51 protein-coding genes (2 of these 51 cut by a window edge) are annotated in these 55,652 nt (G+C 69.6%); 24 read left to right on the forward strand and 27 right to left on the reverse strand.

The features are described from left to right. The 5 genes from QTI45_RS20340 to sucC form a co-directional block, all read right to left on the reverse strand. On the reverse strand, positions 1–451 hold the 5' portion of the coding sequence (locus QTI45_RS20340; RefSeq protein WP_286371818.1) for an FHA domain-containing protein. Its footprint begins 206 nt before the window's first position; only the first 451 of its 657 coding nucleotides appear in the window; the start codon lies at positions 449–451; its stop codon lies off the left edge, out of view. Positions 452–518: 67 nt separating this feature from the next. Beyond that, positions 519–1,328 (reverse strand): Stp1/IreP family PP2C-type Ser/Thr phosphatase, encoded by an 810-nt coding sequence (locus QTI45_RS20345; RefSeq protein WP_286371819.1) that lies wholly within the window; start codon positions 1,326–1,328, stop codon positions 519–521. A 26-nt stretch (positions 1,329–1,354) separates the two neighbouring features. Further along, entirely contained in the window at positions 1,355–2,035 is a 681-nt protein-coding gene (locus QTI45_RS20350; RefSeq protein ID WP_286655665.1) for a TerC family protein, read from the reverse strand. Positions 2,036–2,128: 93 nt separating this feature from the next. Further along, positions 2,129–3,022, reverse strand: a complete 894-nt coding sequence (sucD, locus tag QTI45_RS20355) for a succinate--CoA ligase subunit alpha (RefSeq protein WP_286655666.1) — start codon at positions 3,020–3,022, stop codon at positions 2,129–2,131. 10 nt (positions 3,023–3,032) lie between these two features. Then, positions 3,033–4,196: an ADP-forming succinate--CoA ligase subunit beta gene (gene sucC, locus QTI45_RS20360; RefSeq protein WP_286655667.1), complete on the reverse strand. Its 1,164-nt coding sequence runs from the start codon at positions 4,194–4,196 to the stop codon at positions 3,033–3,035. A 180-nt stretch (positions 4,197–4,376) separates the two neighbouring features. On the opposite strand from sucC, the gene argC reads away from it, so the two are divergent. Beyond that, entirely contained in the window at positions 4,377–5,300 is a 924-nt protein-coding gene (gene argC, locus QTI45_RS20365) for an N-acetyl-gamma-glutamyl-phosphate reductase (RefSeq protein WP_286655668.1), read from the forward strand. A 116-nt stretch (positions 5,301–5,416) separates the two neighbouring features. On the opposite strand, the gene recX is transcribed toward argC, so the two are convergent. After that, complete coding sequence (gene recX / locus QTI45_RS20370) at positions 5,417–5,866, reverse strand: recombination regulator RecX (protein WP_286655669.1); 450 nt, start codon at positions 5,864–5,866, stop codon at positions 5,417–5,419. 8 nt (positions 5,867–5,874) lie between these two features. Then, the gene (recA, locus tag QTI45_RS20375) at positions 5,875–6,987 is read right to left on the reverse strand and encodes a recombinase RecA (RefSeq protein WP_286655670.1); all 1,113 of its coding nucleotides are present in this window, start codon (positions 6,985–6,987) and stop codon (positions 5,875–5,877) included. A gap of 145 nt (positions 6,988–7,132) precedes the next feature. On the opposite strand from recA, the gene QTI45_RS20380 reads away from it, so the two are divergent. From QTI45_RS20380 to QTI45_RS20390, 3 genes are all read left to right on the forward strand, one after another. Further along, positions 7,133–7,603, forward strand: a complete 471-nt coding sequence (locus tag QTI45_RS20380) for a MarR family winged helix-turn-helix transcriptional regulator (protein ID WP_286655671.1) — start codon at positions 7,133–7,135, stop codon at positions 7,601–7,603. Positions 7,604–7,633: 30 nt separating this feature from the next. After that, positions 7,634–8,308 carry a response regulator gene (locus QTI45_RS20385; protein ID WP_286371827.1) on the forward strand — a complete coding sequence of 225 codons (675 nt, stop codon included), beginning with the start codon at positions 7,634–7,636 and terminating at the stop codon, positions 8,306–8,308. A gap of 84 nt (positions 8,309–8,392) precedes the next feature. Further along, the gene (locus tag QTI45_RS20390) at positions 8,393–9,802 is read left to right on the forward strand and encodes a sensor histidine kinase (protein WP_286655719.1); all 1,410 of its coding nucleotides are present in this window, start codon (positions 8,393–8,395) and stop codon (positions 9,800–9,802) included. Here the strand turns inward: QTI45_RS20390 and QTI45_RS20395 are convergent. Genes QTI45_RS20395 through QTI45_RS20405 form a run of 3 tightly spaced genes read right to left on the reverse strand, consistent with a single transcriptional unit; the run spans position 9,799 to position 11,365 of the window. After that, positions 9,799–9,984, reverse strand: coding sequence for a sporulation protein (locus QTI45_RS20395; protein WP_286655672.1), 186 nt, complete (start codon positions 9,982–9,984; stop codon positions 9,799–9,801). The two genes, QTI45_RS20390 and QTI45_RS20395, sit on opposite strands and share 4 nt — an antisense overlap. Beyond that, complete coding sequence (locus QTI45_RS20400; protein ID WP_286371829.1) at positions 9,984–10,781, reverse strand: biotin--[acetyl-CoA-carboxylase] ligase; 798 nt, start codon at positions 10,779–10,781, stop codon at positions 9,984–9,986. The genes QTI45_RS20395 and QTI45_RS20400 overlap by 1 nt, the downstream gene beginning before the upstream one ends. A gap of 2 nt (positions 10,782–10,783) precedes the next feature. Then, positions 10,784–11,365: an SET domain-containing protein gene (locus QTI45_RS20405; protein WP_286371830.1), complete on the reverse strand. Its 582-nt coding sequence runs from the start codon at positions 11,363–11,365 to the stop codon at positions 10,784–10,786. Positions 11,366–11,610: 245 nt separating this feature from the next. Here QTI45_RS20405 and QTI45_RS20410 point away from each other — a divergent pair, with 245 nt between their 5' ends. From QTI45_RS20410 to QTI45_RS20420, 3 genes are read left to right on the forward strand one after another with little or no spacing between them, the layout of a single operon-like run. Next, entirely contained in the window at positions 11,611–14,544 is a 2,934-nt protein-coding gene (locus QTI45_RS20410; protein WP_286655673.1) for a DNA topoisomerase III, read from the forward strand. 11 nt (positions 14,545–14,555) lie between these two features. Next, positions 14,556–14,729, forward strand: a complete 174-nt coding sequence (locus tag QTI45_RS20415) for a hypothetical protein (protein WP_286655674.1) — start codon at positions 14,556–14,558, stop codon at positions 14,727–14,729. Beyond that, positions 14,729–16,219 (forward strand): amidohydrolase family protein, encoded by a 1,491-nt coding sequence (locus tag QTI45_RS20420; RefSeq protein ID WP_286655675.1) that lies wholly within the window; start codon positions 14,729–14,731, stop codon positions 16,217–16,219. Before QTI45_RS20415 ends, QTI45_RS20420 begins: the two co-directional genes overlap by 1 nt. Positions 16,220–16,244: 25 nt before the next feature. Here QTI45_RS20420 and QTI45_RS20425 read toward each other — a convergent pair whose 3' ends face one another. Continuing rightward, the gene (locus QTI45_RS20425; RefSeq protein WP_286371834.1) at positions 16,245–17,126 is read right to left on the reverse strand and encodes a gamma-glutamyl-gamma-aminobutyrate hydrolase family protein; all 882 of its coding nucleotides are present in this window, start codon (positions 17,124–17,126) and stop codon (positions 16,245–16,247) included. A gap of 161 nt (positions 17,127–17,287) precedes the next feature. Between QTI45_RS20425 and QTI45_RS20430 the strand changes: the two genes are divergently transcribed. Further along, positions 17,288–18,364, forward strand: a complete 1,077-nt coding sequence (locus QTI45_RS20430) for a sugar phosphate isomerase/epimerase family protein (RefSeq protein WP_286655676.1) — start codon at positions 17,288–17,290, stop codon at positions 18,362–18,364. A 58-nt stretch (positions 18,365–18,422) separates the two neighbouring features. On the opposite strand, the gene QTI45_RS20435 is transcribed toward QTI45_RS20430, so the two are convergent. Next, positions 18,423–19,511, reverse strand: a complete 1,089-nt coding sequence (locus QTI45_RS20435) for a S1C family serine protease (protein WP_286655677.1) — start codon at positions 19,509–19,511, stop codon at positions 18,423–18,425. A 372-nt stretch (positions 19,512–19,883) separates the two neighbouring features. On the opposite strand from QTI45_RS20435, the gene QTI45_RS20440 reads away from it, so the two are divergent. The 5 genes from QTI45_RS20440 (at position 19,884) to QTI45_RS20460 (ending at position 22,480) form a co-directional block, all read left to right on the forward strand. Beyond that, a complete protein-coding gene (locus QTI45_RS20440; RefSeq protein WP_286371837.1) occupies positions 19,884–20,132 on the forward strand; it encodes a hypothetical protein in 249 nt (82 codons plus the stop codon). 54 nt (positions 20,133–20,186) lie between these two features. After that, the gene (gene infA / locus QTI45_RS20445) at positions 20,187–20,453 is read left to right on the forward strand and encodes a translation initiation factor IF-1 (RefSeq protein ID WP_286371838.1); all 267 of its coding nucleotides are present in this window, start codon (positions 20,187–20,189) and stop codon (positions 20,451–20,453) included. 8 nt (positions 20,454–20,461) lie between these two features. Next, positions 20,462–21,859 (forward strand): ATP-dependent RNA helicase DbpA, encoded by a 1,398-nt coding sequence (gene dbpA, locus QTI45_RS20450; protein ID WP_286371839.1) that lies wholly within the window; start codon positions 20,462–20,464, stop codon positions 21,857–21,859. A 36-nt stretch (positions 21,860–21,895) separates the two neighbouring features. Beyond that, positions 21,896–22,066, forward strand: coding sequence for a hypothetical protein (locus QTI45_RS20455; RefSeq protein ID WP_286371840.1), 171 nt, complete (start codon positions 21,896–21,898; stop codon positions 22,064–22,066). Between the two features lie 90 nt (positions 22,067–22,156). Continuing rightward, positions 22,157–22,480: a hypothetical protein gene (locus QTI45_RS20460; RefSeq protein WP_286655678.1), complete on the forward strand. Its 324-nt coding sequence runs from the start codon at positions 22,157–22,159 to the stop codon at positions 22,478–22,480. Between the two features lie 6 nt (positions 22,481–22,486). On the opposite strand, the gene QTI45_RS20465 is transcribed toward QTI45_RS20460, so the two are convergent. Beyond that, on the reverse strand, positions 22,487–23,170 hold the full coding sequence (locus QTI45_RS20465; protein ID WP_286655679.1) for a TetR/AcrR family transcriptional regulator: 684 nt from the start codon (positions 23,168–23,170) through the stop codon (positions 22,487–22,489). A 121-nt stretch (positions 23,171–23,291) separates the two neighbouring features. Between QTI45_RS20465 and QTI45_RS20470 the strand changes: the two genes are divergently transcribed. Next, positions 23,292–24,248 carry a VOC family protein gene (locus QTI45_RS20470; protein ID WP_286655680.1) on the forward strand — a complete coding sequence of 319 codons (957 nt, stop codon included), beginning with the start codon at positions 23,292–23,294 and terminating at the stop codon, positions 24,246–24,248. Continuing rightward, positions 24,245–25,153, forward strand: coding sequence for a c-type cytochrome (locus tag QTI45_RS20475; RefSeq protein WP_286655681.1), 909 nt, complete (start codon positions 24,245–24,247; stop codon positions 25,151–25,153). The genes QTI45_RS20470 and QTI45_RS20475 overlap by 4 nt, the downstream gene beginning before the upstream one ends. 13 nt (positions 25,154–25,166) lie before the next feature. Here QTI45_RS20475 and QTI45_RS20480 read toward each other — a convergent pair whose 3' ends face one another. Both QTI45_RS20480 and QTI45_RS20485 read right to left on the reverse strand, forming a co-directional pair. Further along, positions 25,167–26,138, reverse strand: a complete 972-nt coding sequence (locus QTI45_RS20480; RefSeq protein ID WP_286655682.1) for a tripartite tricarboxylate transporter substrate-binding protein — start codon at positions 26,136–26,138, stop codon at positions 25,167–25,169. A gap of 39 nt (positions 26,139–26,177) precedes the next feature. Continuing rightward, the gene (locus QTI45_RS20485; RefSeq protein WP_286371846.1) at positions 26,178–27,380 is read right to left on the reverse strand and encodes a M20 aminoacylase family protein; all 1,203 of its coding nucleotides are present in this window, start codon (positions 27,378–27,380) and stop codon (positions 26,178–26,180) included. Positions 27,381–27,474: 94 nt separating this feature from the next. Between QTI45_RS20485 and QTI45_RS20490 the strand changes: the two genes are divergently transcribed. Together QTI45_RS20490 and QTI45_RS20495 are read left to right on the forward strand one after the other, a co-directional pair. Next, positions 27,475–27,654 (forward strand): hypothetical protein, encoded by a 180-nt coding sequence (locus QTI45_RS20490; RefSeq protein WP_286371847.1) that lies wholly within the window; start codon positions 27,475–27,477, stop codon positions 27,652–27,654. Positions 27,655–27,755: 101 nt separating this feature from the next. Continuing rightward, positions 27,756–28,526 carry an SGNH/GDSL hydrolase family protein gene (locus tag QTI45_RS20495; protein ID WP_286655683.1) on the forward strand — a complete coding sequence of 257 codons (771 nt, stop codon included), beginning with the start codon at positions 27,756–27,758 and terminating at the stop codon, positions 28,524–28,526. Between the two features lie 21 nt (positions 28,527–28,547). Here QTI45_RS20495 and QTI45_RS20500 read toward each other — a convergent pair whose 3' ends face one another. Next, positions 28,548–30,836 (reverse strand): ATP-dependent DNA helicase, encoded by a 2,289-nt coding sequence (locus QTI45_RS20500; protein ID WP_286655684.1) that lies wholly within the window; start codon positions 30,834–30,836, stop codon positions 28,548–28,550. A gap of 34 nt (positions 30,837–30,870) precedes the next feature. Beyond that, positions 30,871–32,166 (reverse strand): Nramp family divalent metal transporter, encoded by a 1,296-nt coding sequence (locus QTI45_RS20505; protein WP_286655685.1) that lies wholly within the window; start codon positions 32,164–32,166, stop codon positions 30,871–30,873. Between the two features lie 189 nt (positions 32,167–32,355). Between QTI45_RS20505 and QTI45_RS20510 the strand changes: the two genes are divergently transcribed. After that, entirely contained in the window at positions 32,356–33,345 is a 990-nt protein-coding gene (locus QTI45_RS20510) for an SDR family oxidoreductase (RefSeq protein ID WP_286655686.1), read from the forward strand. Between the two features lies 1 nt (position 33,346). Here QTI45_RS20510 and QTI45_RS20515 read toward each other — a convergent pair whose 3' ends face one another. Both QTI45_RS20515 and QTI45_RS20520 read right to left on the reverse strand, forming a co-directional pair. Continuing rightward, a complete protein-coding gene (locus tag QTI45_RS20515; protein WP_286655687.1) occupies positions 33,347–42,298 on the reverse strand; it encodes an autotransporter-associated beta strand repeat-containing protein in 8,952 nt (2,983 codons plus the stop codon). 172 nt (positions 42,299–42,470) lie between these two features. Next, positions 42,471–43,358 (reverse strand): LysR family transcriptional regulator, encoded by an 888-nt coding sequence (locus tag QTI45_RS20520; protein ID WP_286655688.1) that lies wholly within the window; start codon positions 43,356–43,358, stop codon positions 42,471–42,473. Positions 43,359–43,493: 135 nt separating this feature from the next. Between QTI45_RS20520 and QTI45_RS20525 the strand changes: the two genes are divergently transcribed. Both QTI45_RS20525 and QTI45_RS20530 read left to right on the forward strand, forming a co-directional pair. Beyond that, positions 43,494–44,252, forward strand: a complete 759-nt coding sequence (locus QTI45_RS20525) for an SDR family oxidoreductase (RefSeq protein WP_286655689.1) — start codon at positions 43,494–43,496, stop codon at positions 44,250–44,252. Positions 44,253–44,345: 93 nt separating this feature from the next. Then, positions 44,346–44,825: an FKBP-type peptidyl-prolyl cis-trans isomerase gene (locus QTI45_RS20530; protein ID WP_286655690.1), complete on the forward strand. Its 480-nt coding sequence runs from the start codon at positions 44,346–44,348 to the stop codon at positions 44,823–44,825. On the opposite strand, the gene QTI45_RS20535 is transcribed toward QTI45_RS20530, so the two are convergent. Continuing rightward, a complete protein-coding gene (locus QTI45_RS20535) occupies positions 44,767–45,054 on the reverse strand; it encodes a hypothetical protein (protein ID WP_286655691.1) in 288 nt (95 codons plus the stop codon). The two genes, QTI45_RS20530 and QTI45_RS20535, sit on opposite strands and share 59 nt — an antisense overlap. 219 nt (positions 45,055–45,273) lie before the next feature. Between QTI45_RS20535 and QTI45_RS20540 the strand changes: the two genes are divergently transcribed. Then, entirely contained in the window at positions 45,274–46,344 is a 1,071-nt protein-coding gene (locus QTI45_RS20540; RefSeq protein ID WP_286655692.1) for a pirin family protein, read from the forward strand. Between the two features lie 21 nt (positions 46,345–46,365). On the opposite strand, the gene QTI45_RS20545 is transcribed toward QTI45_RS20540, so the two are convergent. Both QTI45_RS20545 and QTI45_RS20550 read right to left on the reverse strand, forming a co-directional pair. Beyond that, entirely contained in the window at positions 46,366–47,355 is a 990-nt protein-coding gene (locus QTI45_RS20545) for a Bug family tripartite tricarboxylate transporter substrate binding protein (protein WP_286655693.1), read from the reverse strand. 19 nt (positions 47,356–47,374) lie between these two features. Then, positions 47,375–48,805, reverse strand: a complete 1,431-nt coding sequence (locus QTI45_RS20550; RefSeq protein WP_286655694.1) for a M20 family metallopeptidase — start codon at positions 48,803–48,805, stop codon at positions 47,375–47,377. Positions 48,806–48,918: 113 nt separating this feature from the next. Here QTI45_RS20550 and QTI45_RS20555 point away from each other — a divergent pair, with 113 nt between their 5' ends. Continuing rightward, on the forward strand, positions 48,919–49,854 hold the full coding sequence (locus tag QTI45_RS20555; protein WP_286655695.1) for a LysR family transcriptional regulator: 936 nt from the start codon (positions 48,919–48,921) through the stop codon (positions 49,852–49,854). Between the two features lie 11 nt (positions 49,855–49,865). On the opposite strand, the gene QTI45_RS20560 is transcribed toward QTI45_RS20555, so the two are convergent. Further along, complete coding sequence (locus QTI45_RS20560) at positions 49,866–50,759, reverse strand: LysR family transcriptional regulator (protein WP_286655696.1); 894 nt, start codon at positions 50,757–50,759, stop codon at positions 49,866–49,868. Positions 50,760–50,829: 70 nt separating this feature from the next. On the opposite strand from QTI45_RS20560, the gene QTI45_RS20565 reads away from it, so the two are divergent. Beyond that, entirely contained in the window at positions 50,830–51,828 is a 999-nt protein-coding gene (locus QTI45_RS20565) for a bile acid:sodium symporter family protein (protein WP_286655697.1), read from the forward strand. A gap of 75 nt (positions 51,829–51,903) precedes the next feature. Here QTI45_RS20565 and QTI45_RS20570 read toward each other — a convergent pair whose 3' ends face one another. The 3 genes from QTI45_RS20570 to QTI45_RS20580 all read right to left on the reverse strand — a co-directional run bounded on the left by QTI45_RS20570 (position 51,904) and on the right by QTI45_RS20580 (position 53,920). Then, complete coding sequence (locus QTI45_RS20570; protein ID WP_444813297.1) at positions 51,904–52,341, reverse strand: GFA family protein; 438 nt, start codon at positions 52,339–52,341, stop codon at positions 51,904–51,906. A gap of 78 nt (positions 52,342–52,419) precedes the next feature. Then, positions 52,420–53,430, reverse strand: a complete 1,011-nt coding sequence (locus tag QTI45_RS20575; RefSeq protein WP_286655698.1) for an aldo/keto reductase — start codon at positions 53,428–53,430, stop codon at positions 52,420–52,422. A gap of 70 nt (positions 53,431–53,500) precedes the next feature. Further along, positions 53,501–53,920, reverse strand: a complete 420-nt coding sequence (locus tag QTI45_RS20580) for an Lrp/AsnC family transcriptional regulator (RefSeq protein WP_286655721.1) — start codon at positions 53,918–53,920, stop codon at positions 53,501–53,503. 134 nt (positions 53,921–54,054) lie between these two features. Here QTI45_RS20580 and ocd point away from each other — a divergent pair, with 134 nt between their 5' ends. Beyond that, positions 54,055–55,113, forward strand: coding sequence for an ornithine cyclodeaminase (gene ocd, locus QTI45_RS20585; RefSeq protein WP_286655699.1), 1,059 nt, complete (start codon positions 54,055–54,057; stop codon positions 55,111–55,113). A gap of 57 nt (positions 55,114–55,170) precedes the next feature. Here the strand turns inward: ocd and QTI45_RS20590 are convergent, their stop codons facing one another. Beyond that, on the reverse strand, positions 55,171–55,652 hold the end of the coding sequence (locus QTI45_RS20590; RefSeq protein WP_286655700.1) for a DEAD/DEAH box helicase. Its footprint extends 3,880 nt past the window's final position; only the last 482 of its 4,362 coding nucleotides appear in the window; its start codon lies off the right edge, out of view; its stop codon occupies positions 55,171–55,173.

A 55,652-nucleotide genomic window follows, 5' to 3' on the forward strand; every position in this document is an offset into this window, starting at 1 on the left:
GCTCGCGCCCTGCCGCCGAACCGCTGAGCACCCGCATGACTGCAGCGCCGGCCGTGCCGCCACCAAGCGGGGACTGCACGGTGGGCGCGGACGAAAGGGGAATCGGGCCCGAGGGCGGCGCCGCTGCGGCACGGACCGGCAGCAGGCTCTCGGTCGCCGCGGCGGGGCCGGCGAGAAAGCGGATCTTGTACTTGCCGACCTCGATGACGTCGTTCTGCTCGAGCGCCTGCTTCTTGATGGCGCGGCCGTTGACGTAGGTGCCGTTGGTGCTGTTGAGATCTTCCAGGTAGACATCGCCGCCGATCATGTGCAGCACGGCATGCTCGCCGCTGATCGCCAGATTGTCGACCACGATGTCGTTGTAGGGCCGGCGTCCCAATGTGGTCCGGTCCTTGGCGAGCGTCACGTCCTTGATCACGACGCCGTCGATCGACACGATCAATTTCGGCATGGCCGACTCCTGGATCTCGTTTTTTTGTTCACAGCGGGGCCCTTGCAGCACAGGTTTCCAGACCTTTCTAGCCGGTTGCCCCGGGGGCCTTGGTCCCACCCGCCCGGGCCAGGACAACCGAAATGTTATCCCGTCCACCATTGTCGTTCGCAGTTGCAACCAAAAGTGTTGCTTTCTCAGGCAAACCGATATCTTGTAACAGAATCGTGAAAAGCTGCGCGTTCGAAACCATCTCGGACAGCCCGTCCGAACACAGCAGGAACAGGTCGCCGGGCCTGACGTCGTGCTCGTGCATTTCGAGGTCGACGTGGCGCTCGATGCCGAGCGCACGGGTCACCAGGTTGCGATGCGGCGACTGGATCGCCTGCTCGGGCGTGATCGCGCCGGCGTCGAGCTGCTCCTGCAGCAGCGAATGGTCGCGCGTGAGCAGTTCCAGTTTTTCGTCGCGCAGACGGTAGCAGCGCGAGTCGCCGATATGGCCGACGATGGCGCGCTGCGACCCGAAGGCCGCCAGCACCAGCGTGGTTCCCATGCCTTGGAGCTGCACATTCGCGATGCCCGCCTCGAGGATGGCCGCGTTGGCCTCGTCGGTGCCGGCCTGCAGGGCGCGCTTGACCGCCTTCGGATGCGCCTGCGGCCCGGCGTGCGCGAGCCAGCGTCCGAAACTGGCTTGCAGCAGCGCGATCGCCATGCCGCTGGCCACCTCGCCGCCGTTGTAGCCGCCCATGCCGTCGGCCAGCAGGACCAGACCCAGCGACGGCTCGAAGGCGATCGTGTCCTCGTTGTTGGCGCGCACCCGGCCAGGGTCGGTGAGTGCGGCGAACTCCCACCTCAGCACGCTGGGATCAATGGAAACTGAAGTGCCGGGATTCGCCATGGGTCAGGTTGTTGGTTGGCCGCCGCTCAGCCGGTGGCGTGGGATCGCTTCTGCAGCCATCTTCCCACGGCCACCACGAACGCCGCACCGGCCGCCGCGGCCGCGTAGTGCAGCCACGGATTGGCCGTGAGCATATCGCGCAGCACGGCATCGCTGACGATCGTCTCGCCCGCCACCCAGCCGATCAGCGCCGCGCCGAGCATGATGATGATCGGGAAACGCTCCATCAGCTTGATCATCAGGGTACTGCCGAAGACCACCAGCGGAATGCTGATCGCCAGCCCGAGGACCAGCAGCACCATGCTGCCCTGCGCAGCCGCGGCCACCGCGATCACGTTGTCCAGGCTCATGACCAGGTCGGCCAGCAGGATGGTGCGGATCGCGCCCAGCATGCTGCCGTATTCCTTGCCCTCCCCCTCGCCGTCCTCCTCGCCGCTGAGCAGCTGGGTGCCGATCCACAGCAGCAGCAGGCCGCCGACGATCTGCAGGTAGGGCAGCGCCAGCAGCTTGGCCGCGACCACCGTCAGGATGACACGCAACACCACCGCTGCACCCGAGCCGAACAGCACGGCCGTGCGCTGCTGATGGGGCGGCAGCGACCGGGCAGCCATCGCGATCACGACCGCGTTGTCGCCCGAGAGGATGATGTTGATCCATACGATCTTGAGCAGACCGATCCAGAAGTCCGAGGTTTGAAGGATTTCCATGTCTCTTTATTCCACTGTTATTGATTGAAAAAGCGCCCGCAACCATGTTGCGGGCGCCCTTCTCTTGTGTGGTCGAACGAGAAACGAAGCTTCTTACAGCAGTGCTTTGAGGCGCTTGGCCAGTTCCGAGAAGTTGCGCGTCACCGTGAAGCCGCTCTCTTCCATGATGGCCAGCTTGGCATCGGCTGTGTCGGCACCGCCCGAGATCAGCGCGCCGGCGTGGCCCATGCGCTTGCCCGGAGGCGCCGTGACACCGGCGATGAAACCGACGATCGGCTTCTTCATGTTGTCCTTGCACCAGCGCGCGGCTTCGGCCTCGTCGGGGCCACCGATCTCGCCGATCATGATCACGGCATCGGTGTCGGGATCTTCGTTGAAGGCCTTCATGACGTCGATGTGCTTCAGGCCGTTGATCGGGTCGCCGCCGATGCCGACTGCGCTCGACTGGCCGAGGCCGATCTCGGTGAGCTGGGCCACGGCTTCATAGGTCAGCGTGCCGGAGCGGCTGACCACGCCGATGCGGCCCTTGCGGTGGATGTGGCCGGGCATGATGCCGATCTTGATCTCGTCGGGCGTGATCAGGCCAGGGCAGTTGGGGCCCAGCAGCAGCGTCTTCTTGCCGCCCGCGGCTTCCTTGGCGTGCATCTTGTTGCGCACCTCGAGCATGTCGCGAACCGGGATGCCTTCGGTGATGCAGATCGCCATGTCGAGGTCGGCCTCGACGGCTTCCCAGATGGCGGCGGCGGCGCCGGCCGGCGGCACGTAGATCACCGACACGGTGGCGCCGGTCTGCGAGGCCGCTTCCTTGACCGAGGCGTAGATCGGGATGTTGAAGATCGACTCGCCGGCCTTCTTCGGATTCACGCCAGCCACGAAGCAGTTCTTGCCGTTCGCGTATTCCTGGCACTTTTCCGTGTGGAACTGGCCGGTCTTGCCGGTGATGCCTTGCGTGATGACCTTGGTGTCTTTGTTGATGTAGATCGACATGACTTGTTCCTTACTTGGCGACGGCCGCAACGACCTTCTGAGCGGCTTCCGCCATCGTGTCGGCGCTGATGATCGGCAGGCCCGAATCGGCCAGCAGCTTCTTGCCTTCGACTTCGTTGGTGCCCTTCATGCGCACCACCAGCGGCACTTGCAGGTTCACGGCCTTGCAGGCCGCGATCACGCCGGTGGCGATGGTGTCGCACTTCATGATGCCGCCGAAGATGTTGACCAGGATGGCCTCGACGTTCTTGTTCTTTAGCATGATCTTGAAGGCTTCGGTCACCTTCTCGGGGGTGGCGCCGCCGCCCACGTCGAGGAAGTTGGCCGGCTCGCCGCCGAACAGCTTGATGGTGTCCATGGTCGCCATGGCCAGGCCGGCGCCGTTCACCAGGCAGCCGATGTTGCCGTCGAGGCTGATGTAGGCGAGGTCGAACTTGCTGGCTTCGACTTCGGCCGCGTCCTCCTCGTCGAGGTCGCGCAGGGCGACCAGCTCGGGGTGGCGGAACAGCGCGTTGCTATCGAAGTTGAACTTGGCGTCGAGCGCCATGATGCCGCCCTTGCTGTCACGGTTGAGCGGATTGATCTCGACCAGCGAGGCGTCCGTTTCCATGTAGCAGGTGTAGAGCTTCTTGAAGACGTCCACGGCCTGGGCGGTGGAGTCGGCCGGGATGCCGATCGCGTCGGCGATCTTTTTGGCCTGGGCGTCGCCGAGGCCGGTCAGCGGGTCGATGAACTCGGTGACGATCTTCTCGGGCGTGGAGTGGGCCACTTCCTCGATGTCCATGCCGCCTTCGCTCGAGGCGATGAAGGCCACTTTCTGGGTGGCGCGGTCGGTCACGGCCGAGACGTAGTATTCCTTCTGGATGTCGGCGCCGTCCTCGATGTACAGGCGACGGACCTTCTGGCCTTCGGGGCCGGTCTGGTGCGTCTTGAGCTGCATGCCGAGGATGTCGCCGGCCAGTTTCTTGACGTCCTCGATCGACTTGGCGACCTTGACGCCACCGCCCTTGCCGCGGCCGCCTGCATGGATCTGGGCCTTGACGACCCAGACCGGGCCGCCAAGCTTCTGGGCGGCCTCGACCGCCTCCTGAACTGTGTACGCCGGGATGCCGCGGGGTACGGGCACGCCGAACTTGGCAAGAATTTCCTTGCCTTGGTACTCGTGAATCTTCATGAGGGTGTCTCTCGGAACGGGGTTGGGAGTCGGGAGAATGTGGTTGTTGCCCACGGGCCACGGCGCCTGGGGGGCGGGGGCGGCGGACAGCAGGGGACTGTATCATGGTGCGCCGCACCAACAATTGACCCCGCTTTGTGGTCAATACGTATTTACTCCCAAGGCACACGAGGCTTGCATATGCCCAAGGTCTTCATCGATGGCGAGGCCGGAACCACCGGCCTCCAGATCCGCGAGCGGCTTCAGACGATGCCGCAGATCGAGCTCGTGAGCATCGCCCCCGAGCTGCGAAAGGACGTCGCCGCCAAGCGCGAGCTGATGGCCGGCGTCGACCTGGTCGTGCTGTGCCTGCACGACGACGCGGCGCGCGAATCGGTGGCGCTGATCGACCAGCTCCAGGGCCGCCGCCCCAAGATCATCGACGCCTCGACCGCGCACCGCACCGCCGACGGCTGGGTCTTCGGCTTCCCCGAGCTGGCTGTCGGACACGCGGACGCGGTCGCCGCGGCCGAGCGCGTGGCCAACCCCGGCTGCTATGCCACCGGCGCCATCGCGATCGTCCGCCCGCTGGTCGATGCCGGCCTGCTGCCACCCGACTTCCCGATCGCCCTGCCCTCGGTCAGCGGCTACTCGGGCGGCGGCCGGACCATGATAGAGGCCTACGAAAAGGGCGAGGCACCGCTGTTCGAGACCTACGCGCTGGGGCTCAAGCACAAGCACATCCCCGAGATCATGAAGTACACCGGCCTCACCCGCCGTCCGGTCTTCATCCCCTCGGTGGGCAACTTCAAGCAGGGCATGCTGGTGCAGTTGCCGCTGCACCTCGACGACCTGCCCGACCGCCCGAGCGCCGCCCATCTGCACGACGCGCTGGCGGCCCACTACGCGAAGAGCAACACGCCGGAGCAGTTCGTGAAGGTGCTGCCGCCGACGGCCGACGGCAAGATCGACGCGCTGGCGCTCAACGACACCAACCAGCTGGAGATCCGCGTGTTCCCGAACGAGGATCACCGGCATGCGGTGGTCATTGCCCGGCTCGACAACCTGGGCAAGGGCGCGAGCGGCGCGGCGGTGCAGAACCTCAAGCTGATGCTGGGTTTGTAGCTCGCCCCCAGGTTGGGCTCACTTCGTGTAGCCCGCCCACCCCCTGCCGGGGGCAACACCAGCGGCCCGGCAAGCCGGTTCCGCGGTGTTTCAACAACAGGGCTGGCTGCGCCGGCCTATTCGTCCGCGTCGTACCGCAGCACCTTGGCGACGACTCCGCCGGCGAATCCGCGCGCCATCAGGAAGCGCACCTGCCGGGCGCGCTCGGTCGCATCCTGCGGCGGGACGCCGAAGCGGCGCTTCCAGACCTCGAGCGCACGTTCGAACTCACTGCCCTGCAGCCCCGCCACCGCCTCGGCGACCGCTTCGGGGGCGATGCCCTTGTGCAACAGCTCCTGGCGGACGCGGGCAGCGCCCAGCCGGGCCGCCCGCTGGTGCAGCACCGACTGCACCACCCTCGCCTCGCTGATGAAATCCTTGGCCGCCAGCTCGTCGAGGGCCTGGGCCAGGGTGCCGGGCTCTTCCTCGTATTTCTTGAGCTTGCGCTCGAGCTCGGCGCGCGAATGCTCGCGCTGGCTCAAGAGGCGCAGGGCGCGCCCCTTGAGCGATGGCGCACTGAAGGCCATGCGGGTGATTACTTCTTGTCGGCCTTGTCGGCCTTCTCCGCCTTTTCGGGCTTGTCGGCGTCGGCACCGGCGCTCTCGACCGCCCCGGCCAGCAGCGGAATGCCCAGCGACTCGCGCACCTTGTTCTCGATTTCGCGCGACAGATCGGGGTTCTCGCGCAGGAACTCGCGCGCGTTGTCGCGGCCCTGGCCGATCTTCTCGCCGTTGTAGGCGTACCAGGCACCCGACTTGTCGACGATCTTGGCGTTGACGCCCATGTCGATGATCTCGCCTTCGCGGCTGATGCCCTCGCCGAACAGGATGTCGAACTCGGCGGTCTTGAAAGGCGGCGACACCTTGTTCTTGACCACCTTGACCTTGGTCTCGTTGCCGATGGCCTCGTCGCCCTTCTTGATGGTGCCGATGCGGCGGATGTCCAGCCGCACCGAGGCGTAGAACTTGAGCGCATTGCCGCCGGTGGTGGTTTCGGGCGAGCCGAACATGACGCCGATCTTCATGCGGATCTGGTTGATGAAGATGACCATGCAGTTGGTCTTCTTGATGGTGGCGGTGAGCTTGCGCAGCGCCTGGCTCATGAGGCGGGCCTGCAGGCCGGGCAGCGAGTCGCCCATCTCGCCTTCGATTTCGGCCTTGGGCGTGAGCGCGGCGACCGAGTCGACCACGATCAGGTCGACCGCGCCCGAACGCACCAGCGAGTCGACGATCTCGAGCGCCTGCTCGCCGGTGTCGGGCTGGCTGATCAGCAGGTCGGACAGGTTGACGCCGAGCTTCTGCGCGTATTGCACGTCGAGCGCGTGCTCGGCATCGACGAAGGCGCAGGTGCCGGCCTGGCGCTGCATCTCGGCGATGACCTGCAGGGTGAGCGTGGTCTTGCCGGAGGATTCAGGGCCGTAGATCTCGATCACGCGGCCGCGCGGCAGGCCACCGACGCCGAGTGCGATGTCCAGGCCCAGCGAGCCGGTGGAAACCACCTGGATGTCTTCCAGGGCCTCGCCCTCGCCCAGCCGCATGATCGTGCCCTTGCCGAACTGCTTTTCGATCTGGGCCAGGGCGGCCTGCAGGGCCTTGGCCTTTTCGCTGTTGGGGACCGAGATGCTGGTGCCTTTGACGAGTGCGTCCATGTGGAAAACTCCTTGAATATCAATGGGTTGTAGAGGCCGCATCGATCTGCTTTTAATCACAGGCTGGATGCTTGAACAGTAGTGTAGCGAGAGATACCGGGCCGGGAAGTCATTTTTTGGTCAGTTTGCCTTACCATATAACGCCATGGAAATACCCTCCGACGCCTGGCGCCAGATCCACCTCGGCCGCCTGCTGGGCCACGCGATGCGCCGCTTCGACGAGCGGGTGCTGAGCCTGATGGCGCACGACGCCGAGGTGCCTTTGGCGCTGTCGAACCTGGCGGCCCGGGCCCAGGTGAGCGCGGCCCACATCCACATCACGCGGCACCTGGCGCGCGAGGGCTCGCGGCTGACCGAACTGGCCGAGCGCGCCGGCATGACCAAGCAGGCAATGGGCACGCTGGTCGACCAGTGCGAGGCCTGGGGGCTGGTCACGCGCGGGCCCGATCCCTTCGATGCGCGGGCGCGGCGGGTGCTGTTCACGACTGACGGGCTGGCCTGGCTGGAGGCCTTCCGCCGTGCCGTCGCGCAGGCCGAGGACGAGTTCCGCGCCAGCGTCGGCAGCGAGATCGCCACCGTGGTAACCATCGGTCTCGAGGCGTACACGGCGGCCTAGAATTCAAGGTTGCTCTGGAGGCAAGGCACCATGCGAATACTGATTGCAGAAGATGACCAGGTGCTGGCCGATGCCCTGCTGCGCAGCCTGCGCACCTCGGGCTCGGCGGTCGACCACGTCGCGACCGGCTCGCAGGCCGATGCCGCGCTGATGACCAACAGCGAATTCGACCTGCTGATCCTCGACCTCGGCCTGCCCAACCTGCACGGCCTCGAGATCCTCAAGCGCCTGCGCGCCCGCGGCTCGCAGCTGCCGGTGCTGGTGCTGACCGCCGCCGACAGCGTCGAGGAGCGCGTCAAGGGCCTGGACTACGGCGCCGACGACTACATGGCCAAGCCCTTCTCGCTGCAGGAGCTCGAAGCCCGCGTGCGGGCCCTCACGCGGCGCGGCATGGGCGGCACCAGCAACGCGATCAAGCATGGCCCGCTGGTCTACGACCAGGCGGGCCGGGTGGCGACCATCGACGGCAAGATGATCGAGCTGTCGGCGCGCGAGCTGGGCCTGCTCGAGGTGCTGCTGCAGCGTGCCGGCCGGCTGGTCAGCAAGGACCAGCTGGTCGAGCGCCTGTGCGAATGGGGCGAGGAGGTCAGCCTCAACGCGATCGAGGTCTACATCCATCGGCTGCGCAAGAAGATCGAGAAGGGGCCGGTGCGCATCGCCACGGTGCGCGGACTCGGCTACTGCCTCGAGAAGATCCCTTCCTAGCCTGGCCCGCACCAGCCCGCCCGTCGCTTGGTCAAACTCTTCCAGCGCGCCCAGCGCTCCCTGTTCGGCGAGATCCTCGACTGGATGCTCACGCCGCTGCTGCTGCTGGTGCCGGTCAGCATCGGCGTGACCTGGCTGGTCGCCCAGGGCATCGCGAATGCGCCCTTCGACCGGGCGCTCGAATCCAATATCCAGACACTGGGCCGGCTGGTCGACGCCGACAACGGCCGGATCAAGTTCGTGCTGCCGCAGCCGGCGCGCGAGATCCTCGGCGGCGACGACGTCGACCAGGTCTACTACCAGCTACTCGACGGCCACGGCACGCTGCTGAGCGGCGAGCGCGAAGTCCCGTTCCCGGGCACCGACGACCCGCCGATTCCCGGCGTGGTCTATCTGCGCGACGGCCAGATCCACGGCCAGAGGGTGCGCATCGCCTCGCTGTGGGTCGCCGGCAGCACGCCGGACGCGCCGCTGGCGCTGCTGCAGGTGGCCGAGACGCGCGAGAAGCAGTCGGTGCTGGCGACCGAGATCATCAAGGGCGTGCTGCTGCCGCAGTTCGCCATCCTGCCGCTGGCGGTGCTGCTGATCTGGCTGGCGCTGGTGCGCGGCATCAAGCCGCTGTCGGTGGTCGAGGCGCGGATCCGCGAGCGCAAGCCCGGCGACCTGAGCCCGCTGGACGAATCCTCGGTGCCGCTCGAGGTGGTGCCGCTGGTGCTGTCGGTGAATGACCTGCTGAGCAAGCTCAACGATTCGATCGGCACCCAGAAGCGCTTCCTGGCCGATGCGGCGCACCAGCTCAAGACCCCGCTGGCCGGCCTGCGCATGCAGGCCGACCTGGCGCAGCGCGAAGGCGCCAATGCCGACGAGCTCAAGAAATCGCTCAAGCAGATCGGCCGCGCCAGCGTGCGCGCCACGCACACGGTCAACCAGCTGCTGTCGCTGGCGCGCGCCGAAGGCAGCGGCGCCAACATCGGGCGCCAGCCCTGCGACCTGGCGCGGCTCACGATCGAGGTGGTGCGCGAGGCGGTGCCACGGGCGATCGACAAGCGCATCGACCTCGGCTACGAAGGCGCGGAAACCGGCTCGCCCGGCGTGGTGTTCGAGGGCAATCCGACGCTGCTGAAGGAACTGGTGCGCAACCTGGTCGACAACGCGCTCAACTACACGCCCTCGGTGCCCGAGCGGCCCGGCGTCATCACGGCGCGGGTGCTGGTCGACCCCTTCGGCCACGTGCTGGTGCTGCAGGTCGAGGACAACGGCCCGGGCATCGCCGAGCACGATCGCGAACTGGTGTTCCAGCCCTTCTACCGCGTGCTGGGCAACGAGGCCGACGGCTCCGGGCTGGGCCTGCCGATCGTGCGCGAGATCGCGCGCCAGCACTTCGCGACCGTTCGACTCGAGGACGCCCACCCGGGGCAGCAGCCGCCGGGGACACTGGTGACTCTGCGCATCGATGCGGGCCCCCACGCGCAGCCCGGGAAGGGCGCCGGCTAGGGCTTGGCCGGTGGATTCTTGCGGATCTGCAGCATCTCGGGCCGGACCTGCTGCTGCAGGCGCTGCGGCTCGGTCTCGCTGAAGCGGGCCGGCTCGGCGCCGAAGAGGGCGAGTGCGCCGCGGGTCCAGGCGAAGTAGCCCAGGTTGGCGATCAGGAGCGCAGCGACGAGCAGCCGCAGCATCATCGCGGTCCGGACTGCGGCCGGACGCTGACTTCGGCGCTGCTGATCAGCTGGACGCCGGCGGCCGTCCGCACCAGCAGCTCGCCGCCCCAGCCCACGCCCTCGCAGTGCCCTTCGGTGCCGTCGCTCAGGCGGACGTCGCGGCCGCGCAGGACGTCCCGCTCGGCAAACCGGGCCGCGAAGGGCACGAAGCCGCGGTCGTTGAAGAGCAGCACGTCACGCACCAGCGGCACCACGATCTCGCGCAGCACCTCGCCCGGCGTGATGTCGGGGCGCCATTCCTTCAGCCAGGCCGGCGGGGTGTTGAGGCCCACGGCCTCGCGTGGCCCGACATTGATGCCGATGCCGATCACGAGGTAGCGATCGCTGGCGTCAGGCTGGAGCAGGGCGGTCTCGATGAGGATGCCGGCGAGCTTGCGCTCCTCTTTCCATACGTCGTTGGGCCATTTGAGCTTCACGCCGGCGGCCTGCGTGGGGTCCAGGCTCTCGGCGACGCTGGCGCCCACCGCCAGCGACAGGCCGGACCAGTCGCGCGGCGCCAGCGGCAAGCCGAGGGAGAAGGTCAGCGAGGGCGGCTCGCCGGCGTCCTGCGCGCTCTGCCAGGGCCGGCCCATCCGGCCGCGGCCGGCCGTCTGCCGCACGGCCACGAGCAGCACCGGGGCATTGCGGCCATCGCGCGCACGGCGCATCAGTTCGCTGTTGGTGGAATCGATCTCGGCCACCACCTCGACCCGCAGGCCGGGCAGCATCGGCTGCAGGCCCTGCGTGATCTCGTCTTCGAACCAGGGGGCGGCCATGCTCAGTGCTTGTCGGACTTTTCGGCCTTGGCGCTTTTCTTGTCGGCTTTCTTCTTGTTCTTTTTCTTTTTCTTGCCGTTCTTCTTCTTTTTCTTCTTCTTGCCCTCGTCCTCGTCTTCCTTGGGCGCCAGCAAGGTGCCGCGGCAGTCCGAAGAGCCGCACCAGCAAGGGAACTCGGACAGCAGCTTCTCGGTGTAGGGCTCGTCGATGATCAGGCCGTAGTCGTAGCTCAGCTCCTCGCCGGCGGCGATGTTGCGCAAGGCCTTGATGTAGATCCGGCCGTCCTGCTCGTCGGCCTCGCAGCTCGGCTCGCAGGAGTGGTTGATCCAGCGAGCGGCGTTGCCGTTGACGTTGCCATCGATCACACGGTCGTCATCGATGTGGAAGTAGAAGGTGTGGTTCGGCTGGGCCGGGTCGTGCGGGTGGCGGCGCAGGGCTTCCTTCCACGAGATGACCTCGCCCTTGTACTCGATGAGCGTTTCTCCCTCTGCAATATCCTGCACGGCGAAGACGCCGTTGCCATGGACGCTGGAGCGCCGCGTCTGGATTCGGCGGCCGCCGGAAATGGGGGATTTTGAAGGCATCGCCGAAGTCTGTTAGTTTGAATATGTACGCATGCGCGTGCGCGTACGCACGCGAGAAGCGCCAGATTGTATGTGGCCCCCACGCTCCCCCACTGCGTGTGGGTCGCTGCCCCCCGAGGGGGCCGCAGGCCGCCTTGGGGCGGCCCGGCGGCGGCCTGGTGGCCCCCGGCCCTCGCCTGAGAGGCGAGAGGGAGGGGCGTTCCGGTCTGGTGCGGGCGGGTGAACAGAATGAATAGGATTGGTTGATGAAAACTTTGGTGATTGCAGAGAAGCCGTCGGTGGCGCAGGACATCGTGCGGGCGCTGACGCCGGTGGCCGGCAAGTTCGACAAGCACGACGAGCACTTCGAGAACGAGAAGTACGTCGTGACCAGCGCGGTCGGCCACCTGGTGGAGATCCAGGCGCCCGAGGAGTTCGACGTCAAGCGCGGCAAGTGGAGTTTCGCCAACCTGCCGGTGATCCCGCCGCGCTTCGACCTGAAGCCGGTCGACAAGACCAAGACCCGGCTCAACGCCGTGGTCAAGCAGGCCAAGCGCAAGGACGTGACGCAGCTGGTCAACGCCTGCGACGCGGGCCGCGAGGGCGAGCTGATCTTCCGCCTGATCGAGCAGTACGCCGGCGGCAAGGCGCCGCTGGGCAAGCCGGTCAAGCGCCTGTGGCTGCAGTCGATGACGCCGCAGGCGATCCGCGAAGGCTTCGACCAGCTGCGCAGCGAGCAGCAGATGCAGGGCCTGGCCGATGCCGCGCGCTCGCGCTCCGAGGCCGACTGGCTGGTCGGCATCAACGGCACGCGCGCCATGACCGCCTTCAACTCGCGCGACGGCGGCTTCTTCCTGACCACCGTCGGCCGGGTGCAGACGCCGACGCTGTCGGTGGTGGTCGAGCGCGAGGAGAAGATCCGCAAGTTCGTGAGCCGCGACTACTGGGAAGTGCACGGCAGCTTCCTGGCCGAGGCCGGCACCTACCCCGGCAAGTGGTTCGACCCGAACTGGAAGAAGCCGCCGCCCGGCCCCGACGGCGCGGCCGATCCCGAGCAGCGCGCCGACCGGGTCTGGAACGAGCGCGAGGCGCGCGAGATCGCCGACGCCGCGCGCGGCAAGCCGGCCACCGTCACCGAGGAGAGCAAGCCCACCACCTCGGCGTCGCCGCTGCTGTTCGACCTGACCTCGCTGCAGCGCGAGGCCAACGGCCGCTTCGGCTTCAGCGCCAAGACCACGCTGGCGCTGGCGCAGAGCCTCTACGAACGCCACAAGGCGCTGACCTATCCGCGGACCGACTCGCGCGCACTGCCCGAGGACTACCTGCCGGTGGTCAAGGACACGATGAACATGCTCGCCAACAGCGGCATGAAGCACCTTGCGCCCTTCGCCCGCCAGGCGGTCGACAACAACTACGTGAAGCCGTCGAAGCGCATCTTCGACAACGCCAAGGTCAGCGATCACTTCGCGATCATCCCGACCCTGCAGGCGCCCAGCGGACTCTCGGACGCCGAGCAGAAGCTGTACGACTTCGTGGTGCGGCGCTTCATGTCGGTGTTCTTCCCGAGCGCCGAGTACCAGGTCACGACGCGCATCAGCACGGTCGAGCAGGGCGGCAAGAAGTATCCGTTCCGCACGGACGGCAAGGTGCTCGTGAAGGCCGGCTGGCTCGCGATCTGGGGCAAGGAGGCCGAGGACGACGAGAAGGAAGACGACAAGGACGGCAAGCGGCTGGTGCCGGTCAAGCCCGGCGAAGTGGTGAAGGCTGAGACGGTCGACCTCAAGGGACTGAAGACCCGGCCGCCCGCGCGCTACTCCGAAGCCACGCTCCTCGGCGCCATGGAAGGCGCCGGCAAGACCATCGACGACGATGAACTGCGCGAGGCCATGCAGGAGAAGGGCCTCGGCACGCCGGCCACGCGGGCGGCCATCATCGAAGGGCTGCTGGCCGAGAAGTACATGCTGCGCGAAGGGCGCGAACTGATCCCGACGGCCAAGGCTTTCCAGCTCATGACGCTGCTGCGCGGGCTGGGCGTCGAGGAATTGTCCAAGGCCGAGCTCACCGGCGAGTGGGAATACAAGCTGGCGCAGATGGAGCACGGCAAGCTCAGCCGCGCCGACTTCATGGCCGAGATCGCCGAGATGACCGAGCACATCGTGCGCAAGGCCAAGGAGTACGACCGCGACACGGTGCCGGGCGACTACGCGACGCTCGCGACGCCGTGCCCGAACTGCGGCGGCGTGGTCAAGGAGAACTACCGGCGCTACAGCTGCACCGGCAAGCCGGGGCAGGAAGCTTGCGGCTTCTCCTTCGGCAAGTCGCCGGCCGGCCGCACCTTCGAGGTGGCCGAGGCCGAGGCACTGCTGCGCGACAAGCACATCGGCCCGCTGGAGGGCTTCCGCTCGAAGGCCGGCTGGCCTTTCACTTCCGAGATCATTCTCAAGTTCGACGAGGAAGCGAAGAACTGGAAGCTGGAGTTCGACTTCGGCGACGACAAGAACGCCGACACCGGCGAGATCGTCGACTTCAGTCAGCAGGACACCGTGGGCCCGTGCCCGGTCTGCGGCGCGCCGGTGTTCGAGCACGGCAGCAACTACGTCTGCGAGAAGTCGGTGCCGACCACCGCGCAGCCGACGCCGAGCTGCACGTTCAAGACCGGCAAGATCATCCTGCAGCAGCCGATCGAGCGGGCCCAGGTCGAGAAGCTGCTGGCCACCGGCAAGACCGATCTGCTCGACAAGTTCGTCTCGATGCGCACGCGCCGCGCCTTCAAGGCCTTCCTCACATGGAACAAGGAAGAGGGCAAGGTGACCTTCGAATTCGAGCCGCGGACCAGCAAGTTCCCGCCGCGCAAGACCTTCGCCAAGGCGGCGCCGGCGGCGGCCAAGAAGGCCGCAGCCAAGACGCCGGCCGCCAAGAAGGTCGCAGCGGCGAAGAAGGCCGCTGCGCCCAAGGCCCCGCGCAAGCCCGGCGCCGGACTCAAGCCCAGCGACGCGCTGGCTGCGGTGATCGGCGCCGAACCGGTCGCGCGCACCGAGGTCATCAAGAAGCTGTGGGACTACATCAAGGCCAACGGCCTGCAGGACGCGGCCAACAAGCGCGCCATCAATGCCGACGCCAAGCTCAAGCCGGTGTTCGGCAAGGACCAGGTGACGATGTTCGAGCTGGCCGGCATCGTCGGCAAGCACCTCAGCGCATGAAGGAGATCCGCATGAAGACACTGCTCGCGGTGGCGTTCGCCGCCACCCTCTGCCTGGCCGCGGGCTGCGCCTCGCGTGGCGCCTCGAGCGCCGACGGCGGCAATTCCGCGGGCAGCAGCAGCGGCATCACCGTGTTCGGCACGATCGACGCCAACGTCAGCAACGTCAAGAACCAGAGCCGCTGATGCCGGGCGCCGCGGCTTCGCTGGACTGCGCCTGGCTGCTGGCCGAGCCGGGCACCGAAGCGGCGCGGGCCGACGTCCGCATCACGATCGGCGGCGATCGCATCGCGGCCATCACGCCGCGCGATGGCGTCGCGGCGGGGCCGCGCCGGCTGGTGCTGCCGGCGCTGTCGAACGCGCACGATCACGCGCGCACCTTCCGTACCGCGACCCTCGGCGCCGGCGGGCAGCCGCTCGAAAGCTGGCTGCACTTCCAGGGCGTGCTGCCGGGCATGGACCCCTACCTGTGCGCCGCGACTTCCTTCGCGCGCTCGGTGCGGCATGGCGTCGCCAACCTGATGGTCCACTACACGCGCGTACAGGGCGGCATGAGCTACGCCGACGAGGCGCTCGCCGTGGTCCGGGCAGCGCGCGACGTCGGCGTGCGCATCGGCTTCGCGATCGCGATGCGCGACCGGCAGGGCATCGGCTACTGCGAGGATGCGCAGGTGCTGCAGGCGCTGCGGCCCGGCATCCGCGATGCGGTCGCCGGGCGACTGTCGGTCAGGCCGCAAGCGCCGGCGCAGCAGCTGGCGCTGGTCGACGAGGTCGCGCGGCGGGTGCGCGAAGAGGGCCTCGAGAACCACTGCACCGTGCAGTACGGACCCAGTGCCGTGCAATGGTGCGGCACCCCGCTGCTCGAGGCGATCGCCCAGGCCTCGGCCGACACGGGGAGGCCGGTCCACATGCACTGCCTGGAGACAAGCTACCAGCGGCAATGGGCCGACCGGGAGCATCCGGGCGGCATCCTTCGCTTCCTGGACGACATCGGACTGCTGAGCCCGCGCCTCACGCTGGCGCACTGCGCCTGGGCGCGCCCCGACGAACTCGCCCTGCTGGCCGAGAAAGGCGTGACGATCGCGGTCAACACCAGCTCGAACCTCGGGCTCAAGTCCGGTATCGCGCCGGTGCCCGGGATGCTGAAGCAAGGCTGCCGCATCGCGATGGGCCTGGACGGCGGCGCCTTCGACGACGACGACGACGCCTTGCGCGAGATGCGGCTGGCCCATGCGCTGCACCGCGGCTGGGGATTCGACACCACGATGACGCGCGCCCAGCTGTGGGATTTCGCCGCCCGCAACGGCCCGCGCAGCGTGCGCGGCGGTGCTGCGACGGGCGGCCGCATCGCGCCCGGCGAGCCGGCCGACCTGGTCGTGCTCGACTGGGACGCGCTGGACGACGACAGCCTGTTCCCCGACATCGACCCGCTCGACCTGCTGCTGGCTCGCGCCCACGGCGGCCACATCGCGCAGGTGCTGGTCGGCGGCCGCCGGGTGGTCGACCAGGGCCGTGTCCAGGGCATCGACGAGCCGGCGATGAAGGCCGAGCTGCTCGCCCGCATGCGGGCGGCGCTGGCAGCCGACGGCACGCCCGCGGCCTGGCTGGCCACGGCGCGCGCACTGGCCGAGGACCTGGCGCCGTTCTATCGCGAAGGCCGCTTCGGCTGCTGCTGAGCGGGCCGGCGCGCGGCGGTTTCGCTCAGCGCATCAGCAGTGCCTGCCGCAGCAGCCGCGCCGCGCGGTTGCGGATGCGGCCCGGCGCGCTGCGCAACGGCCCCTTCGGGCTCACCTTGGCGGTCGCGCAGGCCCAGAGGAAATCCTGCAGGATGGCCGTGTCGTCGACCGTGTCGGTGGCGCCATAGGTGTGGAACTCCGGATGCCACTGGGTGGCCGCGATGTAGCTGCGGCCGCGGTCGGCCTTGCGGCGGATGGCCTCCGGGATGCGGTCGGGGATGCTCCAGGCATCGACCTCGAAGCCGGGCGCCAGGTCCTTCACGCCCTGGTGGTGGATGCTGTTGACGCGGGCGCTCTCCATGCCCGGATAGAGCTTCGACAGGCGCGAGCCGGGCGTGATGCTGATCTCGTGGAAGTTCTGGTCGTAGGTCACGGCGTCGCGGTGCCGCATCGCGTTCGGGTGCTGCGCCTCGATGTCCTGGTAGAGCGTGCCGCCGAAGGCCACGTTGATCAGCTGCAGGCCCCGGCAGACACCGAAGATCGGCTTGCCGGCCTGCTCGAAGGCCTCGACCAGCGCCAGGTCGTAGAGATCGCGGATGCGGTCGCCGACCCAGGCGTCCTTGAGCGGCACCTCGCCGTAGCTGCCGGGCCAGACGTCGGCGCCGCCATGCATCACGACGCCGTCCAGCCACTCGGCGTAGTGCGACAGCTTGGTGTCGCCGCGCGCGGTCTCGCCGGTCGGGCAGGGCACCATCACCACCATCGCGCCGGCCGACATCAGCCAGTGCGCGATCGACTGCTCGACGTACTGGAGCGTCTTGTTGGTGAACAGCGAACGCGCCGGGTCGGCATGGGAGAAGCAGGCGGACAGGCCGATCTTGAGACGCCCGGAAACGGTTTGTGACATGACTCGAGGAGCGCGGCGGAACGCCCGCCGCTCCGGTTTGTAACCCAGCGACCATTGTGTCGCCTTCCGGCGCGACGTGCACTGCGACGGCCAGGCTGCCGCACTGTCGGACGGAATGCCGCGATGGCATCATCGATGCCCCACGACCCGGAGACAAGCACATGAAGACGATCAAGGGCCCGGCCATTTTCCTGGCCCAGTTCACGGCCGACACCGCGCCCTTCAATTCGCTCGACGCGATTGCGGGCTGGGCCGCGGGCCTGGGCTACAAGGGCGTGCAGTTACCGAGCTGGGACTCTCGCATCTTCGACCTCAAGAAGGCGGCGGAGAGCAAGACCTACTGCGACGAGGTCAAGGGCACGCTGGCGGCGCACGGCCTCGAGATCACGGAGCTGTCGACCCACCTCCAGGGCCAGCTGGTGGCGGTGCATCCGGCCTATGACGCCGGCTTCGACGGCTTCGCGGCGCCCGAGGTGCGCAACGACCCGGTCAAGCGCCAGCAATGGGCCGTGCAGCAGCTGCACGACGCGGCGCAGGCCTCGGCCCATCTGGGGCTGACGGCGCACGCGACCTTCTCGGGCGCGCTGGCCTGGCCCTACCTCTATTCCTGGCCGCCGCGTCCGGCCGGGCTGATCGAGGAAGCCTTCGACGAACTGGCGCGGCGCTGGAAGCCGATCCTCGACCGCTTCGACGAAGCCGGCGTCGACGTCTGCTACGAGATCCATCCGGGCGAGGACCTGCACGACGGCGTGAGCTACGAGATGTTCCTGGAGCGAGTCGGCAACCATCCGCGCGCCTGCCTGCTGTACGACCCGAGCCACTTCGTGCTGCAGCAGCTCGACTACCTGGCCTACATCGACCACTACCACGAGCGCATCAAGATCTTCCACGTCAAGGACGCCGAGTTCAATCCGACCGGCAAGCAGGGCGTGTACGGCGGCTTCCAGTCGTGGATCGATCGCGCCGGGCGCTTCCGCTCGCTGGGCGACGGCCAGGTCGACTTCGGGGCCATCTTCTCGAAGATGGCGGCCTACGACTTCCCGGGCTGGGCGGTGCTCGAATGGGAGTGCTGCATCAAGCACCCGGAGGACGGGGCGCGCGAAGGTGCGGAGTTCATCAAGAGACACATCATCCGGGTGGCGGAGCGGGCGTTTGATGACTTCGCTGCGGGGGGGGTGGACGGGGCTGCGAATCGGGCGATGTTGGGGATCGGGTCGGGGTCGGGGTCGGGGATCTAGACGGTTGGGGACAGACCAAAAACCGCTGCGCGGTTTGTTGGTCTGTCCCGCAAGGGATTCAGATGCCCTCCGGCTTGCGCAACCTCTGCATCCGGTCGATCGCATGCACCTTGACCCTGCGCACCTCCAGGCCCTGCCGCACCGTGAGCTCGACCTCGGCGTCGGCCGCCGGGCGCTGCCAGAGCTGCTTGTAGAAGGCTTCCAGGGTGTTGACCTCGACGCCGTCGATCGCCAGCACGACGTCGCCGGGCTGCAGGCCGGCCTCGAGCGCCGGCCCGGAGCGGTCGACGCGCACGATCTGCACATGGCCGTCGCGCACCAGCGACGAAAGCCCGAGCCAGGGCCGCACGCTGGCGCGGGTGCGGCCGGTGGACTGCATCTCGGCCAGCACCGGGCGCAGCAGCTCGACCGGCACGAACATGTTGCCTGGCAACACACGGTCCGGGCCGGCCGCCTCGCGCACGAGCAGGCTGCCGATGCCTAGCAGTTCGCCATCGCGGTTGAACAAGGAGGCGCCGCTGTGGTTGGCGATCGGCGGACTCGTGAAGAGGGCGACATCGATGTGGTACTCCCAGTTGCCCGAGAACGGCCGGGTCGCCACCAGGCGCGTGAAGGCAACCTCGGCGCCGCCGCTGCCGCCGACCGCCGCCAGCAGCGGTTCGCCCGGCTGCAGCTCGGCGACACCCGCCAGCGGCACCGGCTCGATCCCGCGCAGCGGCACCAGCGGGCGGACCAGGGCGAAGCCGGTCGCCAGGTCGTAGGCCACCTGCCGCGCCGGCAGCCGCCGGTCGTCCTGGGTCAGGACCTCGATGGTCTCGGCCTCCAGCAGCAGGTAGCCGATCGTGAGGATCAATCCGTCGGCGCCGATCACCACGCCCGAACCGCTGCGCTGACGCCCGAGGTTCTCGGCCGAGATGGCGCCCTCGGTGGCCGTTACCTGCAGCGCGACGACCGCGTCGCCGGCGCGCTGGAGCGCCTGCACCCGGGCGTCGGCGCGGGTGGCATCGACGGACGTGGCGACGCTGGCCGGGCGTGCCGCCTGGGCCGCGGGCAGCACCGCCAGCACGGCGAGCAGGAGGCCCGCACAGCCATCGCGCAAGCGCCGGACGAGTCGCGTCGACCGCTGGGCGAAGCTTGGGTTGTGCATGGCAGCGCTCCTTGGAACGATGGCCCCCATGGTGCGCCGCTCGCGCAGGGCCCGCAAGGTCACAAAACTGAAATAGCAACTGTCATGCCAGATCGGATATAATCCGGGGTTCGTTTCGATTTAACGACGAAGCACTTTCGTCATCTGCCGGCTCCGGCCTGGAATCTCCAGGCCCATCATTTGAAGCCGGCACCCACAGTGTGTTGGAGCGCCAGACCGGGCGCCCAAGATTTGCCACCACTGCCTTCGTACTTTGTTGAAGCGAACAGCGCACTGTCCGCTCCGGTGGGCGCCATTTCCGGCCGGCCTGCGCTCGTTTTATTCAAATTCAATTTCAGCATTCCGCGGCGTCGCGGGGTGCCAAGGCTTTCGATGGACATCATTCAACACAGCATCGCAGTGGGCAAGTACCTTGTCTCGCCGCTCATCAAGGACCTGGACGACGGCCGCTTCGCGGCATCGGTCTCGATCCGCTCCGGCCGCGGAAGCGGCACGCACGACCGCGTGATGCGTTTCACGCCCCGTTTTGCCAGCCATGCCGCGGCGGTCCGCTACGCGGTCGACCAGGGCCTGGGCTGGATTCGCGAACGCAGCGCAACGCCCGCGTCTTGCGCCGCTTGATTCCGCATACCGATTTCCTATCCAATTACGACAATCCCATTCAAAAGGTAATTCATGCCCAAGGAAGAACTGATCGAAATGAACGGCGCAGTGACCGAAGTGCTGCCTGACTCCCGCTACCGCGTCACCCTCGACAACGGCCACCAGCTGATCGCCTACAGCGGCGGCAAGATGCGCAAGCACCACATCCGCATCCTGGCTGGCGACAAGGTGTCGCTCGAGCTGTCGCCCTACGACCTGACCAAGGGCCGCATCACGTTCCGGCACCTGGAACGTCGCGGTCCCCCGCCGGTCGGCGGCAACAACTCGCAGCGTCGCTGACCTTTGCCGTGACCGGTCCCGCCACCGATTTCGCCACGCTGCCGCTTTCGCCGCAGGCGCTCGCGAACCTGACGCAGCTCGGCTACCTGCAGATGACGCCGATCCAGGCGGCCAGCCTGCCGGTGGCGCTGCTCGGCAAGGACCTGATCGCGCAAGCCAAGACCGGCAGCGGCAAGACCGCCGCCTTCGCGCTGGCGCTGCTGGCCAACCTCAATCCGCGTCGTTTCGCGGTGCAGGCGATGGTGCTGTGCCCGACGCGCGAACTGGCCGACCAGGTGACGACGGAAATCCGCCGCCTGGCCCGGGCCGAGGAAAACATCAAGGTGGTCACGCTCTGCGGCGGCGTCGCGCTGCGCGGCCAGCTGGCCAGCCTGGAGCACGGTGCCCACGTCGTGGTCGGCACGCCGGGCCGCATCATGGACCACCTCGAGCGCGGCAGCCTCGACCTCGAAGCGCTCAACACGCTGGTGCTCGACGAGGCCGACCGGATGCTCGACATGGGCTTCTTCGAGGACATCGTGAAGGTCGCCCGGCAGTGCCCGAAGGAGCGCCAGACGCTGCTTTTCTCGGCCACCTACCCCGAAGGCATCCAGAAGCTGGCGGCCCAGTTCATGAAGAGCCCGCAGCAGATCACGGTGCAGGCCCAGCACGACGAAGGCAAGATCGTCCAGCGCTGGTACCAGGTCAAGAACACCGAGCGCCTGCACGCGGTGAGCCTGCTGCTGAACCACTTCCGGCCGCAGAGCTCGCTGGCCTTCTGCAACACCAAGCAGCAGTGCCGCGACCTGGTCCAGGTGCTGCAGGCCCAGGGCTTCAGCGCGCTGGCCCTGTTCGGCGAACTCGAGCAGCGCGAACGCGACCAGGTGCTGGTGCAGTTCGCCAACCGCAGCTGCTCGGTGCTGGTGGCGACCGACGTCGCCGCGCGCGGACTCGACATCGCCGACCTCGAAGCCGTGATCAACGTCGACGTGACGCCCGACTCCGAAGTCCACATCCACCGCATCGGCCGCACCGGCCGAGGCGACGCCGAGGGCCTGGCGCTGAACCTGGCGAGCATGGACGAGATGGGCAGCGTCGGCAAGATCGAGCAGCTGCAGGGCCGCGAGTCCGAATGGCATCCGCTGGCCGAACTCACGGCCGATGCCGCCGGCCCGCTGCAGCCGCCGATGGCCACGCTGCAGATCGTCGGCGGGCGCAAGGAAAAGATCCGCGCCGGCGACGTGCTGGGTGCGCTGACCGGCGAAGCCGGCTTCACGCGCGAGCAGGTCGGCAAGATCAACGTCAACGAATTCTCCACCTATGTGGCGGTCGACCGGCGCATCGCGCGCGAGGCCGCACACCGACTTTCCACCGGCCGCGTCAAGGGCAAGACCGTCAAAGTGCGGCTGCTCGACGATGTGGCCTAATTACGTCCTTCGTTTTTCCAATCCACTGAGCTTTCCATGCCCAAGAAAATCCGCACCGAGGCAGACCGCATTGCCACCCCCAAGCCCGTTCCGCAACCCGGCTACAACGTCCCCAAGTCGGGCGGCGGCCAAAAGGTGAGCCTGGAGCGCGGCACCGCGACCCGCAGCAAGAAGAACCCCGGCAAGCGGGCCAAGAAGGGCGGCTGATCGCCCGCCGAGTCGTCTGCGCCCCACGGGCGCATTCACTCCCGAAACGCGCCTCCGGGCGCGTTTTTCATTGGATCCATCGCCAGCACCATGTCCGACGACTACCAGATCGACATCCCGCCCTCGTTCTTCGCGGTCTACACCGACGCGCGGCAGCGCCTCAGCGAGCCGATCGCGACCGTGCGCGCCCGCTACGAGGTCTGCGAGGACCTGGCCAGCCACCTGGTGCAGCACGCGCAGGTCCTGCACCACGTCGAGGTGCCATCGGAGGACGAGATCCTGCGCCGCATCCACGCCGGCCTTCAGTCGCCCGATGCGGGCGTTTCGCCGGCCGAGGCGCAATGGATCGTGCGCCGGCTGGCCGAGCTGCTGGGCTGGCAGTGCCCGCCGCTCGACGGGCCGGCGGCCGAATAGCCGGGCTCAGGCGCCGCTGCGCCGGGTGCGGGCAGGGGCCTTGCCGGCGACCGGCGCGGCGGCGCTCATGGCCGGAAAGGGCGGCAGCGGGCGGTGCGCCATCTCCTTGGCCTCGGCCCAGCCCATGCCCAGGCCCCGCAGCACGCAGGCCGCGACGTCGCGGCCGTGATGCGCGGGCGCTGCGCCATGGGCCACCGTGCGCATCGCCTGCGTCACGCTGCCGTTGATCAGGTCCATCGCCGCGGCCTCGCCGGGGATGCGGAAGGCCTTCTGCCTGACGCCCAGGCGCAAGTCGGCCAGCGCGTAGTGGCGGATCTCGAGCAGCAGCTCGGGCGCGGCCACCGACACCTCCATCATCATCAGCGCCCATTGCGGGCTGGCCTCGGCCAGCCAGATGTAGCGCCGCACGCCGATGGCCATGCGCTGGGCGCCTTCCGCGACACCCTGCTGGCTGTCCGTGATCCGGCGGCACAGCGTGTCGGCCAGCAGCAGCGCGACCGCGCCGGCGACTTCTTCCTTGGTCTTGAAATGGTTGTAGACCGTGGCGGTGGTCATGGCCGCGACCGAGGCGATCTCCTGCATCGTCGCCTCGGCGTAGCCGCGGGCGCTGAAGACCCTGATCGCAGCCTGCACCAGCTGCACCCGCGTGCGCTCGCGCTTGAGCAGCCCGGGCCGGGGCGGCCGCCACACACTTTCGGCCAGGTCCTCTGGCAAAGGTGATATGGACGGCAGGCCGAAACTTACGCCATCATCCATTTTTATACGCATCCACCATTTTTGATTCGATCGTCCATCTGAGAGAGAGTTTGCCATGCCGCCTGATCTCCGCCTCGGCTATCTGGTTTTCGAAGTCCGCCGCCCGTCGCACTGGACCGCGTTCTGCGCCCGGATGCTGGGACTTCCCGCACCGTCGTCCAACACCGATGGCAGCCTCGGCTGGCAGCTCGACGATGCCTGCCAGCGCCTGATCGCGCAGGAAGGGCCGGCCGACGACCTGGCGGCGATCGGCCTCGAATGCGCGAGCGACGAGGTGATGGACCGGATGGTCCGCCGCCTGCAGCAGGCCGGCCGGCGCGTGACGGCCGGCGACGCGGCGCTCTGCGGCGCTCGCCGCGTGCGGCGCCTGCATCGCTGCGCCGACCCCTGCGGCAATGCGATCGAGCTGTTCACGGGTGCGGCAGCGGCGGCCGCGCCCTTCGCCTCCGCGGCGTTCCCGCAGGGCTTTCGCACCGGCGATCTCGGCTTGGGCCATGCGGTGCTGGTCGCGCACGACCTGGAGGCGATGGAGGCCTTCTACGTCGGCCTGCTGGGCTTCGGCGTGACCGAGCGGCTGGCCACGCGCGTCGGTCCGATCGACATCCGCGGCACCTTTCTGCATTGCAACCAGCGCCACCATTCGCTGGCCCTGTTCGACATGCCGCTGGCCAAGCGCATCCACCACTTCATGCTGCAGGCCGAACGGCTCAGCGACATCGGCGTGGCCTTCGAGCGCGCCCGGCGCCACAAGGTGCCGCTGAGCCTGGAACTCGGCCAGCACCCCGATCCGGACGGCACCTTCTCGTTCTACGGCGTCACGCCCTCGGGCTTCGACTTCGAGATCGGTGCCGGCACGCAGACCATCGAGCCCGCGGGCTGGGAGACGCATCACACCGATGTGACCAGCGCCTGGGGCCACAAGCCGAAGCTGCGCCTGCAGCTCAAGATGGCGGCCGGGCTGATCGCCCGCAAGATGGGCGCCGCGTCGCAGCCCGCCAAGGAGCTGTCATGAGCGGCACCGGCAAGCGCTGGCTCAAGCGCATCGGGCTGGCGCTGGCGCTGCTGGTCGCGCTGGCGGCGGCGGCGCTGTTCGCCGGCGACCAGCTGGCGCGCCACAAGATGCAGCGCAAGGTCGACGTCAAGGTCGGCGGCGTGGCCTTTCGCGACGACCCGGCGGCGATCGAGCGCGGGCGCTATCTGTTCGCCTCGCGCGGCTGCGTCGACTGCCACGGCGCCCACGGCGGCGGTGCGATGTTCCTCGACGACGGCAAGGGCATGCGCATCGCCGGGCCGAACATCAGCCCCGGACCCGGCAGCGTCGTGGCCGGCTACACGGCGGCCGACTGGGAGCGTGCGATCCGCCATGGCGTCAATCCGGCGGGCCGGGCGCTGATGGTGATGCCAAGCGAGGACTACAACCGGCTGACCGACGACGACCTGGCCGCCCTGGTCGCCCACCTGCGCCACATGCCGCCCGCCAAGGGCGGCGGCCCGGTGGTCGAGCTGCCGCTGCCGGTGCGCGCCTTCTATGGCTTCGGACTCATGCAGGACGCCGCCGCCAAGATCGACCATGCGCGCCCGCCCGAGCAGCCGGTGGCCGAGGGCGTGACGCTGAAGCACGGCGCCTATGTCGCGAACATGTGCCTGGGCTGCCATGGCGCCAAGCTCAACGGCGGCAAGATCCCCGGCGGTCCGCCCGATTGGCCGTCGGCGGCCAACCTGACGCCCGGCGAAGGCACGGGCATGGCGCGCTATGCCGACGCCGAGGCTTTTCTGAAGCTGTTCAAGAGCGGCACGCGGCCGGACGGCACGCCGGTGCAGGTGATGCCCTTCGGATCGCTGCGCGAGATGAGCGACACCGACGTGCGGGCGCTGCACCTGTATCTCAAGAGCCTGCCGCCGATGCCGCACGGCTAGCGGCCAAGCGGACTCAGTCGACCTTGGCGCCCGAGGCCTTCACCACCGCGCCCATCGCGTCCCAGTCGGCCCGCAGCAGCTTCTGGAATTCTTCCGCGCTCTGGCTGCGCGGCTCGACGCCCAGGCGCTTGAAGCGCTCCTGGATCGCCGGATCGGCCAGCACCTTGTTGGTCGCCGCGTTGAGGCGGTCAACCTCGGCCTTGGGCGTGCCGGCCGGCGCCAGCAGGCCGATCCACGAATCGAAGGCGTAGCCGGGCAGGCCGCTCTCGGCCACCGTCGGCAGCGCGGGCAGGAAGGGGCTGCGCGTCTGGCCGGTGGAGGCCAGCAGCTTCATGCGGGCGTCGTTCTGGAAGCCGATCACGCCGATGCTCGACGAGATCACGGCCTGCACGCGGCCGGCCAGCACCTCGTTGACCGCCTCGCCGGTCGACTTGGTCGGGATGTGCGTCATCTGCAGGCCGGCCTTGGCGAGGAAGGAGGCCATCGCGAGGTGCGTGGCGCTGCCGTTGCCCGCCGAGGCGTAGTTGTATTTGCCGGGGTTGGCCTTCACCAGCTTGATGAAGTCGGCCGTGTTCGCGACATCGAGGTCGGCGGCCACCGCGAGCACATAGCCCGCGTTGCCCAGGTTCGCGACACCGACGAAATCCTTCTGCGGATCGTAGGGCAGCTTGCTGTAGAGAAAGCCCGCGATGTGATGGCTGGCGGCCGCCAGCACCAGCGTGTTGCCGTCCGGCGGTGCCTTGGCGACGATCGCCGCGCCGACCGTGCCGCCCGCGCCGGCCCGGTTCTCGACGATCGCCGAGGCGTTGAGCGCGACGCCGAGTTCGTTGTTGAAGGCGCGCGCCACGGTGTCCTGCACGGCGCCGGTGCCGAAGGGCACGACGATGCGGATCACGCGCTGCTGCGCCCGCACCGGCAGCGCGGCGGCCAAGGCGAGGCCGGCGGCAGCGGCGGTCACGGAACGGCGGGTCAGGGGAGTCGACATGGGTGGGCTTCTTCTGGGGTGGATGAAAAGGGAGCGCGCTCAGCGGCCGCCGACCGCAAGCCAGCGCTCGGCCAGCTTCACGAAGTAGCTGGCACCGATCGGGATGATCTGGTCGTTGAAGTCGAAGGAGGTGTTGTGGATGATGCAGGGCCCCGGGCCGTGGCCGTCGAGCCGGTGGTCGCCGTCGCCGTTGCCCAGGAAGGCGTAGCAGCCGGGCCGCGCCATCAGCATGTGGGCGAAATCCTCGGCCCCCATCACCGCCGGGAAGTCGTCGGTGACCATGTCGGCGCCGACCACCTCGCGCATCACCTCGGCGGCGAAGCGGGCCTCGGCCGGATGGTTGACGACCGGCGGCGAGGCGCGCACGAAGCTCACCTCGGCCGTGCATTCGTGGGCCGCCGCGATGCCCTCGGCCACGGTGCGCAGGCGCGCCTCGATGCGGTCCAGCGCATCGATCGAGAAGGTGCGCACCGTGCCGCCCACCGAGGCGACATCGGGGATCACGTTCGGCGCGTCGGAGCCCTGCAACTGCGTGACCGCGAGCAGCGCGCGCTCGGTGCTCGCGATGGTGCGCGGCACGAGCGCCGACAGCGCCTGGGCCAGGGCGACGACGGCGGCCACCGGATCGATGCCGGTGTGCGGCATCGAGGCATGCGTGCCGCGGCCGCGCAGCGTGATCTTGTAGGTGTTGCTCGATGCCATCAGCGCGCCCTCGTTGAGCGCGAAACGCCCGACGTCGCCGACCGGGAAGTTGTGCAGCGCGAACACCGCATCGCAGGGAAAGCGCTCGAACAGGCCGTCCTGGATCATCTTCCTGGCGCCGGCCTTGCCCATCTCCTCGGCCGGCTGGAAGATGAAATTCACGGTGCCGTCGAAAGACGCGCCCTGCTGCGCCAGGTGCCAGGCGGCGGCCAGCAGCATGGTGGTGTGGCCGTCGTGGCCGCAGGCGTGCATGCGGCCCGCGTGGGTCGACTTGTGGGCGAACTCGTTGGCTTCGTGCAGCGGCAGTGCATCCATGTCGGCGCGCAGCCCGATGCTGCGGCTGCCGCTGCCGCGGCGCAGCACGCCGACGACGCCGGTGCCGGCAATGCCGCGGTGCACCTCGATGCCCCACTCCTCGAGCAGGGCGGCGACCTTCTCGGAGGTGCGATGCTCCTCGAAGCCGAGTTCGGGATGGGCATGGATGTCGCGGCGGATGGCGACGAAACGGGAGACGTCCGCGAACGAGTCGGCAAGCTTCATGGAATCGGTGTGCGTCAGCTACGAGAAAACGATAGCAGCGCATTCTGACGCAGGCCGACTACGATCTGCGACACGATCTGACGGAGGCCCACGGATGAGCAACGAACTGCGCAACAAGCTGCATGAGCTGCAGCAGCTGTCGAACAACGCCCCCGATGCGCCGACCCGCGCGATCATCGAGGCGCTGCGACTGCAGACCGCGATCCTCAACGAGCGGCTGTTCCGCATCGAGCTGCAGTTGAGCGAGATGTCCAAGCGCACCGACACGGCCTGAGCGGGCCGCGAAGCCAGGCGCCGGAGGTCGGCCGTTCGGCCGCTTCCTACACGGCCGGCGATCCGCTACCTTTAAGCTCGATTCCCTATCGAGGAGCGAGCGTGAAGAGACAGCACATTGCAGCCTGCGCCGGCCTGGGCGTCCTGGTCGGCCTCGCGGCCGCCACGGCGGGCTACGCGGCCTTGGGGCTGCAGCGGTCGAAGCGGCTGGCGCGACGGGCCCGCCCGTTCGAAAGAAGCGCGCGCGCCGAAGGCGCGCGACTGCTGGTGGTGGGAGACAGCACCGCCGCAGGCGCAGGCGCCAGCGCACCGGAATCCAGCCTCCCGGGCCTGCTGGGGCGGGCCAACCCGTCGCTGACCGTGGTCAACAGGGCCGAACCGGGCGCCCGCTTCGCCGACATCGCGGCGCAGCTCGAGGGCGACGAACGGTTCGACGCGGTGCTGGTGCTGGGCGGCACCCACGACGTGCTCCACGGCACCCGCGACGCGGCCTTGCGCGAGAGCATCCAGCGCGTGGCGCAGCGGGCACGGGTCCGGTCGGAGGTGGTGGTCTTCGTGCCGCCCGGGAATCTCGGAAACCTGCGCATCTTCCCGCCGCCCTGGAGCTGGTGGATGACCTATCGTGCCCGCCGGCTGCAGGCCCTGGTGGCCGACCTGGCGCAGGCCAACGGAGCACGCCACGTGTCGCTCTTCCTCGAGCGCGACGACGATCCGTTCGCGCGCCATCCGCGCCGCCTCAGCGCCCGCGACGGCCTGCATCCGAACGACGCCGGCTACGAACTCTGGCAGCGCGAGCTCGAGACCCAGGCCCAGCTGTCGGCCAAGCTGCGCAAGATCGGCCGCGCGGCCGCAGTCCGCACCCCTCTGCCATAGGTCGGGGCCGGCCGCCGAGCCTCAGCGCGCGCCCGCGAACACCGGCTGCACCTCCCACCAGGCCGGCAGCAGCGCGCGGATCTCCTGCCGCGCGAAGCGGTCGTCGAGCAGGTACAGCACGCCCGCGTCGGTCTCGCTGCGGATCACCCGCCCGGCCGCCTGCACCACCTTCTGCAGGCCCGGGTACACGTAGGTGTACTCGTAGCCGTCGCCGAAGAGCGCGTCCATGCGCTCGCGCATCACCTCGTTGGGCTCGTTGTGCTGCGGCAAGCCCAGGCTGGCGACGAAGGCGCCGACCAGCCGGTCGCCGGGCAGGTCGATGCCCTCGCCGAAGGCCCCGCCGAGCACCGCGAATCCGACCCCCTGGCCGCCGGCCACGAAACGCGCCAGGAAGGCGTCGCGCTCGGCCTCGCGCATGCCGCGCGACTGCTGCCAGGCCGGCACGCCGGGGTGGCGGCGCTCGAAGGCGGCCGAGGCACTGGCCAGGTAGTCGAAGCTGCTGAAGAAGGCCAGATAGTTGCCCGGCCGCCGGCCGAACTGCGCCGCGATGACGTCGACCAGCGCGTCCAGCGAGCGGTCGCGGTCGCGAAAGCGCGTCGACAGGTCCATGGCGACCCGCACCGTGAGCTGCTCGCTGCGGAACGGCGAGCCGACGTCCAGCGTCGCGGTGTCTTCGGGCAGCCCCAGGGTGTCGCGATAGAACGAGAACGGCGCCAGCGTGCCCGAGAAGCAGGCGGCCGAAGCGGCATCCGCGAAGCGCGCCTGCAGGAAGGGCCCGGGAACCAGGTTGCGAATCGCGAGGGCATGCGCGCCCTCGGCACCCAGCGTGGCCTCGAACACCGAATGCTTGCCGAAGCTGTCGGCCAGCCGGGCGAACTGGAGCAGGTCGAAGAAGCACTGCTGAAGCGCGCCCGGCGGCTCGTCGGGCCGCGCCGCGAAATGCTCGGCCATCAGCGAGACCGCCTCCTGGAGCGCACGCGCGAAGCGCTCCGGAATCTGGTCGTGGGGCTGGTAGGCCGCAACCTGGTCGCGCTGCAGCAGCTGCCATTCGCGCGCCAGGCTGCCCAGCGATTTCCGGATCGGCGGCGGCGCCTTGGCGCGCACCGTCTCGAGCGCAGTCGCCTCCAGCTGCGCCGAATACATCCCGCGGGCCCGGTCCAGCAGGTTGTGGGCCTCGTCGACCAGCAGGGCGACGCGCCATTCCTCGTCCCTGGTGAGCGCATAGAGGAAGGCGCTGCCGTCGAAGTAGTAGTTGTAGTCGCCGACCACCACGTCGCTCCAGCGCACCAGTTCCTGCGCCAGGAAGTAGGGGCAGACCTCGTGCGCGAGCGCGATGCCGCGCAGCGCCTCGCGGTCGAGCCAGGCGGCCTGGACGGCCTCGCCGCGGGCCGCCGGCAGGCGGTCGTAGAAGCCGCGCGCCCGCGGGCAATCGTCGCCGTTGCAGGCCCGCCCGGGGTACTCGCAGACCTTCTCGCGCGCTGCCAGCTCGAGGACCCGCAGCGGCGCCTGCGCGCGGCCCAGGGTCTGCAGCGCGCCGAGCGCGACCGCGCGGCCCGAGGTCTTCGCGGTCAGGAAGAAGATCTTGTCGAGCTTGCGTGCCGGCCGCGCCTTGAGCAGCGGGAACAGCGTGGCGACGGTCTTGCCGATGCCGGTCGGCGCCTGGGCCAGCAAGGGCCGGCCGGAACTGGCCGAGCGGTACACGGCCTGCGCGAGTTCGCGCTGGCCGGGCCGGAAGCCGCCGTGCGGGAAGGCGAGGGCGGCCAGAGCCGGATCGAGTGCCGCCCGGTGCGCGGCCTCCTGCTCGGCCCACGCCAGGTAGCGCTCGCAGAGCGCCTCGAAGTGCTGCCGCAGGTCGGCCCGGGTCCAGCTTTCCTCGAGCAGCGTTTCCTTCTCGGTGCCGAGGTCGAGGTAGACCAGCACGACGTCGAGCGCAGGCAGCGCATCGCGCTCGCACAGCATCCAGGCATAGCTTCGGGCCTGGGCCCAGTGGAGCGCGCGGTGGTTGGCCTTGACGCGCGCGAAGTCGCCGCGATAGGTCTTGATCTCCTCGACCCGGCGCCGACGCGGATCGTAGCCATCGGCACGCCCGCGCACCGTCAGCCGGCCGAACCGGGCCGACAGCGCGAGTTCGCTCTCGTAGTCGAGGCCGCGGCGCGCCTGCACCAGCCGATGGCCCGCCTGGCCCTCCTGGGCGCTCGGGGCCGGCACGAAGCGCAGGTCGAGATCGCCGGCCTTGGCAGCGAAGGCGCACAGCGTGCGCACGGAGACCAGCAGCGGCGCGGCGGCGGAGGAGGAAGGGAGGGTGGCCATGGGGCTGGATGAATATACAGCGCCCGACGCTTCCCTAGATGAACGAAACCACCCCCAGCGCCACCGAAGCCGCCGCCATCGCCGCGGTCGCCAGCCAGCCGAGCACCTGCCACTTGCGCGGCAGCACCATCCGGCCCATCACCCTGGGACTGGACGACGCGATCATCACGGCGATCATCACCGGCACCGAGATGACGGCGTTGATCACCGCCGCCCAGTACAGCGCCGAGATCGGATTGAGCCCCGACAGGCTGATGCCGACGCCCAGCAGCATCGCCGCCGCGAGGATGGCGTAGAAGCTGCGGCCGCGCGCCAGCGGCAGGTCGAGCCCCTTGCGCAGGCGGAAGTAGCTCGCCACCGCCTCGGCCGCCGAGCCCGCGAGCACCGGCAGCGCGAGCATGCCGGTGCCGAGGATGCCGAGCGCGAACAGCCCGAAGGCCGCGTCGCCGGCGATCGGCTTCAACGCGGCGGCGGCCTGGGCGGTGGTCTCGATGCGGGTCTGTCCGCTGGCATGCAGCGTGGCCGCGGCGGCGGTGATCATGAAGAAGGCGATCAGGTTCGAGAAGCCCATGCCGACCGCGGTGTCCAGGCGCAGCCGGCGCAATTGCCGGTGCGCCTGCTCGGGCGCGATGCGCAGCGGATGGTCTTCGGCCACGCGCTTGATCTCCTGTACTTCCTGCGAGGCCTGCCAGAAGAACAGGTAGGGGCTGATGGTGGTGCCGAGGATCGCGACCACCGTGGTGACGTACTCGCGGCTCCAGTGGAAGTTCGGCGCCACGGTGCCCCGCAACGCCGCGGCCCAGTCCACATCGACCGCGAACACCACGCCCACGTAGGCGAACAGCGACAGCGTGAGCCACTTGAGCACGCGCACGTAGCGTTCGTAGGGCAGGAACACCTGCAGCAGCAGCGAAGCGATGCCGAAGCCGGCCGCGTACCAGGCCGGCCGGCCGGGCAGCACCAGCGCCGCCGAATCGCCCATGGCGCTCAGGTCGGCGCCGAGGTTGATCACGTTGGCGACCAGCAGCAGCAGCACCAGCGCCGCCACCAGCCATCGCGGACAGAAGCGCGCGAAGGTCTCGGTGAGGTTCTTGCCGGTGACGCGGCCGATGCGGGCACTGGCCAGCTGGATGCCCATCATCAGCGGATAGGTGAGCAGCAGGGTCCAGCCGACGCCGTAGCCGAACTGCGCGCCGGCCTGCGAGTAGGTCGCGATGCCGCTCGGATCGTCGTCGGCGGCGCCCGTGATCAGGCCCGGGCCGAGCTTGGACCACCACTGCTGTTTCGCGGGCGTGGCTCCGCCGTTTGCTGGCGCCGCAGGCGTGTTCATCGGCGGGCTCCGGAAGATGGGCGTGCGGCAGCATCGCCGCCGGCCCGGCCGCGACGCATAGGTCGCGGCGCCGACGCGCCGTCGGACTGCGTCGAGTCTGCGCCCTGCACGCGGTCCCGGACGACAAGGGCGGCACGCCGGGCAGCCTAGCTTGCAGCCATGTCCACCCGATTTCCAGGAGCCCTCCGCATGACTTCTTCCAGCGAACCCACCGGCGGCGTCGCCGTCGAGCACCGCAAGGTGCAGCGCGAACAGGACGCGAAGGATCGGTCCGCCGCCGGGCCGGCCAGCAGCAGGAAGGCGGTGCAGGCCGGGCACCGGCCCGAACCCGAGAACCCGATGCCCGGCCAGCACCTCAGGAAGCCCGGGCTCGAGGCCGACATGGACCTGCAGCCGCGCTTCAAGGCCTCGAGCTATCTCGGCAGCGGCAAGCTCAACGGCATGGTGGCGCTGGTGACCGGCGGCGACTCGGGCATCGGGCGCGCCGTGGCGCTGCTCTATGCGCGCGAGGGCGCCGAAGTGGCGATCGTCTACCTGCACGAAGAGCAGGTCGATGCCGAGGAGACCAAGCGCTGCATCGAGGCCGAGGGCAAGCATTGCGTGCTGATTCCGGGCGACGTGCGCGACCCGGCCTTCTGCCAGCGCGCGGTCGACGAGACCCTGCAGGCCTTCGGCAAGCTCGACATCCTGGTCAACAACGCCGCCTTCCAGCTGCATGCGGCGACCATCGAGGACATCACGGACGAACGCTTCGAGCTGACGCTGCGGACCAACGTCTTCGGCTACTTCCAGATGGCGCGCGCCGCGGTGCCGCACCTGCCGAGCGGCGGCTCGATCATCAACACCGGCTCGGTGACCGGGCTCGAAGGCAGCGCCGAGCTGCTCGACTATGCGACCACCAAAGGCGCGATCCACGCCTTCACCAAGTCGCTGGCCAGCAACCTGCTGCACTTGGGCATCCGCGTCAACGCGGTGGCGCCGGGCCCGGTATGGACACCGCTGAACCCGGCCGACCGGCCCGCCGACGAGGTGAAGGACTTCGGCAGGCACACCGACATGAGGCGGCCGGCGCAGCCCGAGGAGCTGTCGCCGGCCTACGTGTTCCTGGCGGCACCGTGCTGCGCCAGCTACATCACGGGGATCGTGCTGCCGGTGACCGGCAGCGTGGGCGCGGTGTAGATCAGAACTTCCACAGCAGGCTGGCCTTGATGCCGTTGTCCTTCACGCCGTCGCCGGCCTGTCCGATGTAGGAGACGCCGAGGGTCAGGTCGCGGCGCAGGGCAAAGTCGACGCCGGCCTCGATCACCGCGGCGTCCTTCGCGATCGGCACGCCGGCGACGACGAATGCGGGCTGCGCAAAGAGCGCCATCGACGCGTACTGGCTGGTGCTGCCGATGGCGTGGCGCCAGCCGAGCATGCCGCGCAAGGTCAGCGTGCTGCCGCCGAGCTCGATCTTGCTGCTGGCGCGCACGCCCAGCGTGCTGAAGCCGATGTCCTCGCTGCCGCCCGTGCCGCGCAGGGCCGCGAAGCCGCCGCGCTCGGTGAAGTCGTCGTTGTGCAGGTTCACATACGCCAGGCCGGCGAAGGGCTCGACGGTGGCGGCACCGGCGTCGATGCGCCAGCCCAGCTCGCCGAACACTTGCGCGGTCTGCGCCTTGTAGCTGGCGGTCGGCAGGTCGGCGAAGCTGCCGAAGAGCACGCTGCGACGCGTGTCGATGCTGCTGTCGCTGTAGCTGGCGCCGATCCGCAGCCCCAGCGCGCCCCACTGCCGGCCGCCGTAGACGCCCAGGTGCCAGCTGTCGCTGCTGGCGGACGAGGCGCGCGCGTCGGCGCTGCCGCTGCTGTAGCCGCCCATCAGGCCGACCCGCCAGTCGTCTCCGACGCGCGTGTCGCCGCCGATCAGCAGGCCGCCGGTCGAACCGTCGACCTGCGATGCATTGCCGTCGCCGCGAATGTCGCCGCGCGCGCCGTAGGCATAGGCCCAGACGCCGTCCTTCGCTGCCGTGTCGGTGCCGGTGGCGACGCCGCCGAGCGAGCGGCGCGCATGGTCGAGGCCGGCGTCGCGCACGTAGCGGCTGTCTTCGATCGCCAAGGTCTTGAGCGAGGCATGCAGCTCGCCGCCGAGCTGGGCGAAGGCCTTGCGCGCCGTCGCGGCATCGAGCTGGACCACCGCGTTGTAGAGCGGCCCCGCGCCCACGGCTTCGACCGCTGTGCCGGTCCGGCTCTCGTTCGGCGTGCCGCCGACCGACTCGAAGCTCACGTCGTTGCGCTTCAGGCCCAGCACCACGTCCTGGGCGTCGTAGCCGATCGTCGGGTCGAGGAACGCGAAGTTGGTCGTGACGCTGCCGAAGCGCCCGGTCACGCCGCCGCCGGCGACGAGCAGGGTGTAGCTGGCGGTCGGGTTCCAGTTGCCGTCGGCCACCAGTGCCAGCGTGCCGCCCTGCAGGGCGATCGTCCCGGTGGCGCGGATCTGGTCGCTGCGGCCGTCGGCCGCCACCTCGGCCTGGTAGGTCGAGCCCGCGGCCAGCGTGATATTGCCGGCCACCTGCAGGGTGCCGATCGAATTGCCGGGCGCCACGGTCGCGCCCGACTGCACCAGCGTCGTGCCGACGGTGCCGTTGCCCTTGAGCGTGGTGCCGCTGTCCATCGTCAGCGTGCCGCCGAGCGCTCCGTTGACCGCCAGCGTGCCGGCCCTGACCCGCGTGCTGCCGGCGAAGGCGCTGCTGTCGCCCGTGAGGTTCAGCGCGCCGGCACCGCTCTTGACGAAGCTGCCGCTGCCGGAGATCGCATTCGCGAAGCTGGCATCGGTGGCCTGCCGGACTTCGAGCGCGGCGTTGTCGACGATCGGGCCGCTGCCGAAGCTGTCGGCCGCACCGACCAGCGTGCCGGCCGTGATCCGGGTGCCGCCGATGTAGCTGTTGCTGCCGCTCAAGGTGGTCGTGCCGCCGCCGATCTGGCTCACGCCGCCGCTGCCGGAAATCGCGCCGGCGAAATTCACCGCATCGCTGCGGTTGAAGGCGAGGGTGCCGTTGTCGACCACGTCGCCGCTGATCGAGCCGCTCGTGCCGCCGGCGCCGAGCTGCAGCGTGCCGCCCGAGATCAGCGTGCCGCCGCCATAGCTGTTGCTGGCGGTCAGGATGGTGGTGCCGGGGCCCATCTGGTTCAGGCCGCCGTTGCCGGAGATGGCACCGGCGAAGGTCGCGACGTCGCTGCGGTTGAAGGCCAGCGTGCCGTTGTTGGCAACGTCGCCGAGGATCGAGCCGCTGGTGCCGCTGTTCCCGAGCTGCAGGGTGCCAGCCGAGATCGTCGTGGCGCCGGTGTAGGTGTTGTTGCCTGTCAGCACGGTCGTGCCGCTGCCGGTCTTGGTGACGGTGCCGCCGCCCGAGATCACGCCCGCGATCGGCGCCGCCGAGTTGGCGAAGACCAGTGCGGCGTTGTCCGTCACGTCGCCGGCGAGCGTGCCGGCCGTGGTCGCGTTGCCCACCTGCAGCGTGCCGGCCGAGAGGGTCGTGCCGCCGCTGTGGGTGTCGCTGCCGGTCAGCACGAGTGTCCCGCTGCCGGCCTTGGTCAGGCCGCCGCTGCCGGCGATGGCGCCGCCCAGCGTCAGCGTGTTCGCGTTGGTGTCGACCGTGCCGCCGCCCGCGTTCAGCGTCACCGCGCGGTTCGACGTGAGGTCTGCCGAGGTGCTCAGCGTGCCGCCGTTGAAGATGATGCCGCCGCTGGCGTTGCCGAGGTTGCCGTCGTTTGCCACCGACAAGGTGCCGGCCGTGATCGTGGTGCCGCCGCCGTAGCTGTTGGCGCCGCTGAGCGTGGTCGTACCACTGCCGATCTGGCTCACGCCGCCGCTGCCGCTGATCGCGCCGGCGAAGTTCACGGCGTCGCTGCGATGGAAGACCAACGTGCCGTTGTTCGCCACGTCGCCGGTGATCGAGCCGCTGGTGCCGCCATCGCCCAGCTGCAGCGTGCCGCCCGAGATCAGCGTGCCGCCGCTGTAGCTGTTGGCGCCGGTGAGCACGAGCGTGCCCGAGTCCGTCTTTTCGAGCTTGGCCGTGCCCGCGAGCTCGGCGCCGACCGTGGCGGTAATGGGCGCCCCGCTGCCGTCGCCGACACGGATGATCGCCTGCGTCCCGACCAGCTGGACCGGGCCGCCCTGCACCACATAGCCGTCGGTTGCGAACTGCATGCCGGTGACGGCGACTGCACCTTGCGCGTTGTCGACCGTGACCGTGCCCGGGGTCGCCTGGAACACCGCGAAACCGGGTTGCGGCGACATCGGGGCATTGAGGGTGCCGTTCTGGTTCGCCCAGTTGCCGGAGCTCGCCGTCCAGGTGCCGGTGCCACCGTCGACGGCGCCGTTGTTGAGGTTGGCTGCGCTGCCGCCATCCCAGAAATTCAGCGTCTGACCGGTCGTGTTGACCAGGTTGACCTGCTGTGCAACGGCGGTCTGGACCGACAGCGAAGTGCCGCTCGGCGTGCTGCCGACCAAGAGGCCGTTGTCGGTCAGCGCGCCGGTGTAGTTCATCAGCCGGTAGATGCCGGGGCCAAAGCCGCCGAGGTCGGTGACGTTGACCTGGCCGGCGAGCGTGAGGGCACCGTTGACCTGGAACAGCGCGGTGCTGCTCGGCACGCCGAGTGCCACATTGATGTTCGAGCTGCTGCCCAGCGTCAGCGCGCCCGTGGTCAGCGTCTGACCGCTGCGGCCTTGCAGCGTGCCGCCATCGGCGACCGTCACGGTTCCGGCGATCGAGCCGCTGCCCGCCAGCGTGGCATTGTTCGCGACGCTGACGGCGGTGTTGCCGAGCGCGCCGTCGACCTGCAAGGTTCCGGCTGCGACGCTGGTGGCGCCGGTGTAGGTGTTGGTGCCGGTCAGTACGGTTGTGCCGGTGCCGCTCTGCGTCACCGTGCCGGCGCCGGAGATCACGCCGCCGTAGGTGAGCGTGCCGGAACGGTTGATGACCAGCGCGCTGGCGTTGGCGACGTTGCCGGTGATCGCGCCGGTGTTGCCGCCATTGCCGACCTGCAGCGTGCCGGCCGAGATGGTCGTGTTGCCTGTGTAGGTGTTGTTGCCCGTCAGCACGGTCGTGCCGGTGCCGGTCTTGGTGACGGTGCCGGTGCCCGAGATCACGCCCGCGATCGGCGCCGCCGTGTTGGCGAAGACCAGCGCGGCGTTGTCCGTCACGTCGCCGGCGAGCGCGCCGGCCGTGGTCGCGTTGCCCACCTGCAGGATGCCGGCCGAGAGGGTCGTGCCGCCGCTGTGGGTATCGGTGCCGGCCAGCACGAGTGTCCCGCTGCCGGCCTTGGTCAGGCCGCCGCTGCCGCTGATGGCGCCGCCCAGCGTCAGCGTGTTCGCGTTGGTATCGACCGTGCCGCCGCCCGCGTTCAGCGTCACCGCACGGTTCGACGTGAAGCCCGCCGAGGTGCTCAGCGTGCCGCCGTTGAAGGTGATGCCGCCGGCCGCGCTGCCGAGGTTGCCGTCGTTCGCCACCGACAAGGTGCCGGCCGAGATCGCGGTGCCGCCGCTGTAGGTGTTGGCGCCGCTCAGCGTGGTCGTGCCGCCACCGATCTGGCTCACGCCGCCGCTGCCGTTGATCGCGCCGGCGAAATTCACGGCGTCGCTGCGATTGAAGGCCAGCGTGCCGTTGTTCGTCACGGCACTGGAAGTGCTGATCGCGCCGGTGGTGCCACCATTGCCGACCTGCAGGGTCCCGGCCGAGATGGTCGTCGCGCCGGTGTAGGTGTTGTTGCCGGTCAGCACGGTCGTGCCGGTGCCGCTCTGCGTCAGCGAACCGTTGCCCGAGATCACGCCGCCATAGGTGAGCGTGCCGGAACGGTTGATGACCAGCGCGCCGGCGTTGGCGACGTTGCCGGTGATCGCACCGGTGGCGCCGCCATTGCCGACCTGCAGCGTGCCGGCCGAGATGGTCGTGTTGCCTGTGTAGGTGTTGTTGCCGGTCAGCACGGTGGTGCCGGTGCCGGTCTTGGTGACGGTGCCGCTGCCCGAGATCACGCCCGCGATCGGCGCCGCCGTGTTGGCGAAGACCAGCGCGACGTTGTCCGTCACGTCGCCGGCGAGCGTGCCGGCCGTGGTCGCGTTTCCCACCTGCAGGGTGCCGGCCGAGATGGTCGTGCCGCCGCTGTGGCTGTCGCTGCCGGTCAGCACCAGCGTGCCGCTGCCGGCCTTGGTCAGGCCGCCGCTGCCGCTGATGGCGCCGCCCAGCGTCAGCGTATTGGCGTTGGTGTTGACCGTGCCGCCGCCCGCGTTCAGCGTCACCGCGCGGTTCGACGTGAAGCCCGCCGAGGTGCTCAGCGTACCGCCGTTGAAGGTGATGCCGCCGGTCGCGTTGCCGAGGTTGCCGTCGTTCGCCACCGACAAGGTGCCGGCCGAGATCGCGGTGCCGCCGCTGTAGGTGTTGGCGCCGCTGAGCGTGGTCGTGCCGCCACCGATCTGGCTCACGCCACCGCTGCCGGAAATCACCTTGCTGAAGGCGACGTTGTCGCTTCGGTTGAAGGCCAGCGTGCCGTTGTTCACCAAGGCGCCCGACCCGGTGATCGCGCCAATGGTGCCGCCGTTTCCGATCTGCAGGGTGCCGGAAGCGATCGTCGTCGCGCCGGTGTAGGTGTTGTTGCCCGTCAGCACAGTCGTGCCGGTGCCGCTCTGCGTCACCGTGCCGGCGCCCGAGATCACGCCGCCGTAGGTGAGCGTGCCGGAACGGTTGATGACCAGCGCGCCGGCGTTGGCGACGTTGCCGGTGATCGCGCCGGTGGCGCCGCCATTGCCGACCTGCAGCGTGCCGGCCGAGATGGTCGTCGCGCCGGTGTAGGTGTTGTTGCCCGTCAGCACGGTCGTGCCGGTGCCGGTCTTGGTGACGGTGCCGGTGCCCGAGATCACGCCCGTGATCGGCGCCGCCGTGTTGGCGAAGACCAGCGCGGCGTTGTCCGTCACGTCGCCGGCGAGCGTGCTGGCCGTGGTGACGTTGCCGATCTGCAGAGTGCCGGTCGTGATGGTCGTGCCGCCGCTGTGGCTGTCGCTGCCGGTCAGCACCAGCGTGCCGCTGCCGGCCTTGGTCAGGCGGCCGCTGCCGGAGAGAGTGCCGTTCAGCGTCAGCGTGTTGGCGTTGGTGTTGACCGTGCCGCCCGCGTTCAGCGTCACCGCACGGTTCGACGTGAAGCCCGCCGAGGTGCTCAGCGTGCCGCCGTTGAAGGTGATGCCGCCGCTCGCGTTGCCGAGGTTGCCGTCGTTCGCCACCGACAAGGTGCCGGCCGAGATCGTGGTGCCGCCGCTGTAGGTGTTGGCGCCGCTGAGCGTGGTCGTGCCGCCACCGATCTGGCTCACGCCTCCGCTGCCGGAAATCACGTTGCTGAAGGCGACGTTGTTGCTGCGATTGAAGGCGAGCGTGCCGTTGTTCGTCACGGCGCTGGCAGCGCTGATCGCGCCGGTGGTGCCACCATTGCCGACCTGCAGGGTCCCGGCCGAGATCGTCGTCGCGCCGGTGTAGGTGTTGTTGCCCGTCAGCACGGTCGTGCCTGTGCCGTTCTGCGTCACCGTGCCGGCGCCCGAGATCACACCGCCATAGGTGAGCGTGCCGGAACGGTTGATGACCAGCGCGGCGGCGTTGGCGACGTTGCTGGTGATCGCACCGGTGGCGCCGCCATTGCCGACCTGCAGGGTCCCGGCCGAGATGGTCGTCGCGCCGGTGTAGGTGTTGTTGCCGGTCAGCACGGTCGTGCCGGTGCCGGTCTTGGTGACGGTGCCGGTGCCCGAGATCACGCCCGCGATCGGCGCCGCCGTGTTGGCGAAGACCAGCGCGGCGTTGTCCGTCACATCGCCGGCGAGCGTGCTGGCCGTGGTGGTGTTGCCGATCTGCAGGGTGCCGGCCGAGATGGTCGTGCCGCCGCTGTGGCTGTCGCTGCCGGTCAGCACCAGCGTGCCGCTGCCGGCCTTGGTCAGACGACCGCTGCCGGAGAGAGTGCCATTCAGTGTCAGCGTGTTGGCGTTGGTGTTGACCGTGCCGCCCGCGTTCAGCGTCACCGCGCGGTTCGACGTGAAGCCCGCCGAGGTGCTCAGCGTGCCACCGTTGAAGGTGATGCCGCCGCTCGCGTTGCCGAGGTTGCCGTCGTTCGCCACCGACAAGGTGCCGGCCGAGATCGTGGTGCCGCCGCTGTAGGTGTTGGCGCCGCTCAGCGTGGTCGTGCCGCCACCGATCTGGCTCACGCCACCGCTGCCGGAAATCACGTTGCTGAAGGTGAAGCTGTTGCTGCGGTTGAAGGCGAGGGTGCCGTTGTTCGTCACGGCGCTGGCAGCGCTGATCGCGCCGGTGGTGCCACCATTGCCGACCTGCAGGGTCCCGGCCGAAATGGTCGTCGCGCCGGTGTAGGTGTTGGTGCCCGTGAGCACGGTCGTGCCGGTGCCGGTCTTGGTGACGGTGCCGCTGCCCGAGATCACGCCCGCGATCGGCGCCGCCGTGTTGGCGAAGATCAGCTCGGCATTGTCCGTCACGTTGCCGGCGAGGGTGCCGGCCGTGGTGGTGTTGCCCACCTGCAGCGTGCCGGCCGTGATGGTCGTGCCGCCGCTGTGGCTGTCGCTACCGACCAGCACCAGCGTGCCGCTGCCGACCTTGGTCAGGCGGGTGCTGCCGGTGATGGCGCCGCCCAGCGTCAGGGTCGTGGAGGCGTCGGTGTTGAACGTGCCGCCGCCCGTGCCCAGGCTGACCGCACGGTTCGACGTCACGTCGGCGGTCGTCTGGAGCGTGCCGCCCGCCAAGGTCAGGCTGCCGGCGATGGCGCCCAGGCTTTCGTCCGAAGCGATCGCCAGGGTTCCTGCCTGGATCGACCAGGGCGTGACCGCCGTCGTCGTGCCGGTCAGCGTCCAGGTGCTGGTGCCCGTCTTCTGGAAGGTCGCGAAATTGCGGTACTGGGCCGTGTTGCCGATCTGGCTGGCATCGAAGCTGCTGCTCGTGTTGCCGCCCAGGACCAGCCTGTCGCTGCCGCCTGCGGTCGCGACAACATTGCCCGTGATCGTGGAACCGGCCTGGAGCGTCAGCGTGTTGCCGACACCTGAGAACTGGATCGCATCGGCGCGAACCCCGGCAGCGCCGGCGCCCGTCCCCGCCAGGCCGCCGGTGATCGTCCCGCTGTTGATGACCGTCGCGCCGCCACTCGCCTTGATCGCAACGCCGCCCGCCCCGGCTTGGCCGAGGCTTCCGCCCTGGCTGGAAACGCCGCCGGCACCGCCGGCGCCGCCCTGGATCGTTCCCGAATTGGTGAGGGTGCGCGTGCCGGCGATCTCCACGCCGGTGCCGCCGGCGCCACCCGCGCCCCCCGAACCGAGCGTGGCCGCACCGCCCGCGCCGCCGCTCCCGCCGCTGACCGTCCGGGTCGCGCTGACCGTCACGGCACCGCCACTGGCCGACGACAGCCCCGCGCCGCCCTGGCCGCCACCGCCGCCGCCGCCCGCTCCGAAAGCGCCCGCGCCCATCGGCCCTGCGCTGCCGCCGTTGCCGCCCGCGCCCCCGGTCACGGCAGCGTTGACGGTCACCGTGCCCGTCGCGGTCGACACCACGCCGGCCGCGCCGCCGCCGCCGCCGCCGCCGCCGCCGTGGACATGGCCGCCAGCGTCCGCCGCGGTGGCCGCACCGCCGGCCGCGCCGCTGCCGCCCGTGGTGGCTGCGCTCACGGTGGCGGCGGCGGCGCCCGTGATTCGCCTCACCACAGTGCCGCCGGCGCCGCCCGCACCGCTGGCACCGCTCGCGAGGCCGCCGCTGCCGCCCACCGCGCCGTTGCCGGCGGTCGCGCCGCCGATCAATGCCGCGCCACCACCGCCGCCCCCGCCGATCGTGGAGCCGCCCGCCGTCCCCGTGCCTCCGACCACGCCCGCGGGCGCAGCCAGCGTCCCGCCGGCGCCGCCTGTCCCGGCGTTCTGGCCGTTGCCACCGGCACCGCCATCCGCCCTGGCGCCGCCCGCGGACAGGGCCGCGATGGCCAGAACGCAAGCAGAAGCGAGCACCGACAACCTCGGCAACGCCGCCGTACCGCCCATGCCCGGCGCACCGCCGGAAGCGGCGGTGGCGGTCTCGGAGACGGCCTGGCAAACGCCCTTGGCACGATTGAAGACCAGGCGGTGCACACGATTCATTCGATGTCTCTCGTCAGTTCTGACTTGCTGAAGGAGTCGAATTGTTGAGTGACCCGGCCGTTTATTAGTCCTTTTCAGTTCAATTCGGTCGGGCAAAGTGCGACTTAAGTTCGCGTATGAAGCACTACAAAATGCATCTTGTGGGCGAATCGCAACTGCGCCAGCTGGCCCCTCAGCCCAGCGCGCGCACCAGTTCGTCGTAGACCAGCCGCACGCGTGCGGGCACCGGCGCGCGCTGGGCGCGGTAGACATACATCGGCCACGGCTCCGGCGCCTCGGCGTCCAGCACCGACACCAGCTGGCCCGCGTCCAATGCCGCCTGCGCCATCGACGCCACCAGCTGTCCGAAGCCCAGGCCGGCCAGCACGGCGGCGAATTCGGCGTCCGTGTCGTCGGTGATGAACGCAGCCGGAGGCATCGGCAGCTGCCGCCCCCGGCTGAAGAGCCAGGGCCAGGGCCGGCCCGAGTTGCGGTCGATGAGCGCGGTGCGCGGCAGTGCGGACAGCGCCTCGATGCTGTCGGGCGCACCGGTGCGGGCGATCAGCGAGGGCGCGGCCACCACCCGGAACGGCACCTTGGCCACCGGGCGGGCCACGAAGCGGCTGTCGCGCAGCGGCCCGATGCGCACGCCGACATCGATCTGCTGGTCGACCACGTCTGCCAGCTGCTCGGACAGGCGCAGATCGAGCGTCAGTCCCGGATGGGCCACCAGCATCGGAGCCAGCGCCTGCGGGATCAGCCGGCGCCCGAGCACGCCCGGAGCCGCGACCCGCACGGTGCCGGCATGCTGCGACAGCGCCCGGCGATCGCTGCGGTGAAACAGGCCGTCGACGCCGTCGACCGCGGCCCGTGCCCGATCGGCCAGCCCGCGGCCGAAATCGGTGAGTTGCACCCCGCGCGTGTTGCGGTGGAAGAGCGGCTCGCCCAGCTCTTCCTCGAGTTCGCGCACGGCGCGGGTGACGACCTGCGGCGACACCGACAGCCGCACCGCGGCGTCGCGGAAATTCACGGCGTCGGCTGCGGTGCAGAAGACGCGCAGGGCGTCGAGTCGATTGGACATGGGGGCTCCGGGAGCGGCGAGGCAAAGGTCAGTATTCCGAATTCACGAATTCTGAACTCGCAAGAGTTCCATTTACGGAAACACGCGGATTTTCCACACTGCAGGCATCCCTTCAACCCAGTCCAAGGAAATGCCATGACAGCAAGCATCCAGAACCTCATCGCCGGCAAGGTGGCAATCATCACAGGCGCCAGCAGCGGGCTCGGCGAATCCGCCGCCCGGCACCTGGCTGCGCGCGGCGCCCGGGTCGTCCTCGCGGCCCGGCGCGCCGACCGGCTCCACCAGCTGGTCGCCGAGATCCGCGAGGCCGGTGGCGAGGCCATCGCCGTGGCCACCGACGTGTCCAGGCGCGAGGACCTCGAGCGCCTGGCGGCAGCGGCCGTCGAGGCCTTCGGCCGCATCGACGTGCTGGTCAACAACGCCGGCGTGATGCCGCTGTCGCCGATCGACAAGCTCCGGGTCGACGAGTGGGACCGCACCATCGACGTCAACATCAAGGGCGTGCTCTACGGCATTGCCGCCGTGCTGCCGCAGATGAAGGCGCAGGGCAGCGGCCACATCGTCAACATCGCGTCGGTCGCCGGCCTGAAGGTGTTCACGCCCATCGGCACCGTGTACAGCGCGACCAAGTTCGCGGTGCGCGCGATCTCGGAAGGCCTGCGCGCCGAGGCCGGCGACGGCATCCGCGTGACCATCGTCTCGCCGGGCGCGGTGGAGTCCGAGCTGCAGTTCGGCAGCAGCGACCCCGAGAGCGCGGCCGGCGTCAAGGCCTTCTACGACGCCAACCAGATCCCGGCGGATTCGGTGGCGCGGGCGATCGTCTACGCGCTGGAGCAGCCGGCGAACGTCGACATCAACGAGATCGTCCTGCGGCCGGTGTCGCAGGAGTTCTGACGCCGGGACGGCGGGCCTGCGCCGGCCGGTCGCGCGGCCCCGCCGTCCTTCCTTTATGCTGCCCGACGATCACAGCGCCCATTTCGAACCAGCATGAAGATTCAAAAAGACTCCGCCGTCACCCTGCGTTACAAGGTGACCGATGCCGCCACCCAGAAGCCGATCGACGAGGGCCGCGCCCCGATGGTCTATCTGCACGGCGGCTACGACAACACCTTCCCGAAGATCGAGGCCGCGCTGGAAGGCAAGGAAACCGGCTTCCAGGCGACGCTGAACCTGCAGCCCGAGGATGCCTTCGGCGCGCGCGACGAATCGCTGGTGCGCACCATCCCCAAGAGCGAGTTCCCGCCCGGCGTCAAGGTCGGCGGCCAGCTCGAGGGCCGCAACGACCAGGGCGAGCCGCAGGTCTTCACCGTGATGAAGATCAAGGGCCCGCAAGTGATCCTCGACGGCAACCACCCGCTGGCCGGCAAGGCGCTGAAATTCAGCCTGACCGTGACCGGCGTGCGCGCCGCTACCGAGGAGGAGATCGCCCATCGCCATGTGCATGGCGAGCACGGGCACCATCACTGAAGCCCGACTGCAGGCGCTCGGCGGCGCCGAGTTCCTCGAGCAGGGCGGTCTCGACCAGGACCAGGCGGGCGAAGCTCTGCAGGTCGGCCTCGGTCGGGCCCGGGCCTTCGCCCTGCAGCTGCTTGCGGAATTCGGCGACGATCCGGTCGTGAGCCAGCGCGCGGGTGCCGCCTGCCGTGGCGGCGACAGTCCGGAGGGTGCTCACTTCCGCGTCGAATGAAGCATCCATCGCTGGTTCTCGTCGAGGTGGGACAAGCCGGCGATTGTGTGGATCGACCGACCGGCGCGGTGTAGGCCGAAATCCCGGGTTGTCCCGGATTCGGCGTCGGCGCCTGCGGCGGCGTCCCATCGGCCGCGCCACTGTGTTGCAGCGCCGGGCCTTTTCGGGCGGCGCCGCCGACCCCATCTGGCAGATTCGCCCCATCGACAGACCCCACGAAAGCGCCGCATGACCACCCCCGCTGCCAGTCCCATCGTCCAGATCAAGGCCCTCGGCTTCCCCTGGGAAACGATCGATCCCTTCCTGTTCTGCGCCTACCACGACGACGCCTACCCGCGCGCCAACGCGCAGATGGGCCCGGACGCCCCGCTCGCGGGCCGCGACCTGGGCCAGGACTTCAGCCGCCGGGACGGCTGGAGCATGTACCACGGCGACCCGGTGCCGGGCTTCCCGGGACATCCGCACCGCGGCTTCGAGACCGTGACCATCGTGCGCAAGGGCCTGGTCGACCACTCGGATTCGCTCGGCGCGGCGGCCCGCTTCGGCGGCGGCGACGTCCAGTGGCTCACCGCCGGCAAGGGCATCGTGCACTCGGAGATGTTCCCGCTGCTGAACGCCGATGCCGCCAATCCGCTCGAGCTGTTCCAGATCTGGCTCAACCTGCCGGCCCGCAACAAGATGGTCGATGCGCATTTCACGATGTTCTGGGCCGACGACATCCCGCGCTTCACGGCCACGGATGGCGAGGGCCGCAAGACCGAGGTGGCGAGCGTCGCGGGCCGGATCGCGCCGATCGACGGCGCGCCGGGCGCCGGCGGGCCGCTGGCACCGCCGCCCGACTCGTGGGCCGCGCAGGCCGACGCCGACGTCGCGATCTGGACCCTCCGCATGGAGCCCCATGCGCGCTGGACGCTGCCCGCGGCCACGGGCGAGGGCACGCGCCGCAGCCTCTACTTCTTCAAGGGCCGTTCGGTGGCGGTCGCCGGTGAGCGGATCGACGGCCACGCGGCCATCGAACTGCGCGCCGGCATGGCGGTCGAGCTGGTCAACGGCGACGAGGTCGGCGAGTTCCTGGTGCTCCAGGGCCGGCCGATCGGCGAGCCGGTGGTCCAGTACGGCCCCTTCGTGATGAACAGCCAGGCCGAGATCGCGCAGACCATGGCCGACTACCGCCGCACCCAGTTCGGCGGCTGGCCCTGGGCCGATCCTGCGCCGGTGCACGGACGCGACCCGGCCCGCTTCGCGCGCCATCCGGACGGGCGCGAAGAACGACCGCAGGATCAGCCCGCGGCCAGCTGACGGCAGTTCCGGGCGGCGGCCTTACTCCGGCGCGATCCCGGCGCGGTGCGCCAGTGCCCGGTAGCGGGAGATTTCGCTCTCCATCTGGCTGCGGAAGGCGGCCGCGCCGATCATCACGGGCTCCATGCCCTGGGCGCGGAGCTGGGCCTGCAGCGCGGGATCGGCCATCGTCGCGCCGACATCGCGCACCAGCCGGTCGATCACCGGCTGCGGCGTCCGGGCCGGCGCGGCGAAGCCGTACCAGGCATCGAAGGTCGCTTCGGGCAGCTTCAGCTCGGCCAGGGTCGGCACCTCGGGCAGCAGGCTCGAGCGCGTGGCGCCGACGATGCCGAGCGCGCGCAGCTTGCCGGAGCGCACGTGCGGCGCCACCGATGCCACGGTGTCGATGCCCATCTCGATCTCGCCGCCAATGAGCGCGATCGCGCTCTGGCTGCTGCCCTTGTACGGCACGTCCTGCAACTGGACGCCGGCCGCCAGCGCGAGCAGTTCGCCGGCCAGGTGCGGTCCGGAGCCGGAGCCGAAAGTCGCATAGCGGATGCCCCTGGGCCTGGCCTTGGCCGCGCCCACCAGTTCGGCGACCGAGCGCCAGGGCGCATTGGCGTTGACCACCAGCACCAGGGGCGTGCGCGCGACGATGGCGATCGGTGCCAGGTCGTGCACCGGGTCGTAGGGCAGCTTGGCGCGCAGGGCCGCGTTGACGCTGTAGCTGGTCGAGCCCGACAGCAGCAGCGTGTAGCCGTCGGGCGCTGCCTTGGCCACCGCGTCGGTGCCGATGATGGTCGAGGCGCCGGGCTTGTTGTCGATCACCACCGGCTGCCTGAGCCGTTCGGCCAGCTTCTGGCCCATGGCGCGCGCCACGAGGTCGGTGCCGCCGCCGGGCGGGAAGGGCACGACCAGTTTCACGGACTTGGCGGGCCAGGCGTCCTGGGCCCGGCCCGGCAGGGCGAAAGCGGCGGCGGTGGCGGCGAGGGCGAGCGCGGACAGGCCGCGGCGGGAGATGGTTGCGTTCATGGAGGAGGATGGAAAGAGGTCAGTGGGAAGCGAGCGAAGCCGGCGCCAGGGCACCGGCCTGCCAGGGCGCCCGGCCGGGTTCGCCGAGGTCCCAGTACAGGCCGGCCATGATCTGCAGGCCCTCGCGGGCCAGCGGCGCCAGCAGGTGTTCGTTGGGCGCGTGCTGCGCGCAGGCCGGGTACGAGTGCGGCACCCACAGCGTCGGCAGGCCCAGGAGGCCGGCGAAGACGTCGTTGGGCAGCGAGCCCGCGAGATTCGGCAGCAGGTCCGCGCGCTGTCCGCAGCTGCCGGCGATCGAGCGCTGGGCCCACTCGACCCACGGGTTCTCTACATCGAGCCGGGTCGCGGCGCCGGCCAGCGTGACCTCGACCTCGACCTGCCCGAAGCCGCGCGCATCCAGGTGCGCACGCACGATCTGCGCGAGATCCTGCCAGGGCGTACCGACCACGAAGCGCAACTGGCAGTGGGCCACCGCCGCGCCCGGGATCGCGTTGACCGGCCGCTCGGCCGAGCCGGCGCCGAGCGCCAGCACCTCGATCGTGTTCCAGGCCATCAGGCGCTCGGCCGGACTCAGCCCCGGCTCGCCCCAGCCGGCATCCAGGGCCGGATCCTCGGCGTCGCCGCCGATGGCGATGTCGGCCAGCGCCGAGCGCACCGCCTGCGGGATGGGCGGCGGACGCAGCGCGTCCACCAGGATGCGGCCCTTCGGGTCCGCGAGCGACGCCACCGCATGGCTCAGCACGGTCGCCGGGTTGGCCAGCACGCCGCCCCAGTTGCCCGAGTGGTAGCCGCGCGGCCGGGCCCGCAGGCGCAGGCTGAAATTGACCGCGCCGCGCGAGCCCAGGAAGAGCGTCGGCCGGCCGGCGTTCACGCGCGGCCCGTCGCAGGCGATCAGCAGGTCGGCGCGCAGCTTGTCGCGCTGCTGCTCGCACACCGCCTGGAGGCCGGGCGACGCGGCCTCCTCGCCCATCTCGATCAGCCAGGTCAGGTTGAAACCCAGCCGGCCGCCGCGGGCGCGCAGCGCGGCAGCGAGACCGCCGAGATTGATCGAATGCTGGCCCTTGTTGTCGGCCGTGCCGCGGCCGTACCAGCGATCGCCGCGCACGGTCAGCAACCAGGGCCCGAGCCCCTCGGCCCAGTGCGGGTCCTGGCCGCTGACCACGTCGCCGTGGCCGTAGCTCAGCAGCGTGGGCAGCGTGGCGCCCTCGATGCGCCGCGCGATCAGGAAGGGGCCGCCGCCGACCACCGGATTGGCGATCACTTCGCAGGCGAAGCCGAGCGCCTCGAGCGGCGGTATCAGCTCGTCGCGCAGGTAGGCCTCGAGGGCCGGGGTGGCGGCGCCGGTGTCGCTCTCGGTGCGAAAGGCGATGCGGCGCTGCAGGTCGGCGAAGAAGGCGCCGTCGTCGAAATAGGCGGCGGCGGCGGCCAGGGCGTCGGTTCGTGTGGTCATGGATGGTGCTTCGCGTGTCGTGGGAGAGACGCAAGTACAAGGCCTGGAAGGCTTTGCTTCCATTACCGATTTGGCACACTCCCATTGCCTTTGAGGCAATACTCGAAGTTGCCATGACACCCTCCCTGCTCAGCATCCCGATGCGCCACTTCCTCGAGGTGGCGCGCAGCGGCTCGGTCAACCAGGCCGCGGCGCGGCTGTTCGTCGCGCCGTCGGCGGTCAGCCGCCAGATCGCCAAGCTGGAAGATGCCCTGGGCACACCGCTGTTCGAGCGGCACGCGCGCGGCATGTCGCTCACCGCCGCGGGCCGGCAGCTGTCGGCGCATCTGCACAACGCGGTGCTCGACGCCGAGCAGGTGATCGAGCAGGTCCGCGACCTCGGCGGCCAGCAGGCCGGCCGCGTTCGCATGGCCTGCACCGAGGGCTTCGCCTCCCACTTCATGCCGGGGGTGGTGGGCGGCTTCAGGGACGCGAATCCCGGCAGCCGGATCGAGCTGCACGTGGGCTCGCCCGACGAGGTGAGCCTGCTGCTGGCGCGCGGCGAGACCGACCTGGTGCTCAAGTACGTCGTGGCGCCCGAGCCCGGCCTGAAGATCGAGCACGCCGCGCCGGCGCCGGTGCACGCGGTGATGCGCCCGGACCATCCACTGGCGCGCCAGCGCCTGTTGCAGGTGGCCGAGGTGGTGCGCTATCCGCTGATCGTCGGCAGCAAGGGCGTCACCACGCGCCAGCTGTTCGACCAGGCCTGCAGCGTGCTGGGGCTGCAGTACCGGCCGGCCTTCGTCAGCAATTTCTCGTCGGCGCAGCTGCCGCTGCTGCGCACGCCCGACGTGCTGCTCTCGGGCCACCTGACCGTGATGCACCTGATCAACGAGGGCCAGGTGGTGGCGCGGCCCTTCGCCGATGCGCCGCTGCAGCAGCGCCGGCTGCAGCTGCTCTCGCTCGAAGGGCGCACGCTGACGCCGCCGGTGCAGGCCTTCGTGCAGCACCTGGTGCGCGCCATCACCCAGGCGAGCCGGCGCCGGCTCGGTCGCGCCAGGGCGCCCTGAGGGCGCCGCCCTCAGGCCTGTCGCGCCGCGACTTCGCGGATCAGCGCCCAGACCCGCTGCGCCAGCGGCGCCGGCGCCCGGTTGCGCCGGTGCGCCAGCATGATCGAACGCTGCACGCGCGGCAGCAGCGGCCGCATGACCAGCTTCGCCAAGCCGCTCGGCGGCGCCGCCAGCGCCGGCATCACGCTGATGCCGATGCCCCGCTCGACCATGCGGAAGGCGGTGGTCGGATGGCCCACCTGTTGGCGCACATCGCAACGCACGCCGTGCCGGGCCAGGGCCTCGTCGATCAGGCGCCGGCTGCCCGAGGAATGGTCGAGCAGCACCAGGGCCTCGCCCTCGAGCGCCGACCAGCGCAGCGAACGCCTGGCCGCCAGCCGGTGGTCCGGCGGCAGCACCAGGCAGAACGGGTCGTGGAGGATGGCCTCGCAGTGCAGGTCATCGGCATCGGGCGGCTCGACCACCACGCCGAAGTCGACCTCGCCGGCACGCACGCTGTCCAGCGCGTCCTGCTGGATGCGGTCGAGCAGCACGAACTCGATCTCGGGTTCGCGCTGCGCACATTCGGCGATGCAGGCCGGCATCAGGTTGGCCGAGAGCGTCGGACTGGCGGCCACCCGCACCTTGCCGCGCCGCGCGCCCGCCATGCTGTGGACCTCGGCCAGCGACTGGTCGAGCTCGTCGAGCATCCGGGCCAGCCGCAGCGCCAGCGACTGGCCGGCGTCGGTCAGCACCACCTCGCGCGTGGTGCGGTCGAGCAGCTTCAAGCCCAGCTGGCCTTCGAGTTCATGGATCGAGCGGCTGACCGCCGGCTGCGACAGGCCGACCTGGTCGCCGGCCCGGCTGAAGTTGCGGGCATCGGCGATGGCGCGGAAGACGCGCAGCTGGCGCAGAGTCACATTCATGCGTTGCAATCATATATCTATCCGATAAATCCATTTCTCTTTTGAATCCGGTCGCGGTCCAATCGGGACCATGTCTCGTTCACGCTATCTCCCCGACAACTTCACGCTGGCCCTGGTCGCCACCGTCACGCTGGCCAGCCTGTGGCCGGCGGGCGGCGCCACGGCCCATTTCTTCGAGCGGCTGACCACGGTCGCCATCGGCCTGCTGTTCTTCCTGCACGGCGCCAAGCTGTCGCGCGAGGCGGTCATGGGCGGCATCACGCACTGGCGGCTGCACCTGCTGGTGTTCGGCGCCACCTTCGCGATGTTTCCGCTGCTGGGCCTGGCGCTCAAGCCGGTGCTGGCGCCGCTGATCACGCCCGAGCTCTACACCGGCGTGCTGTTCCTGTGCGTGCTGCCGGCCACGGTGCAGTCGGCCATCGCCTTCACCTCGATGGCGCGCGGCAACATCCCGGCCGCAGTCTGCAGCGCCTCCGCCTCGACCTTGCTCGGCGTCTTCGTGACGCCCCTGCTGGTCAACCTGATCGTGGTGCATCACGGGGCCGCCGGCGCATCGCTCGACGCCATCGGCCGCATCCTGCTGCAGCTGATGGCGCCCTTCGTCGCCGGCCACCTGCTGCGGCGCTGGATCGGCGGCTGGATCCAGCGCCGCGCCTCGATGCTGACGCTGGTCGATCGCGGCTCGATCCTGCTGGTGGTCTACACCGCCTTCAGCGCGGCCGTGATCGAAGGCCTGTGGAAGCAGGTGCCGATGTCCGCGCTGGCCGGCCTGCTGCTGGTCTGCGCCGTGCTGCTGGTCCTGGCGCTCTGCATCACGACCCGCGCCAGCCGGGCCCTCGGCTTCGACCGCGCCGACGGCATCACGATCGTCTTCTGCGGCTCGAAGAAGAGCCTCGCCAGCGGCATTCCGATGGCCAAGGTGCTGTTCGCCTCGCACGCGGTCGGCGCCATCGTGCTGCCGCTGATGCTGTTCCACCAGATGCAGCTGATGGTCTGCGCGGTGCTGGCGCAGCGCTGGGCGCGCCGGCCCAGGTCTATCGAGGCCAAACCGGCAAACGCCCCGGCCTGACCAGCACGCCCGCCCAAGAAGCCACGGCGGTTGCCCATGGCCTCCCTCCGAACGGGCGAGCAACTTTCCTTGCGGTCAGGCATCACCTGATTCGGCCGGAGATGGCGCGTAGCCAGGAGGAAACGCCTCATGCTGCGGCAGTGCGTCTGAGATCTCGTACCACGGTGCCTTCGAGCCCACGAACAGGTGGCACGCGGGGCGGCCACCGGGATCGTCGTCCAGGATTCCGAGCGCAAGACCCAATTCTTGCGGCCGGGCATCGAACTTGGTGAAGATGTTGGAGCCACAGACTGAACAGAAGCCTCGATGTTCGCCCGGCGAGGACTCGTAGAACCGCATCAGATCCTCGCCACGCGTCCATCGAAGATCGGCGGTTCTGACGCGGCCTCGCGCCCTGAACGCCGTGCCATGCGCCTTGCGGCACATCGAGCAGTGACAGAACAGCATGTTGTGAACGGGACCGTGAATCTCGAGAGCGATGCCTTGGCACAGGCAGCTGGCGCGAAGAGCCACAAGACCTCCTGGAGCGGCGAACGAAGAATGAGTGCGAATCGTTGAGCGGACGATCGGCGACAACCACACGTCGGCAAGCTACCTTGGAGCGTCGCCCTTGCGGTACTCGGCAGTGAGTTCGTCGAGTTTCTGCTTGAGTCCGGCATCCAGCTTGTACTCGGCCGCGGCCAGAGTCGCATCGAGCTGATCGGGCCGGCTGGCGCCCAGCAGCGGCGCGGTGATCAGCGGGTTGGCCATCACCCACGCCACCGCCAGCGTCGCCAGCGGCACGCCGGCTTCGTCGGCCAGCTTGTGCAGCTGGGCGACGGTGCCGAAGCTGCGCTCGTTCCAGTAGCGGTCCTGGTACATGCCGCCGGCGGTGCCGAGCGTGAAGCGCGTGTTCTGCTCGGGCTTGGCCTCGGGCTTGTACTTGCCGGTCAGCAAGCCGCCCGCGAGCGGGTTGTAGGGGATCACGCCCAGCCCTTCCTCGCCCGCCAGCGGCAGCAGTTCGCGCTCGATCTCGCGGAACAGCAGGCTGTAGCGCGGCTGCACGCACACCAGCCGCGTGAGCCTGTGCAGCTCGGCGCGGCCGATCGCGCGGGCCAGCCGGTAGGCCAGGAAATTGGAGACGCCGATGTAGCGCGCGCGGCCCGAGCGGACGATCACATCGAGTGCTTCCAGGCTTTCGTCGAGCGGCGTGTCGCGGTCGTCGGAGTGCAGCTGGTAGAGATCGACGTGGTCGGTCTGCAGCCGCTTGAGCGAGGCATCGATGGCGTCGAGCAGGTGCTTGCGCGAGGCGCCCTGGTCCCAGGCATGGGGGCCGACCTTGCCGACCGCCTTGGTGGCGACGATGAAATCGCCGCGACGGCTGGCGCCCTTGGCGCGCAGCCAGCGGCCGACGATCTCCTCGGTCCGGCCGGCGGTGTCGATGGTCCCGCCGAGCGGATAGACATCCGCGGTGTCGAGGAAGTTGATGCCGCCCTCGGCGGCGCGGTCGAGGATCTGGTGCGACACCGCCTCGTCGGTCTGCAGGCCGAAGGTCATGGTGCCGAGCGCGAGCCGCGACACGGTGAGGCCGGTGCGGCCGAGGCGGGTGGTGGGGACGGTCATCGAAAGACTCCGAGTGCAGCTGGGCGGTCGAGAATCTTAGCCAGCCGGGCGGAATCGCGCTGGCGCCGCCTCAGCGGTAGGTGGCCAGATGGATGCTGGTCTCGGTGCTGCGGATCCCCTTCAGCAGCCGGATCCGCTCGAGCACCTGCGACAGCTCGGCCATCGACGCGGCGCGCAGCTCGGCCAGCAGGTCCCAGCGGCCGTTGGTGTCGTGCAGCGCGGCGACGCCGGGCTCGCCGAGCAGGTTTGCGATCACGGTGCGGGTCTGGTTGCCTTCGACCAGGATGCCCATCCAGGCGCGAATCTCGTCCGAGCGCGATTCGGGCCGCAGTTGCACCGCATAGCCGACGATGACGCCGCCGTCTTCCAGCTTGCGCAGCCGGTTGGTCACCGTGCCGCGCGACACGGCGAGCTTTTGCGCCAGCGCCGCCACCGGCAGCCGGGCGTCGTGGCGCAGCAGAGCGATCAGGCGCTGGTCGAGCGCATCGATGTCCATATCGTCAAGAAACCCTGTCGATTCGCCACATGGCGGCTCATATTGCCAGCAATGTTGACACTTCTTTCTGTCCCCGAACAGTCGCAGAGTCAAGACCAGACTTTGTTGACGGACCGGGAGCATCCTTCATGGCCAGCACTCTTCACCTCGGCGCGCGCGACGTCGCGCGCATCGTGGCCCGCAAGGGCCTGTCGGCCTGCTTCTCGGGGATCGCGGCGCGCATCGAGCAGGACTTTTTGCGCTGGCCCGAGTTCGACAAGACGTCCCGCAGCGCCAGCCACTCGCGCGAGGGCGTCATCGAGCTGATGCCGGTGTCCGATGGCACACGCTACGCCTTCAAGTACGTCAACGGCCATCCGAAGAACACGCGCTTCGGGCTGCCGACCGTGATGGCCTTCGGCGTGCTGGCCGATGTCGCGACCGGAGCGCCGCTGCTGCTGGCCGAGCTGAGCCTGGCGACCGCGATCCGCACCGCCGCGATGTCCGCGCTGGCAGCGCGCGCGTTGGCGCGCCGCGACAGCCGCACGATGGCGCTGATCGGCAATGGCGCGCAGAGCGAGTTCCAGGCGCTCGCCTTTCGCGACCTGCTCGGCATCCGTCGTTTGCGGCTGTTCGACACCGACCCGCGGGCCACCGCCAAGCTGGTGCGCAACCTGCGCGGCGAAGGCCTGGAACCGGATGTCTGCACGAGCACCCGGGAGGCAGTGCGCGGCGCCGACATCGTCACCACGCTCACGGCCGACAAGCAGCGGGCGGTGATCCTGGCGCCCGACATGATCGAGCCCGGCATGCACCTGAACGCCGTCGGCGGCGACTGCCCCGGCAAGACCGAGCTGCATGCCGAGGTCCTGCGTCGGGCCTCGGTGTTCGTGGAGTACGCGCCGCAGACGCGCGTCGAGGGCGAGCTGCAGCAGATGCCGGCCGACTTCCCGGCCACCGAGATCTGGCGCGTGCTCGCCGGCGCGCATCCAGGGCGCGAGGATGCGGCGCAGGTCACGCTGTTCGACTCGGTCGGCTTCGCGCTGGAGGATTTCGCGGCGTTGCGCTTCCTCGAGGGCGCCGCGCGCGAGCTGGGCATCGGCGAGCCGCTGGACCTGGTGCCGTCGATGGATGATCCCAAGGACTTGTATGGGCTGGTGGGGGCGCAGCCTGTGCGGCTGGGGGCCGAGTTGGTCGCAACACTCTGATCAGTTGAGGACAGAGCAAAAACTGCTGCGCAGTTTATTGGTCTGTCCCGCAAGGTCTCAGTAGGACCCAATCAGCTCGGCCAGCCGCGACCACGGTTCCGACGACAAGGCCTGCCGGGCCGCCTGCGCCTGCGCCGGCGTGAGGTCCTCCAGCAGTTCGACCTGGCCGGCCACCTGGCTGGCGATCGGCACGCCGTCGCGGTACAGCACGCGGGAACCGGCCACGCGCGCGGCCTTCGGTCCCGGCATGACGGTGCCGAGCAGGTTCGCAGGATCGGCTGCGGCCAGGCAGACCAGCGCGCCATCCAGAGGCCGGCGCCGCACCTCGCGCATCAGGCCGATCGCCTCGGGCAGGGCGAACTGCTCGCCCGCGACGGCGGCGATGAAGCGTCCGCCGCGGATGTCGCCGCGCGCCTCGAGCCGGCGCCAGGCACGCACCAGGTCGCGCCACGGCGGCAGCCATGCGGCCTCGCGCTCGAGCAGGCGCCAGCAGACCACGCCGTAGCGGCGCAGCAGGATGCGCGCGACCTGCTCGATGG

This window comes from Variovorax saccharolyticus, from assembly GCF_030316765.1.
Taxonomy (GTDB): Bacteria; Pseudomonadota; Gammaproteobacteria; order Burkholderiales; family Burkholderiaceae_C; genus Variovorax; species Variovorax saccharolyticus.

Bases quoted from the DNA above. Each gene is read 5' to 3' on its own strand.
- QTI45_RS20345 (WP_286371819.1), bottom strand. From the start codon at position 1,328: ATGGCGAATCCCGGCACTTCAGTTTCCATTGATCCCAGCGTGCTGAGG.
- QTI45_RS20350 (WP_286655665.1), bottom strand. From the start codon at position 2,035: ATGGAAATCCTTCAAACCTCGGACTTCTGGATCGGTCTGCTCAAGATC.
- sucD (WP_286655666.1), bottom strand. From the start codon at position 3,022: ATGTCGATCTACATCAACAAAGACACCAAGGTCATCACGCAAGGCATC.
- sucC (WP_286655667.1), bottom strand. From the start codon at position 4,196: ATGAAGATTCACGAGTACCAAGGCAAGGAAATTCTTGCCAAGTTCGGC.
- argC (WP_286655668.1), top strand. From the start codon at position 4,377: ATGCCCAAGGTCTTCATCGATGGCGAGGCCGGAACCACCGGCCTCCAG.
- recX (WP_286655669.1), bottom strand. From the start codon at position 5,866: ATGGCCTTCAGTGCGCCATCGCTCAAGGGGCGCGCCCTGCGCCTCTTG.
- recA (WP_286655670.1), bottom strand. From the start codon at position 6,987: ATGGACGCACTCGTCAAAGGCACCAGCATCTCGGTCCCCAACAGCGAA.
- QTI45_RS20380 (WP_286655671.1), top strand. From the start codon at position 7,133: ATGGAAATACCCTCCGACGCCTGGCGCCAGATCCACCTCGGCCGCCTG.
- QTI45_RS20385 (WP_286371827.1), top strand. From the start codon at position 7,634: ATGCGAATACTGATTGCAGAAGATGACCAGGTGCTGGCCGATGCCCTG.
- QTI45_RS20390 (WP_286655719.1), top strand. From the start codon at position 8,393: ATGCTCACGCCGCTGCTGCTGCTGGTGCCGGTCAGCATCGGCGTGACC.
- QTI45_RS20395 (WP_286655672.1), bottom strand. From the start codon at position 9,984: ATGCTGCGGCTGCTCGTCGCTGCGCTCCTGATCGCCAACCTGGGCTAC.
- QTI45_RS20400 (WP_286371829.1), bottom strand. From the start codon at position 10,781: ATGGCCGCCCCCTGGTTCGAAGACGAGATCACGCAGGGCCTGCAGCCG.
- QTI45_RS20405 (WP_286371830.1), bottom strand. From the start codon at position 11,365: ATGCCTTCAAAATCCCCCATTTCCGGCGGCCGCCGAATCCAGACGCGG.
- QTI45_RS20410 (WP_286655673.1), top strand. From the start codon at position 11,611: ATGAAAACTTTGGTGATTGCAGAGAAGCCGTCGGTGGCGCAGGACATC.
- QTI45_RS20415 (WP_286655674.1), top strand. From the start codon at position 14,556: ATGAAGACACTGCTCGCGGTGGCGTTCGCCGCCACCCTCTGCCTGGCC.
- QTI45_RS20420 (WP_286655675.1), top strand. From the start codon at position 14,729: ATGCCGGGCGCCGCGGCTTCGCTGGACTGCGCCTGGCTGCTGGCCGAG.
- QTI45_RS20425 (WP_286371834.1), bottom strand. From the start codon at position 17,126: ATGTCACAAACCGTTTCCGGGCGTCTCAAGATCGGCCTGTCCGCCTGC.
- QTI45_RS20430 (WP_286655676.1), top strand. From the start codon at position 17,288: ATGAAGACGATCAAGGGCCCGGCCATTTTCCTGGCCCAGTTCACGGCC.
- QTI45_RS20435 (WP_286655677.1), bottom strand. From the start codon at position 19,511: ATGCACAACCCAAGCTTCGCCCAGCGGTCGACGCGACTCGTCCGGCGC.
- QTI45_RS20440 (WP_286371837.1), top strand. From the start codon at position 19,884: ATGGACATCATTCAACACAGCATCGCAGTGGGCAAGTACCTTGTCTCG.
- infA (WP_286371838.1), top strand. From the start codon at position 20,187: ATGCCCAAGGAAGAACTGATCGAAATGAACGGCGCAGTGACCGAAGTG.
- QTI45_RS20455 (WP_286371840.1), top strand. From the start codon at position 21,896: ATGCCCAAGAAAATCCGCACCGAGGCAGACCGCATTGCCACCCCCAAG.
- QTI45_RS20460 (WP_286655678.1), top strand. From the start codon at position 22,157: ATGTCCGACGACTACCAGATCGACATCCCGCCCTCGTTCTTCGCGGTC.
- QTI45_RS20470 (WP_286655680.1), top strand. From the start codon at position 23,292: ATGCCGCCTGATCTCCGCCTCGGCTATCTGGTTTTCGAAGTCCGCCGC.
- QTI45_RS20475 (WP_286655681.1), top strand. From the start codon at position 24,245: ATGAGCGGCACCGGCAAGCGCTGGCTCAAGCGCATCGGGCTGGCGCTG.
- QTI45_RS20480 (WP_286655682.1), bottom strand. From the start codon at position 26,138: ATGTCGACTCCCCTGACCCGCCGTTCCGTGACCGCCGCTGCCGCCGGC.
- QTI45_RS20485 (WP_286371846.1), bottom strand. From the start codon at position 27,380: ATGAAGCTTGCCGACTCGTTCGCGGACGTCTCCCGTTTCGTCGCCATC.
- QTI45_RS20490 (WP_286371847.1), top strand. From the start codon at position 27,475: ATGAGCAACGAACTGCGCAACAAGCTGCATGAGCTGCAGCAGCTGTCG.
- QTI45_RS20500 (WP_286655684.1), bottom strand. From the start codon at position 30,836: ATGGCCACCCTCCCTTCCTCCTCCGCCGCCGCGCCGCTGCTGGTCTCC.
- QTI45_RS20505 (WP_286655685.1), bottom strand. From the start codon at position 32,166: ATGAACACGCCTGCGGCGCCAGCAAACGGCGGAGCCACGCCCGCGAAA.
- QTI45_RS20510 (WP_286655686.1), top strand. From the start codon at position 32,356: ATGACTTCTTCCAGCGAACCCACCGGCGGCGTCGCCGTCGAGCACCGC.
- QTI45_RS20515 (WP_286655687.1), bottom strand. From the start codon at position 42,298: ATGAATCGTGTGCACCGCCTGGTCTTCAATCGTGCCAAGGGCGTTTGC.
- QTI45_RS20520 (WP_286655688.1), bottom strand. From the start codon at position 43,358: ATGTCCAATCGACTCGACGCCCTGCGCGTCTTCTGCACCGCAGCCGAC.
- QTI45_RS20525 (WP_286655689.1), top strand. From the start codon at position 43,494: ATGACAGCAAGCATCCAGAACCTCATCGCCGGCAAGGTGGCAATCATC.
- QTI45_RS20530 (WP_286655690.1), top strand. From the start codon at position 44,346: ATGAAGATTCAAAAAGACTCCGCCGTCACCCTGCGTTACAAGGTGACC.
- QTI45_RS20535 (WP_286655691.1), bottom strand. From the start codon at position 45,054: ATGGATGCTTCATTCGACGCGGAAGTGAGCACCCTCCGGACTGTCGCC.
- QTI45_RS20540 (WP_286655692.1), top strand. From the start codon at position 45,274: ATGACCACCCCCGCTGCCAGTCCCATCGTCCAGATCAAGGCCCTCGGC.
- QTI45_RS20545 (WP_286655693.1), bottom strand. From the start codon at position 47,355: ATGAACGCAACCATCTCCCGCCGCGGCCTGTCCGCGCTCGCCCTCGCC.
- QTI45_RS20550 (WP_286655694.1), bottom strand. From the start codon at position 48,805: ATGACCACACGAACCGACGCCCTGGCCGCCGCCGCCGCCTATTTCGAC.
- QTI45_RS20555 (WP_286655695.1), top strand. From the start codon at position 48,919: ATGACACCCTCCCTGCTCAGCATCCCGATGCGCCACTTCCTCGAGGTG.
- QTI45_RS20560 (WP_286655696.1), bottom strand. From the start codon at position 50,759: ATGAATGTGACTCTGCGCCAGCTGCGCGTCTTCCGCGCCATCGCCGAT.
- QTI45_RS20565 (WP_286655697.1), top strand. From the start codon at position 50,830: ATGTCTCGTTCACGCTATCTCCCCGACAACTTCACGCTGGCCCTGGTC.
- QTI45_RS20575 (WP_286655698.1), bottom strand. From the start codon at position 53,430: ATGACCGTCCCCACCACCCGCCTCGGCCGCACCGGCCTCACCGTGTCG.
- ocd (WP_286655699.1), top strand. From the start codon at position 54,055: ATGGCCAGCACTCTTCACCTCGGCGCGCGCGACGTCGCGCGCATCGTG.